Source organism: Paenibacillus sp. JZ16 (genome assembly GCF_015326965.1).
In the GTDB taxonomy this organism is placed as follows: Bacteria; Bacillota; Bacilli; order Paenibacillales; family Paenibacillaceae; genus Paenibacillus_AQ.
Genome location: NZ_CP017659.1, coordinates 6,275,001 through 6,332,671, shown reverse-complemented (window position 1 = coordinate 6,332,671; position 57,671 = coordinate 6,275,001). Strand labels below are relative to the sequence as shown.

50 protein-coding genes, 11 tRNA genes and 2 rRNA genes (2 of these 63 cut by a window edge) are annotated in these 57,671 nt (G+C 50.0%); 5 read left to right on the top strand and 58 right to left on the bottom strand.

Annotated features, from left to right (window positions below; translation table 11 throughout):
* From BJP58_RS28305 to cymR, 17 genes are all read right to left on the bottom strand, one after another.
* Window positions 1–232 carry the beginning of a Ger(x)C family spore germination protein gene (locus tag BJP58_RS28305; RefSeq protein ID WP_194541525.1) on the bottom strand. The gene continues 920 nt to the left of window position 1, outside the view, so 232 of the gene's 1,152 nt are visible here — the first part of the coding sequence; it begins with the start codon at window positions 230–232; its stop codon lies off the left edge, out of view.
* Complete coding sequence (locus BJP58_RS28300) at window positions 225–1,331, bottom strand: GerAB/ArcD/ProY family transporter (protein WP_194541524.1); 1,107 nt, start codon at window positions 1,329–1,331, stop codon at window positions 225–227. Before BJP58_RS28300 ends, BJP58_RS28305 begins: the two co-directional genes overlap by 8 nt.
* A 6-nt stretch (window positions 1,332–1,337) precedes the next feature.
* On the bottom strand, window positions 1,338–2,846 hold the full coding sequence (locus BJP58_RS28295) for a spore germination protein (RefSeq protein ID WP_194541523.1): 1,509 nt from the start codon (window positions 2,844–2,846) through the stop codon (window positions 1,338–1,340).
* A 201-nt stretch (window positions 2,847–3,047) separates the two neighbouring features.
* Window positions 3,048–5,222, bottom strand: coding sequence for a methyl-accepting chemotaxis protein (locus BJP58_RS28290; RefSeq protein ID WP_194541522.1), 2,175 nt, complete (start codon window positions 5,220–5,222; stop codon window positions 3,048–3,050).
* A 215-nt stretch (window positions 5,223–5,437) separates the two neighbouring features.
* The gene (locus BJP58_RS28285) at window positions 5,438–6,781 is read right to left on the bottom strand and encodes a peptidase U32 family protein (RefSeq protein ID WP_194541521.1); all 1,344 of its coding nucleotides are present in this window, start codon (window positions 6,779–6,781) and stop codon (window positions 5,438–5,440) included.
* 12 nt (window positions 6,782–6,793) lie between these two features.
* On the bottom strand, window positions 6,794–7,726 hold the full coding sequence (locus BJP58_RS28280) for a peptidase U32 family protein (protein ID WP_194541520.1): 933 nt from the start codon (window positions 7,724–7,726) through the stop codon (window positions 6,794–6,796).
* A 108-nt stretch (window positions 7,727–7,834) separates the two neighbouring features.
* Window positions 7,835–8,878, bottom strand: coding sequence for an endolytic transglycosylase MltG (gene mltG / locus BJP58_RS28275; protein WP_194545088.1), 1,044 nt, complete (start codon window positions 8,876–8,878; stop codon window positions 7,835–7,837).
* A 94-nt stretch (window positions 8,879–8,972) separates the two neighbouring features.
* Window positions 8,973–9,287, bottom strand: coding sequence for a DUF1292 domain-containing protein (locus BJP58_RS28270; RefSeq protein WP_233354791.1), 315 nt, complete (start codon window positions 9,285–9,287; stop codon window positions 8,973–8,975).
* Window positions 9,284–9,586, bottom strand: a complete 303-nt coding sequence (locus BJP58_RS28265; protein ID WP_071222779.1) for a DUF1292 domain-containing protein — start codon at window positions 9,584–9,586, stop codon at window positions 9,284–9,286. Before BJP58_RS28265 ends, BJP58_RS28270 begins: the two co-directional genes overlap by 4 nt.
* A gap of 17 nt (window positions 9,587–9,603) precedes the next feature.
* Complete coding sequence (ruvX, locus tag BJP58_RS28260; RefSeq protein ID WP_194541519.1) at window positions 9,604–10,017, bottom strand: Holliday junction resolvase RuvX; 414 nt, start codon at window positions 10,015–10,017, stop codon at window positions 9,604–9,606.
* Window positions 10,018–10,029: 12 nt separating this feature from the next.
* Window positions 10,030–10,290 (bottom strand): IreB family regulatory phosphoprotein, encoded by a 261-nt coding sequence (locus tag BJP58_RS28255; protein ID WP_194541518.1) that lies wholly within the window; start codon window positions 10,288–10,290, stop codon window positions 10,030–10,032.
* A gap of 217 nt (window positions 10,291–10,507) precedes the next feature.
* On the bottom strand, window positions 10,508–13,135 hold the full coding sequence (gene alaS, locus BJP58_RS28250; RefSeq protein WP_194541517.1) for an alanine--tRNA ligase: 2,628 nt from the start codon (window positions 13,133–13,135) through the stop codon (window positions 10,508–10,510).
* Window positions 13,136–13,556: 421 nt separating this feature from the next.
* Window positions 13,557–14,624, bottom strand: coding sequence for an AI-2E family transporter (locus tag BJP58_RS28245; protein WP_071222776.1), 1,068 nt, complete (start codon window positions 14,622–14,624; stop codon window positions 13,557–13,559).
* A 158-nt stretch (window positions 14,625–14,782) separates the two neighbouring features.
* Window positions 14,783–14,992, bottom strand: coding sequence for a hypothetical protein (locus tag BJP58_RS28240; protein WP_071222775.1), 210 nt, complete (start codon window positions 14,990–14,992; stop codon window positions 14,783–14,785).
* A gap of 11 nt (window positions 14,993–15,003) precedes the next feature.
* Window positions 15,004–15,525: a PRC-barrel domain-containing protein gene (locus BJP58_RS28235; protein ID WP_071222774.1), complete on the bottom strand. Its 522-nt coding sequence runs from the start codon at window positions 15,523–15,525 to the stop codon at window positions 15,004–15,006.
* 139 nt (window positions 15,526–15,664) lie between these two features.
* Window positions 15,665–16,810 carry a cysteine desulfurase family protein gene (locus BJP58_RS28230; protein ID WP_194541516.1) on the bottom strand — a complete coding sequence of 382 codons (1,146 nt, stop codon included), beginning with the start codon at window positions 16,808–16,810 and terminating at the stop codon, window positions 15,665–15,667.
* Window positions 16,811–16,821: 11 nt separating this feature from the next.
* On the bottom strand, window positions 16,822–17,241 hold the full coding sequence (gene cymR / locus BJP58_RS28225; RefSeq protein ID WP_071222772.1) for a cysteine metabolism transcriptional regulator CymR: 420 nt from the start codon (window positions 17,239–17,241) through the stop codon (window positions 16,822–16,824).
* A 298-nt stretch (window positions 17,242–17,539) separates the two neighbouring features.
* On the opposite strand from cymR, the gene mnmA reads away from it, so the two are divergent.
* A complete protein-coding gene (gene mnmA, locus BJP58_RS28220) occupies window positions 17,540–18,649 on the top strand; it encodes a tRNA 2-thiouridine(34) synthase MnmA (protein ID WP_194541515.1) in 1,110 nt (369 codons plus the stop codon).
* 76 nt (window positions 18,650–18,725) lie between these two features.
* Here the strand turns inward: mnmA and nrdG are convergent, their stop codons facing one another.
* The 4 genes from nrdG to BJP58_RS28200 form a co-directional block, all read right to left on the bottom strand.
* Entirely contained in the window at window positions 18,726–19,229 is a 504-nt protein-coding gene (gene nrdG, locus BJP58_RS28215; RefSeq protein WP_194541514.1) for an anaerobic ribonucleoside-triphosphate reductase activating protein, read from the bottom strand.
* Window positions 19,226–21,460: an anaerobic ribonucleoside triphosphate reductase gene (locus BJP58_RS28210; RefSeq protein ID WP_194541513.1), complete on the bottom strand. Its 2,235-nt coding sequence runs from the start codon at window positions 21,458–21,460 to the stop codon at window positions 19,226–19,228. Before BJP58_RS28210 ends, nrdG begins: the two co-directional genes overlap by 4 nt.
* Before the next feature lie 232 nt (window positions 21,461–21,692).
* Window positions 21,693–22,232, bottom strand: a complete 540-nt coding sequence (locus BJP58_RS28205) for a PCYCGC domain-containing protein (protein ID WP_194541512.1) — start codon at window positions 22,230–22,232, stop codon at window positions 21,693–21,695.
* 57 nt (window positions 22,233–22,289) lie between these two features.
* Window positions 22,290–23,597 carry a replication-associated recombination protein A gene (locus BJP58_RS28200; protein ID WP_194541511.1) on the bottom strand — a complete coding sequence of 436 codons (1,308 nt, stop codon included), beginning with the start codon at window positions 23,595–23,597 and terminating at the stop codon, window positions 22,290–22,292.
* A gap of 278 nt (window positions 23,598–23,875) precedes the next feature.
* On the opposite strand from BJP58_RS28200, the gene BJP58_RS34000 reads away from it, so the two are divergent.
* On the top strand, window positions 23,876–24,004 hold the full coding sequence (locus BJP58_RS34000; protein WP_267907843.1) for a hypothetical protein: 129 nt from the start codon (window positions 23,876–23,878) through the stop codon (window positions 24,002–24,004).
* Between the two features lie 121 nt (window positions 24,005–24,125).
* On the opposite strand, the gene BJP58_RS28195 is transcribed toward BJP58_RS34000, so the two are convergent.
* From BJP58_RS28195 to BJP58_RS28155, 9 genes are all read right to left on the bottom strand, one after another.
* Window positions 24,126–26,303 carry a HelD family protein gene (locus tag BJP58_RS28195; protein ID WP_194541510.1) on the bottom strand — a complete coding sequence of 726 codons (2,178 nt, stop codon included), beginning with the start codon at window positions 26,301–26,303 and terminating at the stop codon, window positions 24,126–24,128.
* 306 nt (window positions 26,304–26,609) lie between these two features.
* Entirely contained in the window at window positions 26,610–27,365 is a 756-nt protein-coding gene (locus BJP58_RS28190; RefSeq protein WP_076320449.1) for a tRNA threonylcarbamoyladenosine dehydratase, read from the bottom strand.
* A 35-nt stretch (window positions 27,366–27,400) separates the two neighbouring features.
* The gene (aspS, locus tag BJP58_RS28185; protein ID WP_194541509.1) at window positions 27,401–29,176 is read right to left on the bottom strand and encodes an aspartate--tRNA ligase; all 1,776 of its coding nucleotides are present in this window, start codon (window positions 29,174–29,176) and stop codon (window positions 27,401–27,403) included.
* Between the two features lie 46 nt (window positions 29,177–29,222).
* The gene (gene hisS, locus BJP58_RS28180; protein WP_194541508.1) at window positions 29,223–30,476 is read right to left on the bottom strand and encodes a histidine--tRNA ligase; all 1,254 of its coding nucleotides are present in this window, start codon (window positions 30,474–30,476) and stop codon (window positions 29,223–29,225) included.
* An 808-nt stretch (window positions 30,477–31,284) separates the two neighbouring features.
* A complete protein-coding gene (locus BJP58_RS28175) occupies window positions 31,285–31,740 on the bottom strand; it encodes a hypothetical protein (RefSeq protein ID WP_194541507.1) in 456 nt (151 codons plus the stop codon).
* 83 nt (window positions 31,741–31,823) lie between these two features.
* Window positions 31,824–32,330, bottom strand: a complete 507-nt coding sequence (locus BJP58_RS28170) for a type 1 glutamine amidotransferase domain-containing protein (RefSeq protein WP_194541506.1) — start codon at window positions 32,328–32,330, stop codon at window positions 31,824–31,826.
* Between the two features lie 218 nt (window positions 32,331–32,548).
* The gene (locus tag BJP58_RS28165; protein ID WP_194541505.1) at window positions 32,549–32,716 is read right to left on the bottom strand and encodes a hypothetical protein; all 168 of its coding nucleotides are present in this window, start codon (window positions 32,714–32,716) and stop codon (window positions 32,549–32,551) included.
* A gap of 103 nt (window positions 32,717–32,819) precedes the next feature.
* Window positions 32,820–33,263, bottom strand: a complete 444-nt coding sequence (dtd, locus tag BJP58_RS28160) for a D-aminoacyl-tRNA deacylase (protein ID WP_194541504.1) — start codon at window positions 33,261–33,263, stop codon at window positions 32,820–32,822.
* A 472-nt stretch (window positions 33,264–33,735) separates the two neighbouring features.
* A complete protein-coding gene (locus BJP58_RS28155) occupies window positions 33,736–35,913 on the bottom strand; it encodes a RelA/SpoT family protein (protein ID WP_071222760.1) in 2,178 nt (725 codons plus the stop codon).
* 301 nt (window positions 35,914–36,214) lie between these two features.
* Here BJP58_RS28155 and uraA point away from each other — a divergent pair, with 301 nt between their 5' ends.
* Window positions 36,215–37,519: a uracil permease gene (gene uraA, locus BJP58_RS28150; protein WP_194541503.1), complete on the top strand. Its 1,305-nt coding sequence runs from the start codon at window positions 36,215–36,217 to the stop codon at window positions 37,517–37,519.
* Window positions 37,520–37,613: 94 nt separating this feature from the next.
* Here uraA and BJP58_RS28145 read toward each other — a convergent pair whose 3' ends face one another.
* The 6 genes from BJP58_RS28145 to BJP58_RS28120 form a co-directional block, all read right to left on the bottom strand.
* Entirely contained in the window at window positions 37,614–38,129 is a 516-nt protein-coding gene (locus BJP58_RS28145) for an adenine phosphoribosyltransferase (protein WP_071222758.1), read from the bottom strand.
* A 26-nt stretch (window positions 38,130–38,155) separates the two neighbouring features.
* A complete protein-coding gene (gene recJ / locus BJP58_RS28140; RefSeq protein WP_194541502.1) occupies window positions 38,156–40,555 on the bottom strand; it encodes a single-stranded-DNA-specific exonuclease RecJ in 2,400 nt (799 codons plus the stop codon).
* A gap of 61 nt (window positions 40,556–40,616) precedes the next feature.
* Window positions 40,617–41,582, bottom strand: a complete 966-nt coding sequence (locus BJP58_RS28135) for a cation diffusion facilitator family transporter (RefSeq protein ID WP_194541501.1) — start codon at window positions 41,580–41,582, stop codon at window positions 40,617–40,619.
* Window positions 41,583–41,720: 138 nt separating this feature from the next.
* Window positions 41,721–42,638 (bottom strand): protein translocase subunit SecF, encoded by a 918-nt coding sequence (secF, locus tag BJP58_RS28130; RefSeq protein WP_074961950.1) that lies wholly within the window; start codon window positions 42,636–42,638, stop codon window positions 41,721–41,723.
* A complete protein-coding gene (secD, locus tag BJP58_RS28125; protein ID WP_194541500.1) occupies window positions 42,628–43,878 on the bottom strand; it encodes a protein translocase subunit SecD in 1,251 nt (416 codons plus the stop codon). The genes secF and secD overlap by 11 nt, the downstream gene beginning before the upstream one ends.
* Before the next feature lie 131 nt (window positions 43,879–44,009).
* Window positions 44,010–44,267, bottom strand: a complete 258-nt coding sequence (locus BJP58_RS28120) for a post-transcriptional regulator (RefSeq protein WP_006208841.1) — start codon at window positions 44,265–44,267, stop codon at window positions 44,010–44,012.
* Between the two features lie 188 nt (window positions 44,268–44,455).
* Here BJP58_RS28120 and spoVB point away from each other — a divergent pair, with 188 nt between their 5' ends.
* Window positions 44,456–46,057 carry a stage V sporulation protein B gene (spoVB, locus tag BJP58_RS28115; RefSeq protein WP_194541499.1) on the top strand — a complete coding sequence of 534 codons (1,602 nt, stop codon included), beginning with the start codon at window positions 44,456–44,458 and terminating at the stop codon, window positions 46,055–46,057.
* On the opposite strand, the gene BJP58_RS28110 is transcribed toward spoVB, so the two are convergent.
* Window positions 46,054–46,824 (bottom strand): YetF domain-containing protein, encoded by a 771-nt coding sequence (locus BJP58_RS28110; protein ID WP_194541498.1) that lies wholly within the window; start codon window positions 46,822–46,824, stop codon window positions 46,054–46,056. The two genes, spoVB and BJP58_RS28110, sit on opposite strands and share 4 nt — an antisense overlap.
* A gap of 192 nt (window positions 46,825–47,016) precedes the next feature.
* On the opposite strand from BJP58_RS28110, the gene BJP58_RS28105 reads away from it, so the two are divergent.
* Window positions 47,017–47,397, top strand: coding sequence for a TIGR04086 family membrane protein (locus BJP58_RS28105; RefSeq protein WP_194541497.1), 381 nt, complete (start codon window positions 47,017–47,019; stop codon window positions 47,395–47,397).
* Between the two features lie 145 nt (window positions 47,398–47,542).
* Here the strand turns inward: BJP58_RS28105 and yajC are convergent, their stop codons facing one another.
* From yajC to BJP58_RS28000, 21 genes are all read right to left on the bottom strand, one after another.
* Entirely contained in the window at window positions 47,543–47,857 is a 315-nt protein-coding gene (gene yajC / locus BJP58_RS28100) for a preprotein translocase subunit YajC (protein WP_071222752.1), read from the bottom strand.
* Between the two features lie 47 nt (window positions 47,858–47,904).
* Window positions 47,905–49,044, bottom strand: a complete 1,140-nt coding sequence (gene tgt / locus BJP58_RS28095) for a tRNA guanosine(34) transglycosylase Tgt (protein ID WP_071222751.1) — start codon at window positions 49,042–49,044, stop codon at window positions 47,905–47,907.
* Between the two features lie 20 nt (window positions 49,045–49,064).
* Complete coding sequence (gene queA, locus BJP58_RS28090) at window positions 49,065–50,096, bottom strand: tRNA preQ1(34) S-adenosylmethionine ribosyltransferase-isomerase QueA (RefSeq protein ID WP_194541496.1); 1,032 nt, start codon at window positions 50,094–50,096, stop codon at window positions 49,065–49,067.
* Window positions 50,097–50,101: 5 nt separating this feature from the next.
* Window positions 50,102–52,192 (bottom strand): SpoIID/LytB domain-containing protein, encoded by a 2,091-nt coding sequence (locus BJP58_RS28085; RefSeq protein ID WP_194541495.1) that lies wholly within the window; start codon window positions 52,190–52,192, stop codon window positions 50,102–50,104.
* A 57-nt stretch (window positions 52,193–52,249) separates the two neighbouring features.
* Window positions 52,250–53,257 (bottom strand): Holliday junction branch migration DNA helicase RuvB, encoded by a 1,008-nt coding sequence (gene ruvB / locus BJP58_RS28080; RefSeq protein WP_071222748.1) that lies wholly within the window; start codon window positions 53,255–53,257, stop codon window positions 52,250–52,252.
* A 29-nt stretch (window positions 53,258–53,286) separates the two neighbouring features.
* Window positions 53,287–53,904 (bottom strand): Holliday junction branch migration protein RuvA, encoded by a 618-nt coding sequence (gene ruvA, locus BJP58_RS28075; protein WP_127594677.1) that lies wholly within the window; start codon window positions 53,902–53,904, stop codon window positions 53,287–53,289.
* The gene (gene ruvC / locus BJP58_RS28070) at window positions 53,901–54,404 is read right to left on the bottom strand and encodes a crossover junction endodeoxyribonuclease RuvC (RefSeq protein WP_071222746.1); all 504 of its coding nucleotides are present in this window, start codon (window positions 54,402–54,404) and stop codon (window positions 53,901–53,903) included. The genes ruvA and ruvC overlap by 4 nt, the downstream gene beginning before the upstream one ends.
* 212 nt (window positions 54,405–54,616) lie before the next feature.
* Window positions 54,617–55,330 carry a BofC C-terminal domain-containing protein gene (locus BJP58_RS28065; protein WP_071222745.1) on the bottom strand — a complete coding sequence of 238 codons (714 nt, stop codon included), beginning with the start codon at window positions 55,328–55,330 and terminating at the stop codon, window positions 54,617–54,619.
* A 146-nt stretch (window positions 55,331–55,476) separates the two neighbouring features.
* A tRNA-Pro gene (locus BJP58_RS28060) sits at window positions 55,477–55,550 on the bottom strand.
* 8 nt (window positions 55,551–55,558) lie between these two features.
* A tRNA-Leu gene (locus BJP58_RS28055) sits at window positions 55,559–55,638 on the bottom strand.
* A 41-nt stretch (window positions 55,639–55,679) separates the two neighbouring features.
* A tRNA-Arg gene (locus BJP58_RS28050) sits at window positions 55,680–55,756 on the bottom strand.
* Window positions 55,757–55,760: 4 nt separating this feature from the next.
* Window positions 55,761–55,835 (bottom strand) — tRNA-Gly (locus BJP58_RS28045).
* A gap of 40 nt (window positions 55,836–55,875) precedes the next feature.
* A tRNA-Lys gene (locus BJP58_RS28040) sits at window positions 55,876–55,951 on the bottom strand.
* A gap of 128 nt (window positions 55,952–56,079) precedes the next feature.
* Window positions 56,080–56,156 (bottom strand) — tRNA-Asp (locus BJP58_RS28035).
* A gap of 30 nt (window positions 56,157–56,186) precedes the next feature.
* A tRNA-Met gene (locus BJP58_RS28030) sits at window positions 56,187–56,263 on the bottom strand.
* An 88-nt stretch (window positions 56,264–56,351) separates the two neighbouring features.
* Window positions 56,352–56,427 (bottom strand) — tRNA-Val (locus tag BJP58_RS28025).
* A 24-nt stretch (window positions 56,428–56,451) separates the two neighbouring features.
* Window positions 56,452–56,526, bottom strand: a tRNA-Glu gene (locus tag BJP58_RS28020).
* Between the two features lie 17 nt (window positions 56,527–56,543).
* A tRNA-Ser gene (locus tag BJP58_RS28015) sits at window positions 56,544–56,635 on the bottom strand.
* Window positions 56,636–56,640: 5 nt separating this feature from the next.
* Window positions 56,641–56,716: transfer RNA gene (locus tag BJP58_RS28010), tRNA-Asn, on the bottom strand.
* Between the two features lie 10 nt (window positions 56,717–56,726).
* Window positions 56,727–56,843 (bottom strand): 5S ribosomal RNA (rrf, locus tag BJP58_RS28005).
* 214 nt (window positions 56,844–57,057) lie between these two features.
* A 23S ribosomal RNA gene (locus tag BJP58_RS28000) occupies window positions 57,058–57,671 on the bottom strand (it continues 2,432 nt past the right edge of the window).

Below are 57,671 nucleotides of genomic sequence, written 5' to 3'. Positions count from 1 at the left end.
CGGTTGAGGATAGATTGATAAAAGGGCTCCCACCCTCATTCTTCTGACCGCTGGACCCTTTCATCTGTGTAGGCACGACAATTTGAAACGTAAGCTTAATTTGTCCATTCTCTGCCTCATCAAGGGCAGTTCCTACCACAAATCCACGCTCCTCGATTTCTATGCGGTCCCAGCAGCCTGCCAAAGGCCATACCAGCATGAATAACATCAGCATCCGAAGCATTTTAGCCATTGCCCTTCACCCCCCGTATCTTGGCCACCAAGAACAGCAGAGCCGGAAGCACCCATGCGAATCCGATACCCATATAGCTGATCCATTCGGCAACTACGTTAAGCTCCCGGAGCGTGCTTGGCAATAAACCGAGGATGAACAGGATTGGTGCCAGAATGAGGATCATCGTAAATCTGCGATATTTCGGAAAAACGGATTCCAGTGCCAGTAAAGCTACATCAAACGCCATCGCATTCGTGCTGAATAACGTCATCAACCAGATGACAAAAAAGAAAAATTCAAACCGTTCAAATATACCCCCAGGGACCTCAACCTCTTTAGCCAATTCCGCTAACGGATACAATGTATTGGAGACCACGATCGGTCCAAAAACGCCAATGACAAAAACGAAAATAATGAAGTAGATAAAGATGGGTATTAACACCCCCCGGAAGACGGAACCGAGAAGCTTGCTTTTCCTGACAACGTAAATGTTATAAAACAGCATAATTTCGAGCCCTAAATAGGAGAATACCGTATCCTTTGAAGTGATAACGATTCGTCTCCAGTCGGTTTTCAACACAGGCAGCAGATAATGCATGTTTAAACTTCCGAGATTCAAAATTACGATCAGCAGCATGATCGATAGGACAATGGGGAAAAAAATCAGATTCAGGCGTACCAAAGCGATACTCGGCCCTGCGGCTGCGTAAATGAGCACCAGTAAGTAAACTAAACCGATGATTTCCTCCGGCGTGTTATCAAATAGATATAGTCTTGTGATGGTGGAAACCCCGCGCACTTGATAACTGACAAACAACAATAGGTATAAACTGATCAGCAGCGTCACCACATGGGCTGCTTTTCGATTCAGGATGATTGTTGCCATCGCATGATAATTTTTGCCGGGAAACCTTGAAGCCAACGCCCCGATCGCCCATGCAAATCCAAGAGCGATCATGCCCCCAAGCATGATCGACATCCAGCCATCCGAAAAATGGGTGTTCCTTGCAATCGTATTAGGGAGCGTAAGGATTCCGAGTCCTATCAACATATTACTAACAGAATATACAATCTCTTTACTGCCAATCGATTGATTGCTTAACTGGTTATTGTTCATTACAAATCACCGCTTTTTTGCCCGATGGATGTCTTGGGGCTTCATAAATAAAGGTCTGCGCGTAAGCCAAGTCACCGGCACGCGGATAAACATATCCTTCCAATCATGCTGAATAGAGGGTGCAACGGGACTGAGATAAGGGATTCCAAAAGTGTGCAGCCTCATCAAGTGGATACAGATCATGATAAAAGTCAACACGATCCCGTACAGTCCCAGAAAGCTTGCAGCAATCATGATTGCAAAGCGCAGCATTCGAAAAGATATGCCTGCGCTGTAAGATGGAATGGCAAAAGACGATATCGCTGTCAGGGCCACAATGATAACCATAATCGGGCTCACGATCCCAGCCTGAACCGCAGCCTCCCCTATTACAAGTCCTCCGACAATACCAATCGTCTGACCTATCGGCTTCGGTAGGCGGATTCCCGCTTCACGCAGCAATTCCAGTGTAACCTCCATCAGTAAGGCTTCGATCACAGCAGGGAAAGGTACACCTTCCCGGGAGGCAGCAATCGAGAATACGAGCTTAAACGGAATCATCCCTGGATGGAAAGACAGAATAGCAATATACAGCGCGGGTAGAAACAAGGTAATTCCGATAGCCGCCAGGCGCAGCAAGCGTATAAGCGAGCCAATGCTCCATCGTTCATAATAATCTTCTGGCGAATGCAACAGAGAAACGAAAGTAAACGGTAGAAGCAGCACAAAGGGTGTACCATCCAGCAAAACCGCTACTTTTCCTTGCAGCAAGGCAGATGTCACTTTATCAGGTCGTTCGGTATTCAGGATCTGCGGAAACGGCGATAAAAAGCTGTCTTCAATCCACTGCTCTACCGTCCCGGATTCAGGAGCATAATCAAGATCCAGTGACTTCAGCCTGCGGTTCACTTCTTCGATTAGATCGGGATTCGTCAGGCCTTTAATATAGATGACCGCAAGGGATTGATTGGATCGTCTGCCGATGATGTGCGTGTCGATCGTCAGATTAGGCTCCCGAATATGTCTTCGCAATAGAGATATGTTCGTGTAAATGCTCTCCGTGAATCCCACCCTCGGCCCGCGAACCAACGCTTCGGTTTGAGGCTCCTCAATGCTGCGTGCCGGCCACTTCCGGCTTTTGATCAGTAAGACTTCATCCGTCCCCTCCAGCATTAAAGCGGTATCGCCCGAGAGTATGATAGGAATCACCTCATCCCATCGCCTTGTACGATTGGTTATCTGCAGCGATATCATCCGATTCTCAATCTCGTGCAGCATCATATGAGCACTTATCATGGATTCCTGGGAAAGCTCCTGATTTTGCTGGATCGGCTGGATTATCTGCTCCTTAATCAACAATTGATCAGATAACCCTTCGAGGCTGACAATGGCAGAGGTATAAGTGCTCCCTCCAACCTGCAGCACTTTCGTGGTAAGGTCGCTAGGATCGTTGAGTAACAAGCTAAATGTTGTCAGATTTTCCTTAAGATTCGTTGACAGGAATTCAGGTGTATAACCAGGCTGCCTTGTATTCAAGTGACCTCGACTCCTTCAACCATATTCTCCGTTATCATTGCCTCTGAAAGTTATTTTTATCCGGCATCAAAAATAGCCCCACAAAGTGGAGCCTATGCTTCGTTGCTTATATGCTTCGCTGAAAACTTATAAATTCAGTAATATGAAAAAGGCTGCCCCATCAGCTTAAACGGATGGAGCAGCCTTTGAATTATAACAATCTTACAGTCTAAAACGAGACAAGGTCTCTTTCAGGTCATTCGATACATTCTCCAGCTGCGATGATAGATTAACCAGCTGACTGCTGACGCTTTGCTGCTCTGTAGAGAGAGAAGCTACCTCTTCCGAAGTTGCGGAGGATTCTTCCGCTACCGCGCTCACATTACTCATCGCTTCCGAAAGTACATTCTGAGATTCATTCAGTTCATCAATCGAATGCGTTACCGAATCCAAGGATTCGATAAAATCGACCATCTGCTGCTGAACGGATACGAAGATATCATTTGTTTCCTTAACAGCGTCCATCTGACCTTTGAAGAGAGGATTCGCATCCAGCAATACCTGGACGGTTTCATTCATCTCGGTCATGATCCGGTCTGTAATCTGGCTCACCATATCAATGGACTGCCTGGATTGGTCTGCCAGCTGGCGGATCTCATCGGCCACGACCATAAAGCCTTTACCAGCCGCCCCAGCACGGGCAGCCTCGATTGTTGCATTCAATGAAAGGATATTCGTTTGCTTTGTAATATTCTGAAGTACGTCCAGCACTTTGACAACCGAGGAGGTTGTCTCCTTCAAGCCATCAACCTTGTGCATCATGGAACGGGTCATATCCTCAGTCTGATGGGTCTTATCCAGCAAGTCGCTCAAATGCTTCGTTCCAAGCTCACTCGCGCTTTCCACGTGACGGGCCGATTTGCCCATCTCTTCGTTGGCTGAAACGACCATTTGCATCTGCTTCGAGATATTGTTGGTCAGATCGCTGCCGCGCTCGGCTTCAACCGCCAGACTGCTGGCACCGTTGGCAATTTCCTCGGTCGCTACGGCAATTTCTTTGGCGGAAATAGCCGTCTTCTTCGAGGCATCACTTAACTCGGTTGCCGTTCTAAGCACTTCCTGAGCGGTATTGCTCGTTTGCTGAACGAGTCCGGTAATCTGCTCCATCATATCGTTAAAGCTTGCGGAGAGCTGACCGATTTCGTCCTGGCTCTTATGGTCTGTGCGAACATTCAAATTGCCTTTGGCGCCTTCCTTCATCAACAGGTTAAGCTTGCCTAATGGACGGGCAATCATTCTTACCATCCAAATCCCGATCAGAATGGCAAAAATAACGTCGATGGCAGCCACGATAAGCGTGATGACCAGTATGCTTGATGCATCCTTCGTCAGCTCGCTGGTTTGGACAGATCCTACGAGCTTCCAATCGTTGGTGTTCAGCGTATTATAAACCGCCAGCACATTTCTTCCTTCCTCATCCTTCGTTCTTACGTCATCCGTTTTGGTGTCGGCCGGAAATTCCTTCGCAAACGTCCAAGCGGTTTCCGAACCTACAATGGAGGACTCGCTGGAGGAAACAACGATGCCTTCCGGACTGATCAATTGCAGCTGGCCGTTCTCGCCCAGGTTGATTCCCTTCAGCTGCGTATCCAGTACCGAGGCGTTAAGTTCAAACATCACCACATACGTTGAAGTCAGATCGTTCATAGACCCTAAAGAACGGGCAATCGTGAAATATGGTGCCCCGCTGTTCTGCATCGTTGGCAGCCACATAATCTTCTTGTCGCCTTCCTTCAATTCGGTATACCAGCTTTGCTCAAGGACGGTTTTCGAAGACTCTGAGGCTTGACCTGCCGATATGATCTTCTCACTCTTGGTAGGAATCAAATAAATGGCTCGGATCGACGAATCCGATGTAATCTGATTGGATAGTTTATCCCGAATGCTGCGCTCCACCGTAAACGCGTCGTAATCGCTTAACTTTTTATCCGTGTATTCAGACAACAACTTCTGCAATTCAATGTCATAGAAGATTTGTCTACCGGCATTCTCGTACTTCTCCAGAATGATGTCGATTTTCTCAGAGGTTTGAATGATCGTCTGCTGATTGCCGTTTGCAGCATTCTTCTCAATCGTGCTCTTCGCCTTATCGTAGGACAGATAACCCAAGACGATCACAAAAAATACAATCGCTGACAAAAAGATCAGGAACAATCGAATTCCGACGGATTTCGCCGGGTTCATCGGCATCCGGCTTATAGCCGTTCCCACGTTTGAAAAAAACGACTTGGCAGTATGTATCCCTGTTGATGCCGAAGATTTTTCCTTTTTCTCTTTGATACCCCCGGGCTTCTTGCCCTTTTTCGGCTTCTTATCATGCTGCTCAACTTCTGACATTAGCTGTTCACCTACCACAATCATATTATTAATACGTCGGTCCAATCCCTTGCAACGTATTCGTTACTCTTTATTTCGACAATTGGAGGTGTTTTCCTTTGGGTTTTCGCAAAAAAATAATTCTTAATCCCTAATTTTTTTACAAACAAAAAGAATCCAAGGTCCATCCACAGACCCGGATTCTCAATTGTGTAGTTCTTTAGATCTATTTTTTGTTACCCTTTACGCTTTCTCATCATATCAAAATGGCGCACCGGCTGATCCACCTTCATGCGAATGAGCTGCAAAGGATGGCGAGCTGCATCAAGTTCACTGCCGTTCTCATCCTCAATAGGACCAACTGCCTGCTTAAAGAAGGTTCCTTCCGGTCCGAAAAACTCGATTTCATCCCCTGGCTTAAAGTGGTTCCGCTGCTGAATGACAGCCGTTCCCGACTTCTCGTCATAGTCCATCACCAGGCCGGCGAAGTCATAAGGGACCGCCTTCTCTTCGGGTTCATAGATATGATCCTCATGGTCCGGTGTATCATAGAAGAACCCGGTATTCAGCGGTCGATTGGCCGCTTTATTAATTTCTTCGATCCATTCCGGCTTCAATACATAATGATCAGGGTCAGCCATATAGGAATCAATCGCCTGTCGATATACATTAACCACAGTCGCTACGTAATGGATCGACTTCATCCGTCCTTCAATCTTGAAGCTGTCGATTCCCACCTCAATCAGATCCGGAATATGCTCGAGCATGCAGAGATCCTTCGACCCCATCGTAAACTGGTTGTCTTCCGGCTGGAACAACGGGATCTGCGTAACGCCCGGTTTGAATGGGGACGGAGCAGGGGCCGGCTGTTCCATCAACTGCTGCTCTTCCGATACCCACTGGCCTTGCTCTTCTCTTCCATCCACAAACAAATCGTATTTCCAACGGCAGGATTGGCAGCATCCGCCCCGGTTGGAATCACGATCCGTAAAATGATTGGACAACACGCAGCGACCGGAGAACGAGGAGCACATCGCGCCATGGATAAAGGCCTCAATCTCAATATCGACATGCTCTTTAATCGCCGCGATTTCCTCCAGACTCGCCTCGCGTCCAAGTACAACCCGCGGCAATCCTTCATCCTTCCAGAACTTCACGGCCTGCCAATTCAGCGTGGATTGCTGTGTGCTCAGATGAACTTCGAGCTTGGGCGCGGCACGTTTGGCCACTTCAATAATTGCCGGATCTGCGGCGATGATTGCCGCAATGCCTGCTTCCTCCAAACTTCGCAGGTAGGCTTCAATTCCCTCAATGTCCTCATTATGCGCATATATGTTGGTTGCCACAAATACTTTGGCGCCGTATTTCTTGGCGAACTCCACGCCCTCTTTCATTTCTTCAAAACTGAAATTGTCCGCATTTGAACGAAGCCCGTATTTCTGGCCCCCAATGTATACCGCATCGGCGCCATAATGCACCGCAAATTTCAGTTTTTCCAGATTACCCGCCGGGGCGAGCAATTCCGGCTTGTCCAGGCGATAGCGTTTGCCCTTGTACTTTGGCTGTGCCATTGCTTCCATGCTGTCCACTCCTTAATAAACTTGTTCCTTATAGAAAAATCCAAACGACAATTCACGTTCCGGATCCTGAATCGCGCGAATTCCGTCCATCCACTCTTCCTGAAAAGCATAAGTGGATGCATCTGCAGCATATAAATCAATCGCTTGGCAATAGGTTCGAATCACCAGCTCATTGTAATGCCGCGGCTTCAGCAGCGTCTCAACCTTAAAGCTGTCCATGCCTGCTGCCATTAACAGATGCAAATCCTCCAGAATGCAAATATCCTCCGAACTCATAATATGGGTTCCGTTGATATCTTCATAGATCGGATATTTCTCTTCTTGACGCTCAGCTTCAATGAGAAACAAACCGCGCTCCTTGCCAAGGCTGCCTTCATGCACCGGTCTGCCCTGCTGCTGCATATAGCTGTTCACCAGGCGCCGCTTGGAATGATAGATGTTGGTCATGCCATGAACCTGAACCTGTGCTTCCAGCTGAAGCTGCGGCTTCATGTCGGTTACCTCGTCCATATTTAATTCACGCGCAAGAATAACCCGGGAGGCGCCTTTGCTTCCCCAGTAATTGGCCGTTGAATAGTTGGTGGCGGTCATTTCTGCGTTCCAATGAAGTTTTACCTGTGGAGCCAGCTCTTTTACGGTAGTGAGTACGGATGGATCGTTAAATTCCACCGCGTCTACCCCGATTTCTCCGAGCGCCTTAACATAGGCAGGTAGCTCGGGCAGCAAATCATTTGTCATCAAGTTGTTCAAGCTGACGTACACTTTGCTTCCTCGTTCATGAGCAAGATGTACGACTTGGGTTATTTCATCCAATGTCAGACTGCCAGGCAGTCTCATGCCGAATCGATCCTCGCCAACGAGCAGTGCGTCGGCTCCCGCTTCCAGGTAAGCAGCGGCATCAGCCAGAGACCCGGCTGCTGCCAATAATTCAGGTTTGATACTCATTTAAAAATTCCTCCCTACTTAGAGGTTGTTCAACAAGACTCTTCTGAGTACGAGCTGGATCTGTTCCTTGTCACTCAGCGTATCAGCGGACTTGCTCAACACGTAATATTATTGTTGTGCCATCTTCTTGCTGGTCTCGATATTCTTCAAATGCTCTTTATACGTTTTGGCAAACAGATGCTCTTGTGTACCGTCTTTCTTTGTTACATAGAACAAATAATCGGATTTCTCCGGATTCAAAGCAGCCTGAATCGATTCCAGGCTCGGGCTCGAGATCGGGCCAGGCGGCAGACCCTTTTGACGATATGTGTTATACGGGCTTTCAACCTCAAGGTCGGCATAAAGCAATCGTTCCTTCGGTTTATCCAACAGATATTGTACGGTTGCATCGATTTCCAGCTTCATGTCCTCTTCCAATCGATTATATATAACGCCAGCCACCAGGGCACGCTCCTGATCTGCAACCACTTCCCGCTCCACCAGCGAAGCGATGGTCATGAGTTCATGGAACGTTACGCCGCGAGCCTCCAATTGACTCTCCCAATCCGGAATTTCGGCCAAACGTTTCTCCGTTTCTTTCAGCATGGTTTCTACAATACCTTTTGCCGTAATATCCTTTTTCGGCAGATTATAGGTCGCAGGGAACAAGTATCCCTCTAGATGATGCCTGAGGTCTGCCTCCTGGGGAATTTCTCCAGCAATCGGAACATCCCAGCCGGCCGGCTGATCCACAACTTTCAAGAATTCCTTCTCATCGATTCCGCTCTCTTGAGCGATGGTCTCCGCCATTTGAAGGATCGTATATCCCTCAGGGATCGTGAAACGAACCATCTCCTCGGGCTTCACTTCGCCTTTGTTCATCTTTGATAACAGTTCCTTGAACGGAGTGCCTGGGGTTGCCTCATAGGTTCCTGCCATCAGACGGCTTCCTTCCCCGCTAAGCTTTAAATAACCTTTAAGTATAAGGGCATTCTTGATCAGTCCCTTTTCCTCAAGCAGATCGGCGATAGAGGACGTGCTCATGCCGGACTCCACGGTGAATTCGACGGGAGTTTCCGAGCTTTGAACGGGCTGTAAACCATTCCATACGTAAAATACGGCCCCGCCCGCAAGGAGGATCAGGACCAATACTGCTATTGCCAGTTTCTTCAATCTACTCATCCCTTCACACCAAAAGGGGCGGACAGCTCCGCCCCTTCCTGAACTTTCATTTGAAAATTAAGCATGTGCTCCTGCAGGAGGGAACTTAATCCTCGTCTCCTTCGGGAAACGTCAGCTCATCATAGAGCTCTGACACATTCTCCCATTCCTCGTCGTCGTCAATGGTTGACAGCTGCAATCCGCCGTCCTCGCCCTTGACGATACGAAGCACCTCGTACTCCTCATCGGTTCGATCCGGCTGAACCAGAATGGCATACCCTTGACCATCCACTTCAAATTCGGCGGCAATATCATAAACCTCGATATGGCCTTTATCGTCCTCAAGCTCGACACTCTCACCGAATGCTTCCTTAAGTACTTGGGTCCATACGATATTCTCAACCGAAAAATCAGACATCATTCGTCTCTCCCGTCCAGCTCTTCCACGAGCGTATTGAAGGTTTCTTCAACAATGGCCCATTCTTCATCGTCTTCAATCATAAACAATTTCAAGTCGTCTCCGTCTTCCTCATAACGGAAGGCGTAGACCTCGTCTGTCTCTTCGTCGGCAGACTCCCTTGGTACGACCATCATATATTTAGCATCCGAGCCATCCACTTCGAATTTCATGATGACTTCGAATTCTTCCTCGTTGCCTTCATCGTCGGGAATATAAATAATTTCCGGTTCTTCTTCCATACCAATATGCTCATTAGCCATTGTAATCACCCTCACCTTTACCTTTTAGAATCCAAGTAGTTTTGCAAAATCAAGCTTGCCGCCATTTTATCTACAACCTGTTTTCGCTTCTTTCGGCTGACATCGGCTTCAAGCAATGTCCTTTCAGCGGATACTGTTGATAGCCGTTCATCCCAAAGGTGAACGGGTAAGGATAGGGACTCTCGCAATGTGCTTGCGAATTCCATGCAGATTTCGCCCCGCGGACCAATCGTGCCGTTCATATTTTTAGGCAAGCCGACCACGATTTCACCGACCTCGTTATCTTTGACGAGTGCGGCAATTCTGTCCAGTTCGCCTTCATCACGGCGGCGCTCGATAACTTCAACCCCTTGGGCCGTCCATCCGAACGCGTCGCTTATGGCAACACCGATTCTGCGGTCCCCGTAATCCAATCCCATGATCTTCTTCATCCCTGTGTGCTCCTAACGGTGACTGGCTAAATAGAACCGGACCAGTTCTTCAATCAATTCATCTCGCTCTTTTTTCCGGATCAAACTTCTGGCATTATTGTGCCGAGGTATATAAGCGGGATCCCCGGACAAAAGATACCCTACGATTTGGTTAATCGGATTGTACTCCTTCTCTACCAGCGAATCGTATACCGAAAGTAGAATGTCCTGGGCGGAAGCCTCCTTTTCATCACCTTTTACATTGAACTTGACAGTCTTATCTATGGAGTCCATGTGTGACACACCTCGCTTCTTCAAAGAACATGTTTACCATGCTTCGTCGAATAAATATTTACCAGCTTGATCTAGTTATATCATAACATAATCCTAAGTCTCTACGGAAATCGAAAGCGAAATATTTAGAGAGTGTTCCAAAAAATTCGGGATTGTGTACAGCAAAACGTTGGATCCCGCTTACGATTGCCAGCTGTACACAATCTGGACAAATCTGTTACACGCCCCGGGCTATGAGATCCTCGGCGTGCTGCAGCGCCTGGGTCAGTTTGGAACCATCCTTGCCCCCGGCTTGCGCCATATCCGGACGGCCTCCGCCGCCTCCGCCGCATATCGAAGCCACTTCTTTAACGAGCTTGCCGGCATGATAGCCCTGCTTCACCAGATCCTGCGGAACGGCTACGACGAAATTCACCTTGTCGCCTGCTTTGGAGCCGAGCACGAGGATCGCCTCCGGCAGCTTGCCCTTCAATTCGTCAGCAATGCCGCGGAGTCCATCCATGCTGCCAGCCTGCACTTCAGCTGCAAGCAGCGACGTGTTTCCGACCTGCTTCACTTTATCGGTCAACTGGCTAGCCTCAATCGCTCCAAGTTTGCCTTGCAGGGACTCGTTCTCCCGGGCAAGATCCTTCACCTGCTGGTTCAGGCCTTCAATCCGCTTCGGCACGTCCGCAAGATTGCTCTTCAACAAACCTGCGGCTTGCTTGAGCAGATCCATTTGGCCTTCCAGATGCTCATAAGCGTAACGTCCCGTTACGGCTTCAATGCGGCGAACCCCGGAGCCGATACCGCTCTCGCCAAGCAGCTTGAAGATTCCGATCTGGGAGGTGTTGGCTACATGGCATCCGCCGCACAGCTCGATGCTGTAATCTCCGACCTGAACGACACGGACGATATCTCCGTATTTCTCTCCGAACAATGCCATGGCGCCCATCGCCTTAGCTTCATCAATCGCCTTGCGCTCGATAACGACCGGAATGCTCTTCCATACCTGTTCATTCACGCGGCGCTCAATATCGGCCAGCTCCTCAGGCGTAATGCTGCCGAAGTGGGAGAAGTCGAAGCGCAGACGCTGCGGTTCAACAAGGGAACCTGCCTGATTGACATGATCGCCCAGCACTTCCCTCAATGCTTTATGCAAAAGGTGTGTGGCGGTATGGTTCTTGACGATATCATTGCGCATAGCGGAGTCCACCTGCGCTTTGACCGTATCGCCCACTTTAAGCTCGCCGAGCTCTACGGTTACGAAATGCACATGCTGTCCATGCGGAGCCTTGAAAAGACCTTCCACTCTGGCACGAACGGATCCGCCTTCTATCATCCCCTGGTCGCTGACCTGACCGCCGCTTTCGGCATAGAACGGGGTAACGTCCAGAATGACCTGACAGGTCTCGCCTTCACTGACGCTGTCTGCGAAGCTGTCACCGGAAACAATGGCGAGTACTTTCGCCTCGCTGACGGTGTCATTATATCCAACAAATTCACTTTTAACCGTATAATCGGAAAGAACGCCGCCTTGAATCTTCATGCTTTCCGTTTCATGACGGGCCGCACGCGCACGATCACGCTGTTCCTTCATCGCAGCATCAAAGCCTTCACGGTCCACGGTCAATCCGTGTTCGGACGCATAATCCTCCGTTAAATCAAACGGGAAGCCATACGTATCATACAATTTGAACGCGTCGCTGCCGCTGATGACCGATTTGCCCTGCTTCTTCGCTTCGGCGCTAACGTCAGCCAAGATGTTCAAGCCGTCGGAGAGCGTTTTGTGGAACTGTTCTTCTTCCGTTGCGATGACCTTCTCGATAAAGGCGCGCTTCTCAACGACCTCTGGATAGTATACGCCCATAATATCGCCTACGGTACCGGTCAATGTATACATGAATGGTTTGTCCAGCCCGAGCACCTTTCCGTAACGAACCGCACGGCGGAGCAAACGACGGATGACATAACCGCGGCCTTCGTTGGAAGGCAGCACGCCATCGCCTACTGCGAACGCAACCGTACGGATATGGTCTGCAATGACCTTCAGCGCGATATCGTACTCCGTCTTCTCATTGTATTTAACGCCGGCAAGCTCTGCCGTCTTCTGGATGATCGGCTGGAACAGGTCGGTATCGAAGTTGGACGCTACGTTTTGCAGGATGGAAGCAAAACGCTCGAGTCCCGCACCCGTATCAATGTTCTTGTTCGGAAGCGGTGTATAGCTGCCGTCCTTGTTGTGGTTGAACTGGGAGAATACGAGGTTCCATACTTCGAGCCAGCGTTCATTCTCACCGCCAGGGAACATTTCGGATTCCGGAGCATCCGTGTCGTATCCTTCACCGCGATCATAGAAAATCTCGGTACAAGGTCCGCAAGGTCCTTCGCCGATATCCCAAAAGTTATCCTGCAGCTTAATGATGCGTTCCTTCGGAAGTCCGATTTTTTCATTCCACAATTTGAAGGCTTCCTCGTCTTCCGGATACACGGTAACGGACAGTTTCTCTGGATCGAAGCCGATCCATTTCTTGTCCGTCAGGAACTCCCAAGCCCAGGTGATAACCTCTTCTTTAAAATAATCCCCAATGGAGAAGTTGCCCAACATTTCGAAGAATGTATGGTGACGACGGGTTTTGCCGACATTCTCAATATCATTGGTGCGAATACATTTTTGCGAATTCGCAATTCTCGGATTCTCCGGCTTCACACGCCCGTCAAAATAAGGCTTGAGCGGAGCCATGCCTGCATTAATCCAGAGCAGGGACGGGTCATTGTGCGGAACAAGCGATGCACTTGGCTCGATATTGTGGCCTTTCTCTGCAAAAAACTCTAGCCATTTGGAACGGATTTCACTAGCTTTCATCTCTACACTTCCTCCAGTCATAATATGGCGTCCGGATCACTTGGTTCCGAACACAAAAAACGCCCCTGAATTAAATTCAGGGACGATGTTCTCGCGGTACCACCCTGGTTATCGTCCATTCATCCTCCAGCAGGGTCCTCCTGGAATCACATATGTGACGATCGCCTCGTAACGGCTGGATAACGGGGGCCACCCGGTGAATTTGAATCACACTCAAAAATTAGCATTCGGCTTAGGTTCGCTTCCAGGTTCTCGCAGCCAGCCGGAAATTCTCCGGGCAGGAACCTGTTCTCTGGGCAAGGTACGCAAAGCCTACTTGATTTTCTCATCGATTTGTACGTTTATAGGTTTATCATTTCAAGTATATATAGGGCGTAACTATCTGTCAATGCATGAACATTGCCACTACAGACTGGAGTCTTCAACCGGATTTCCTTCTGACATAATAAGCGAAAAAATGCTGCAGCAGCACTTTGATGACGGCAAAGACGGGAACAGCCAAAATCAAGCCCACGGTTCCTGCGATCTGACCGCCGACAAGGAGCGCAAAAATGATCAGGAGCGGATGCATATGCAGCTTTTTCCCCACCACTTGGGGCGAAATGATGTTGCTCTCCAGCGTCTGGCAGATCATATTAACGGCCACCACCAGCAGCACCATCTTCCAGGAAATCGTGGACGCCATCACAAGCGCAGGAGCCGCCCCGAGAAAAGGGCCCAAATACGGAATGATGTTAAACACCGCCACGATGCTTGCCAGCAGCAGTGCGTAAGGCATACCAACGATCATATAGCCTACATAAGCCAGTACGCCGATGATTAAGCATACCAGGAATTGTCCGCGAACATAGTTTCCAAGAGCCGTGTCGATTTCCTTAAGCAGCGTAACAATCGACTTCCGGCGGCTCCGCGGCAGATAGGATACTGCGGTTCGCTGGAACACCTCAAAATCTTTTAATATGTAAAAGATCAAGAATGGAACAATTAACACGTTAAACAGGATATTAATCGTGTTGCCGATATTGTCCATGAAATCCGAGATCCCTCCGGCCAGCCTCGATTCCATCTGCAAGAACCAGCTGTTGACGCCTGTCCTTACTCCCGGAGGCAGCAGCCTGCTGTCCAGATTGGTCATCAAGCTTTGGGCGTTCATCGTTAATTCAGGCAAGTGCTCGTTGAGCTCCTCCAGCTGTCGAATCAGCATCGGAATCATGTTCATCAGAATGACGGCAAGCGACGTGAGAAAGACGGCATAAATGAGCAGCACCGCCATGCTCCGCGGAACTTTGCGGTCAGAGAGCATGCATACAACCGGATTGAGCACATAAGATATGATCATGGCAACCAGAAATGGCGCCAGGACAGCTTTGAGAAATCGATAGACATCCAGAAACAGCGGACGCAGCAGCCAGACAAAGTAAAGAGAGATGAGTCCGAGCATTAACCATACCAACAATCGAAACCATTTGTTTTCGGTCAGCTGTTCCACACAGGCACCCTCCTTTTTCGAAAGCTACTCTGTAGTATATGTACAAGCATCCAGAAATAAACTAACATTTCCGCCGGACAAAGTGAAAAAGACTCCTGCTTCGTCAGCCGTACAGGCCTTCAGCAAGGAGTCGTTATCTTACAATATGTACGCGTTCTTTAGGAAGACGCGTGCATAGGAGGGAAATCCGGCTGCATTTCATCACCGAAGAACAAATCATCCAGCGAGCTGAGCGTCCCATCCTCTTCTACCTGGTATACGGACATTTTCTCTCCGTTGACTGTCAATTCGATAAAGCAACCCCAGCAATAAAACTGGTGGGAGCCGATTTTCCCAATATCTTTGGAACTACAGTTTGGACATTTCATCCTACCTCACCCTATCCGTTCACAGAATTAATGGCTTTTTCCAGACGCTGTTCGCTCATCGGGGGTACCATAACGGCACTTTCGCCGATAGCCATTTCCGCTGTGCAAGGCAGCCATTTGCGACCTTCGATCAAATCCGAGACAAATCCATCGGATATTTCCAACCCTAGTATTGTATTGCCCTGTTCCTGCTCAAAATAAACATCCGATATACGCCCGAGCAGGATACCATCCTCTGTCAAGACCTGCATCTCTTTCAGTTTGCGCTTGCCCAAAAGGTACGTAAGCGGTATATCATTGGCGCCCAGCTTGCGGACAGCCTCTTGGCTCCGGATCATGACGGCATCTTCCCCGTATGCTACGATATCTTCCCATGAGACGCTTTTCACATGCGAGGAAAACAAAGCCTTGCCTTCCAACTCCAACCCGGTAATCAACCAGTTCTCATCTAGTATAAAATCGTGGATTTTGCCGATTTCCTTACCGTTCTCCACGTCGAATACAGCCAGTCCAATCATTTCTTGAAGTTTCATATACAGTGGACACCTCCTCATCCTTCATGGTTTGAAATCAGCCGCCGGTCAAAATTTCGTTAGCCTGACGGGCCATTTCCAAGGATGAAATGGACGAACGCATACCCCCTATTCCCTAGAAGGAGAAATCCCTTAACATCTATTTACGTAACCGATTAAGGATGGTTCCAATTTTTTGGGCTGTGTACTCCATTTCTTGTGTAGTATTACCCAAACCGAAACTAAAACGAATCGCGGAGCGCAAAACAGGATCAGAAAGTTTCATTGCTTGGAGTACATGGGATATTTCCAGAGATCCCGACGTACAAGCCGAGCCGCTTGCCGCCGCAATTCTTTCCATATCGAGGTTCATCAGCATCGTCTCCGTGTTGGCACCGGGAAAGCTGATATTTAGGATGTGAGGTAGGTAATGTTCCGAATTTCCGTTGATCACAAAATCATCCTCGCCAATCTCCTGACGAAGCCCTTCAAGCAGCGTCGATCTCAGCTCGCGATAATGCCGGATACGCGCCTCCATATTATGAACGGTCCATTCCACTGCTGCTGTAAAACCGGCAATTCCAGCCATATTCTCTGTTCCGGCGCGACGCTTCTTCTCCTGCAGCCCTCCGAACAGACGCGGAGATACGCTGAGACCTCTGCGGACAACCAATGCTCCGACGCCCTGGGGTCCGTTGATTTTGTGGGCGGAAAAACTCCACATATCCACAGGAAGCTCGCGGCAGTTGATCGTTTCCGATCCCAAGGCTTGAACAGCATCGGTATGAAACACGATGCCCCGGCTGCGGCAGAGCTCGCCGATTTCGCTGATCGGCTGAACGGTGCCTACTTCATTGTTGCCATACATAATGGTGACAAGCACTGTGTTGTCCTGAATTGCACCCGCAATGTCCTCCACAGAGACACGCCCGGTAGAGTCGACGGGGACATAGGTAACCTCACAGCCCCTCCGTTCCAGCTCATGGCATGTATGAAGCACCGCATGGTGTTCAATCGCCGACGTAATCACATGCTTGCCCTTCACACCTAGCGACTCCAGCAATCCAAGTATAGCCAGATTATCGCTCTCGGTTCCGCCGGCCGTGAACACCAGCTCGTCCGATTGGCATCCTAAAAGGGACGCAATTCGATCACGCGCCCCATTCACGATCTTCTTCGCTTCCCGTCCAAAAGCATGAACGCTTGAAGCATTGCCGTATTGGCTTGTCATCACCTTCATCATCCGCTCGGCAACCTCCGGATGAACCGGGGTTGATGCGGCATGATCCAAATATACTGATCTCATATCCGTCACCCTTAAATATAGAACATATAGTTGTCTGCAGCAGACTGTTCCTGATAGTTGATCAGATAATCCAGCGTCGTGGAATCCAGCACTTCAGCAATGCTGTCGCGGATGCGCAGCCACAGATCCCGCTTCGCCGGATCGTCCTCTTCCGTGAAGTCCACAGGGGATATCGGTCCTTCCAGTACGCGGATGACGTCCCCGGCCGTTATGGATGCCGGATCACGGGACAGGATATAGCCTCCGTATGCGCCGCGGATGCTTTTGACCAGCCCCGCATTCCGCAGCGGTGCGATCAGCTGCTCAAGATAATGTTCTGACAGCTGGTTCTTCTCGGCAATGCTCTTCAGCGAAGTCGGCCCTTCACCAAACCTGGCGGCCAGCTCCATCATAATGGTTAATCCGTATCTTCCTTTTGTTGATATCTTCAAAGGTGACACCTCTTTCGGTAATTGTATATTATGTCCATACTGTAATGAGTTGTAGGTGGCGGGTGAGCGATAAATACGGCGTAATCTACGTGTGAAGCAGCTTATCCTGTATTTTTCTCCGTATTCCGATCATTACCCTCAGCTTATGGTAACATATCCTGGACCTCAATGGGTAATATTCCAGCTGGAAAGATTGAAAAATGTTCACCCTGAGTGGACAAAATGAAACGTGTGAACCTTGTTCCAATATGTTAAAATACCTCCATGGGCACAATTCAATATGAAAATGGTGATAACGATGTCAAAAGAAAAACATAACACTCGTATCGTTGTCGGCATGTCGGGAGGAGTCGACTCCTCCGTAACAGCGCTCCTGCTCAAACAGCAGGGCTATGAAGTGATCGGCATCTTTATGAAAAACTGGGATGATACCGATGAGCTTGGCTACTGCACAGCTGAAGCGGACGCTGAAGACGTGCGCCGCGTGTGCGAGCAGCTCGACATTCCCTACTATACCGTCAATTTCGAGAAGGAATACTTTGATAAAGTATTTACCTATTTCCTCGATGAATATAAATCTGGGAGAACGCCGAACCCCGATGTCATGTGCAACCGTGAAATCAAATTCGGCGAATTTCTGAACAAGGCCATGGATCTGGGAGCCGACTATGTCGCTACCGGCCATTACGCCCGCGTCATCGAAGAAGACGGACAGTACCGGCTGCTGCGCGGCGTAGACAGCAACAAGGATCAAACCTACTTCCTCAATGCGCTGAGCCAAGAGCAGCTCTCCAAGGCGATGTTCCCGATCGGGCATCTGCCGAAACCGGAAGTTCGCCGACTCGCCGAAGAAGCCGGACTGTATACCGCCAAGAAAAAAGACAGCACCGGCGTTTGTTTCATCGGCGAACGGAATTTCAAAGAATTTCTTGGACAATACCTCCCCGCACAATCCGGCGATATGGTGGACATTGTCACCGGTGAGGTGAAAGGCCGCCATGATGGCCTGATGTACTACACGCTGGGACAACGCCAAGGTCTCGGAATTGGCGGCTCAGGCTCCGGAGAGCCTTGGTTTGTTGCCGACAAGGATTTGACTAACAATATTTTGTACGTTGTTCAAGGCGACCATCCGTGTTTGTATTCAACCGGACTCGTTGCCTCCGGAATGAACTGGATTGCAGGACAAGACGCTATGCCCAAAGACGCCTACACCTGCACCGCGAAATTCCGCTACCGTCAGCCGGACCAGGAAGTAACGATAACGCCGCGCGAAGACGGAACCGTTCATGTCGCGTTTGCGAAGCCGCAAAAAGCAATCACGCCGGGCCAAGCCGTTGTCTTCTACCAAGGGGACGAATGCCTTGGCGGCGGAACGATCGAAACGGCGGATAAAGTTCCTTATTAAACCGCTGGCCTAAACGAAAAGAGAGCACACACTTTAACCGGAAGATTCCGTAAAGTGTGTGCTCTTTTTTTACATGTTAGCGAAGAACATATTCTACCGTTTCTCCGCGTTCCAGGCTGGCGGATACGTCAATGAAACGCTGATTCGAGCTGCCTCGGAAGGGAAGCGAGACATCCCTTAGCTCCAACTGGAATTTACCGTCCACGATAACGTCGCACTGTTTTGCCAATTCGCGCAGCTTCGGCTGTCTCATCAGCGCTTCAAAGGTGAAGCCCGTGTAGGCCCATATGCTTTTCCCGGGACAGAGGGTCCTGAGCTTGCGAACAAATGCCGCGCATTCCTCCGGCGAGAAGAACGGGTCCCCACCGCATAAGGTCACGCCATCCAGCAAAGGGTTGTCGACGATATCCTGCAGTATGGACGCTGACAATTCTTCTGTAAACGGCTCCCCCGCTTCAAAGTCCCAGGAATCCGTATTAAAGCATCCGGCGCAGGCATGACGGCAGCCGCTCACGAATAGAACTGCCCGAAGTCCCGGGCCTTCATTAATGCTCTCGGGGATATATCCGCACACATTCACAGATGCTTCACCCGATCCCTGACCTCAGCCTGTTTGGCCGAATTGAAGCGCTCCGTATAATTGCCCGTAAGGTATCCCGTCACCCTCCGCAGCCGCTGGAAGTTCCCATTGTCTTCAGTAGCGCCACATCCAGGGCAAGAGCTTCCGATGATCCCTTCGTAGTTGCATGCCGAACAACGGTCGACGGGATGGTTTACGGAGAAATATCCAATGTTCTGCTGCAGGGCAAACTGCACGATGTCCCGAAAAGCAGCCGTATTCTGCCGGGCATTGCCGTCGAGCTCCACATATGAAATCGCTCCTGCATTACACAGCTCATGGAAAGGAGATTCGGAACGGATTTTGCGGTACGCGGCCATCGGATAGTACACCGGAACATGAAACGAGTTCGTATAGTACTCACGGTCTGTCACACCCTCGATCACACCGAAGGTTTGCCGGTCCAGCTTCGTGAATTTTCCGGACAGCCCTTCTGCCGGCGTGGCAAACAACGTAATGTTCAGATCGTATTTTTCACTGGCCGCATCGCAGAATTGACGCATATGCCGGATGATTTCGATTCCCAGCCTGCGGCTGTTCTCATCCTCTCCGTGATGCAGTCCGGTCAACGCCTTCAGGCATTCTGCAAGCCCAATGAATCCAAGTGCCAGAGTGCCGTGCTTAATCAGTTCGCGTACCTTGTCCTCCGGGGCCAGGTCTTCGCCGCCTTCCCACACGCCTTCCCGCATCATAAAATCGGACGCTTTGGCCGGTTGGTCCGCCTGCAGCTCGTAGCGGTGAATCAAACCCTCTACCGCAATCGTCATATACTGATCCAACTGCTCGTAGAAGAGGCTCAGGTCGGGCATATCCCGCTTGCCTTCGACGATACCATGCTCGATGCCGAGACGAACCAGATTGATCGTATTGAAGGACAAATTGCCTTTTCCGCTCAGGCGGTTTCGCCCGAACCGGTCTGAAATCGTCCGTGTCCTGCAGCCCATGGTGGCAATAATCGTGTCTGGCTCGTCCGGGTTATAGTAGACCAGATTAAACGACGCATCCACGTTGACAAAGTTCGGGTAGAGCCTGCGGCTGGAGCACTCAACGGCTTTCAGGAACAGATCGTAATTGGGCTCCCCTTCCGCCTGGTTAACCCCTTGCTTGCACTGGAAAATATGCTGCGGAAATATCGGCGTCTCTCCCCCGCCGAGTCCTCTCATCGTGGCATCCAATAGAGCATGGGACACCAGCCTTCCTTCCGTTGACGTGCACATGCCATAGTTCAGCGATGTGAAAGGGATCTGTCCACCGGCCCGGCTGCTCATCGTGTTTAAATTATGGATCAGGGATTCCGCGGCCTGTTTTACTTCATTCACCGTTTCGTTATATGCGTAATGATATATTCGCGGATAAGAGTCCTTCAACTGCTTGTTGTCTATGTATAATTCGTTATCGGGAAGAACTTGTACATTGGGTCTATGCTTGCCCTGCTCCACCTCTCCGAAGTAGGCAAGCCCTTTCCGAAAATGCCGGTGAAACGATTTGCCGACATACGGGGCCAGATCCCAATCGATTTTATTTCCGGACACGCCGCCGAATTGACTGTTCTGCTGAGATTGAAATATGATGGCCACCAGCGCCATCGCGGTCATGATGCTCTGCGGCGGCCTGACCGATCCGTTACCGGTATTGAACCCTTTGGCCAATAGACGGTCAAACGGGATGAAAATACAGTTCGTCGTACCGAGTGCATACTGGTCCAGGTCGTGCACGTACACATAACCATCCCTGACCGCTCTCATGAGCTCTCCGGGCAGGATAAATTTGCTTGCCATCCATTTGGCATACTCAGAGCCGATCCGACTCATTTTTCCACTGAAGGATTCCCCGTTCAGATTCGCATTCTCCCGCAGCAGATCCAGATTCGTTACCCCAATCACATCCCTGCTGATCTTGTAGAGTTCTCCCCGCCGCATCCGCTCCAGATCACGGGCTTCCCTGTAATGTTGATAAGCTGCCGCTGCCGCTGCATAACCTGTGCTTTCCAATTGTTCAACAACAATATCTTGAATATCCTCCACACTCACCTGCTCCATCCCCGCGGTGACGCGGGCAACCTCCTCGCCAAGCTGCAGGGAAGCCTCCTTGCGGGACACCCCCTCAACAGCTATAAAAGCTTTATCCACTGCCTTCACAATCCGGCTTATCTCAAAATTCACCAGGCATCCGTCTCTCTTCATGACTTTCATGAAACGAATCAACTCCTTCTTCTCAGATCATTTATACACTATATATAGTTTCGTTTTATCAATTTACATCCATATATAGTTTGATGCTGTGAGATAGATCACGTCTGCTGATCCTATGAAGTGTATCAGCGATTCCTGACAACGTCCTTAAAGGACATGAATCCCAACAGAAAAAAGGCACTCGAGTGAGCATTGATCACATCGGGTACCTTCTTGTTTAACCACAGTAGAATTAACTTTCGGCAGGCGGCATCGGGGTTGGTGTCGGCTTAGCATAACCTGTGCTGTATTTCTCGTCGATTGCGGTCCGAATATCCTTCAGGCTTTTGCCCTCGCTGCTCATTTTGGCAGATTCCACGGCAATGTCCAGGCATACCCCGCAGCGGGTGCCATGATCGTCCCACACCACGGTGCCGTCCTCCTGAATCTCATCAATAAAACAGTTCAGATTGCTCTCATGACCGGCACTGTCCCCACAGCCGCAATAACAAGGAATGTATTTCAGGACATCACTGACCTGCGCGGACAAGGCATAGATCGTCTGGAGCTCGCTGGTCTGGCTCTTCAAAAAGGCAGGCAGCTCATCAATCGAAGCCGTCGCCTCCTGGATATCCCCGTTGGACAGCTGCGTCTGATGTCCGTGCTCATGCGCTGCCTTGGTTGCCTGTCCACTTTCAACCTGCTCCTGGGCGCTTTTCCCCGAACAGCCGCTCAGCATAAGACCGGCGGACAGCAGCAGGATGACAAACCGTTGTTTCCCTTTTTTCATCATTCGTTTCCTCCATTTAACTAAACTAGCGGCCGTTAATCCCGTTCTCGCTGTACGACCCTATTCTTCGCGTCGTAATCGCTGATTGTGCGCGATCTTGGCTTCGTTCCCCTGCTCCGTCGCCTGATAGAACACCCGGCGGGAGAGCTCCTTCGGCAAATATTCCTGCTTCACGTAATGGCCCGGATAATCGTGCGGGTACTTATAGCCGACATGTCCCAGCTTCACGGCGCCCGAATAATGCGCATCACGCAGATGAAGCGGTACCTCCGCCGATTTTACTTCATCCATGGCGGACATCGCCCGTGATATTGCGGTCACAACGCCATCGGATTTTGGACTTTCCACCGCAAACAGGATAGCCTGGGCGATATTAAGCTTGGCTTCCGGCCAGCCGTTATTCCGGTAGGCGTCCAGTGCGCTTACCGCCTGCACCATCGCTTGCGGATTAGCCAGCCCGATATCCTCGCTGCTGGCAGCAATCAAGCGGCGGATGAACACCATCGGGTCCATCCCCAGCTTTTCGACCGCATACAGGAACCAGAACAATGCCGCATCGCTGGAACCCCGAATGCTTTTATGAAAGGCGGACAGCACGTCATACTGCGTGGACTCGTCCGCCTTGACGAGCGGCTTGCGTATCGATTCCTCGGCCACATCCAGCGTAATATGGACCGTGCCGCCTGCATCAGGCGGGGTCGTCATCGCAGCGAGCTCAAGCGCATTCAATGCACGCCGGATGTCGCCGTTCGCCATCGTTGCAATATGCTCCAATGCTTCCTCATCTGCCTGAAGCTCCATGAATCCAAGACCTTTATCCGGATCGGATAGCGCGCGCTGCATCGCGATCATGGAATGGTTCTTATTCAGCGGCTCAAGCTGGAACAAGGTTGAACGGCTCATCAAGGCCCCATTTACGTAATGAAAGGGGTTCTCCGTCGTCGCGCCGATAAATATAATCGTGCCGTTCTCCACGGCAGGCAGCAGCGCGTCCTGTCTTGAGCTGTTAAAGCGGTGGACCTCATCCAGAAACAGGATCGTTTTGGTGCCGTACAAACTGCGGTTGCTCTGGGCTTGCTCAATGACCTCCCTGACGTCCTTAACCGAGGCCTCCACCGCATTCAGCCGAACGAAGTACCCCTTCGTTTGCTGTGAGATAATATGCGCAAGCGTCGTTTTGCCGCATCCCGGCGGGCCGTACAATAAAATGGAAGAGACCTGGTCTGCCTCTATGGCCCGTCTGAGCAGTTTGCCCGGACCGATAATATGTTCTTGTCCTATATATTCATCCAGCGACGAAGGGCGCATCCGATCGGCCAGCAGCCGGGAATCCCGATCCCCTTCACGCCCGATACTGAATAAATCCATTGCTACACTTCCTTGTCTGATATCAATGTAACGATAAGCCGGTTTCAATCAAATCCGTCACACTCTATCATACCATATTCAGTTTCGCCATGCCTGTAGCAACCCTATGACATCCATTTTAGTGATTCGGAAATCCATCGATATTCGCGCCCGTTTAACATGGTAACGAACTTTTATCGTTCCGGAGCGTTACATAATATAGAAATTATACAGGGTATCCGAAGTGAGGTAGACGAAATCTCGCTAGACCATCCAAAGCTCGAAGGGAGGTTCTTGAAATGAAACGAAAACCTATGCGAAAAATGACCCTCTTCATCATCTTGGCAGCTGCACTTTTCATCCTCGCCGTTTGGACCTTGATCCGGTATATCGAGAATCTGGGCTCTTCCTACCAAATGCTTGGTTAAGCAAAAAGCAGAACAAAAAAGTCCCGCAGAGAAAGCACATGCAGACATGTGCCACCCCACGGGACATCTTCCTATCTTTCCATTTCACACTGCATTACAACGTTAGTAACACAATCTCACCTTACTCCACGGGCCAGCCGCTGGCAGTAATTTCTGAAGTCTCCGTCCTGATATACGTTGGCAGCGGCTCATTATGCAGCAGCCACAGCTCATGCAGTGCCCGCGTACATCCCACATACATCAGCTTGGCATCCCATGCTTTTTCCGCGTAATGCGCCCGATCTGCATCCGCCACCACCACCGCATCGAACTCAAGCCCCTTGGACAAATAAACAGGAAGCACGGAATAACCGCCCTGATACGTTCCTTTGCTGCCATCGATCAGATTCAGCATCGGCCACGCAGTAATGAATTGCTCATGCAGCTCTTGCGCTTCTCGCAAGGTTCGAGTGAGTATAGCGACCGTCCGATATTCCTTAGCGATGAGTGCCTCCATCGCCCGTTCCAAATCTCTCGTTCGGGATTTCGCCGAATCATAAGGAATCAGGCGAACGGTATCGCCGCTCCGGAATACCGGAACGGCAAGCAGATCACTGCTGACACCCTTCTCCAAAATGCCGTTCGCAAATTCGATGATCTCCATCGTGGAGCGATAACTGCGTGTAAGCGCAAAATAGGCTGTTTCCTCTTCCTTAAACAGGGAGCTCATCTCTTCCCACGCATGAACGCCGCGATAGGCATGAATGCCCTGCGACAAATCACCTAATATGGTGAAGGAATGTCCTCTGACGAACAGGTCCAGCACAGCCACCTGAAATGGCGAGAAATCCTGAGCCTCATCAATAACGATATGGTCAAAACGCTGCTCTCCGGTAATATCATTCAATAAACAGTGGAAATACAGCAAGGCAGGCAAATCCTCTTCGCGGACCACGTTTTTCTTCAGATCTTTACGCGTTGCGGCGAGCACCTCGGACGGAATCAGAGCGGATAGCTCTTCAAACCACGATCCGGTTGCCTTAACCGCCCCAAACAATTGTTTATATAATGAGACCGGCTCAAATTTCGGCCATCGGTTCCCATAAGCCTTTTCTCGTTGAGCCGCTTTTTTCTTCCGTTCTTTCATCACGGCCGCTGATGGCGATTTCTTCAGCTCCATCTCGACCCAGCGGTGCAGCCTGGCCAGCAGCCGTTCCTTCCGCTTGGCCAGCGGGTACGGTTTATATTCCTGGTAGAACCATTCCGCGATCGTCTCCTGTTTCAGTACAGCCCCATCCCATGGAGAGAAGTCCCCGTCCGGAAGAGCCTCCGTTTCGATGGACTCCACGCAGCGCCGGATGATCTCCATCAGTCTCAATGAGCCTTTGTAGCGCCCGCTGACATTATCGTCAATATCCGGGGTACCCTGACCTGGCTCTGTCTCGAACCATCGATGAAGCGTCTGTGCATGATCATCCGAAGCGAGCTGAATATCGAGCAGTTCCGCTGCCCAATCGCCAAATGTGCGCTGCTGTATATCGCCGACTCCGAGCTCAGGCAGCACGTCGGATATGTAATCCAGAAACATCAGGTTGGGTGCGAATATGATCATTTTCTCCGCGGTTACCTGCTCCTTGTACTGATAGAGCAAATATGCCAGCCGATGCAGCGCCACCGTCGTTTTTCCGCTTCCCGCCACCCCTTGGATGATAAGTGCGGTATTTTTGGCAGCCCGGATGATTTTGTCCTGCTCGGCCTGAATCGTGGATACGATATCCCGCAGCCGGTTATCCTTGTTCTCCCCGAGACGGTAAACCAAAAACTCATCGGATACGGCAGGTCCGCCGCTTTCCCGATTGTACGTATCCGATACCCGTTCCAAAATTTGCTTTCGGATCACGACGTTGCGTTTTAAATAGACTAGCCCCTCGATGATTCCTTCGGGTGCTTCGAACGAAGCCGGGTCGGTACCGCCGGTAAACGAATAAAAAAGACTCGCGACCGGAGCTCGCCAATCAATCACCATCGGGTGATCCCCGGCATCTTCCTTATCGAAGCCGATCTTCCCGATGTAGAGCGGTTTCTTCGCTCCCGTTCCGCTCTCCTGAAAATCCAGCCTCCCGAAGTAAGGCTCCGGCAAACTTTTGGCGAGGGCCTGCCGTTTCTCTTCCCGTCCTGCTTCGAGCACCTGCTCCGTAAAATCATGGCCCGTGTATACCGGAATGCCGCGCAAACGTTCAAGCTGACGGTCAATTTCAACGATAACCTCGTTTAGTCTTGACTCTTCTTCTTGATAGGCACTTTGAAAAGATTCTGACACTTTCAGTTACCTCCTAAGAAACATATTTTTTTCGCATCGAAGTCTGGCTTTAAGGGCCGTGACACAAAAAGGAGTTTCATTGTAGCACAACTGGCCCGGATATACTAGCAAAGCTCTGTCACAGGAATTTTATTGTTTGGGTTTGTTGTCCTGATCGCTTTCGTCCACGGCAGCAAAAAACGCAGCGTCCTTTGACGCTGCGTCTGGTTAACCACGCTCAACTTTGCCGAAAGGCTGTTCTTACTCCATGCCTTCCGTTTACCTATCGTTTTCTCGAGCCGAGTTTAATTTTGTCCGGATGCCTCGTTACAACGAAACGCCGCCTTTTTCAAGCAGTTCTTTCACCGTTACGCTCACCATAATCAGTCCGGCCACAGGCGGAACGAATGCATTGCTTGCCGGAGGCTGCTTCGCTTTCCGGATTTCAGGAGCATTCTCGGGTACAATCTTCTCCGTAACGTCCTGGCGGGGCTTCATCGGCTCCTCTAGTGAGAAAACAACCTTGACCCCTTTCTTGATGCCGTCTTTGCGCAGCTTGGTGCGTACAATACGGGCAATCGGATCCATGGACGTTTTGGAGATGTCAGCTACCTGGAACTTCGTGGGGTCCATTTTGTTGGCTGCCCCCATGCTGGAGATGATCGGAATACCGCGCCGCAGGCATTCCTTGATCAGATGTACTTTATAAATAATCGTATCCGACGCATCAATCACATAATCCAGATCGAATTTAAACAACTCTTCATACGTCTCTTCGGTGTAGAACATGTTCAGGGCGATCGCTTCACATTCCGGATTGATCAGTTTGACACGTTCAACCATCAGGTCTGCTTTCTTCTGACCTACCGTGGTCGTTAAGGCATGGATCTGCCGATTGATGTTGGTGATATCCACCACGTCTTTGTCGATCAGAATGATACGGCCTACCCCGGAACGGGCGAGGGCTTCCACCGCAATGCCCCCCACGCCGCCGATACCCAGCACGGCTACCGTGCTGTTCTTCATCACTTCAAGGCCCTCAGGACCAATGGCTAATTCCGTACGGGAAAATTGGTGCAGCATAATTCAAGCAACCTCCTTTATCAAGAACAACGGACTTATTTCTCGTCGCCCGGCTTCTTGGCGAGTTTGATATGCAGCTGCTCCAGCTGTCCTCCGTCCACCTGGGAAGGAGCGTCCATCAACAGATCCGTTGCGCTTGCCGTTTTCGGGAACGCAATCGTTTCACGCAGGTTCGTGCGTCCGGCAAGCAGCATCACCAAACGGTCCAACCCGAAGGCGATTCCGCCGTGTGGAGGAGTACCGTATTCAAAGGCGTCCATAAGATAACCGAATTTGTCGTGCGCCACTTCCGGTGACATACCAAGAGCCGCAAACATTTTCTCTTGGATCTCGCGTTTGAATATCCGCATGGAACCGCCGCCTACTTCATATCCATTCAGAACGATGTCGTAAGCTTCCGCGCGCACGGCAAGCGGATCCGTATCCATCAATTCCAGATCTTCGTCTTTTGGACGGGTGAACGGATGATGCTCGGCCACATAACGCTTCGCCTCTTCATCATAGCTGAACAGCGGGAAGTCCAGCACCCAAGCAAACTTGTACTCGTTGTCGTTGATCAGGCCAAGCTGACGTCCGATTTTCAAGCGGAGCGCGCCAAGCACGTCGGCAACCACTTTTTTATTGTCTGCGGAGAACAGCAGCAAGTCGCCGTCTTCGGCTCCTGTGCGTTCCCTTACCGCTTCAATTTCCTGCTCGCTGAAGAATTTCACGATCGGCCCCTTGAACTCGCCTTCTTTCACTTGAATCCAAGCAAGACCCTTCGCTCCGTAACGGGCTGCATATGGCCCCAGATCATCAATTTCCTTACGTGTCCAAGTCCCGCAGCCTTTAGCGTTCAAACACTTGACTTCGCCGCCTTTTTCAATGACGGAAGAGAATACTTTGACGCCGCTGCTTGCAACGATATCGTTCATTTCGATCAATTCCATACCGAAGCGGAGATCCGGCTTGTCGGAGCCGTATTTACCCATCGCATCAGCATAACTGATACGCTGGAATGGTGTTGCAAGCTCAACGCCGATGGTTTCCTTGAACAGCTTCACCATCAGCTGCTCCATCATGTTCAGCAGGTCGTCGCGCTCCATGAAGGACGTCTCGATGTCGACCTGGGTAAATTCGGGCTGACGGTCAGCCCGCAAGTCTTCGTCACGGAAGCAGCGTGCAATTTGGTAGTAACGTTCAAGCCCGCTCACCATAAGGAGCTGCTTATAAATTTGTGGAGATTGCGGAAGCGCAAAGAATTCACCTGCGTGTACGCGGCTCGGTACGAGATAGTCGCGTGCGCCTTCCGGGGAGCTCTTGGTCAGAATTGGCGTCTCCACGTCCACGAAGCCCTCGTCATCGAGGAAGTCGCGGAATACTTTCGACGCTTTGGAGCGCAGCATCAGCGTTTTTTGCATCTCTGGACGACGAAGGTCCAGATAGCGATACTTCAAACGAAGCTGCTCATCCACTTCCACGCCGTCTTCGATAAAGAACGGAGGCGTTTTGGCTGCATTCAGCACTTCAATGCTTGTCACTTGAACTTCGATTTCGCCAGTAGGCAAATTCGGGTTGAACGTTTCTGGATCACGCTTTACGACTTTACCGGATACGGCCACCACGAATTCGCTGCGGACCTTATCGGCAACAGCCAAAGCTTCGCCTGAGAAATCCGGGTTAAATACGATTTGCATGATGCCGCTCCGATCGCGAAGATCAATGAACAGCACGCCGCCCAAGTCGCGGCGGGTTTGTACCCAGCCGTTCAGTGTTACAGTTTCTCCAATGTTCGCGGTTGTCAGATGACCGCATTGATGCGTCCTTTTCATCGTTTATCATTCCCCTTTACTATAATTAAGTCGCTTCATACGACGATTAAACCAATTCTTGAACCAGAGCGTCCAATCTAACCGTACGCTGCTCGCCGGTCTCCATCGACTTCAGTGCAATCTCTCCGCGCGCCAGTTCATCTTCACCCAAAATGGCGGTATAACGAGCTTGCAAACGGTCGGCGGACTTCATCTGGGCTTTCATTTTCCGGCCAAGGTAATCACGTTCGGCAGCTACGCCCTTGCTTCGCAGTTCGTAGATCAATTTGGCCACTTCCTGCTCAGCGGCTTCACCCAGCGCCACCAGATAGACATCCAGCGGCTTGGCTGCCGACAGATTAACCCCTTGGTGTTCCAGAATCAATTGGATTCGCTCAAGACCAATCCCGAACCCGATGCCAGGCTGATCCGGTCCGCCGATCTGATCGACCAGTCCGTTGAACCGCCCTCCGCCGCCTACCGTATCAATCGCGCCGATGCCCTGGGTCTTGAATTCAAATGCGGTATGCGTATAATAGTCCAATCCCCGAACCAGTCTTGGATTGATTTCATACTCGATGCCCATCGCATCCAGGTACCCTTTCACTTTCTCAAAGTGCGTGCTGCATTCCTCGTCCAGGCTGTCCAGAATCGAAGGCGCATCATCGAACTTCCCTTGGTCCTTCTTGCAGTCCAACACGCGCAGCGGGTTGCGTTCCATGCGCGACTGGCAATCCGAGCATAGGTTCTCTTTCATCGGTTCCAGGAAAGCTAGCAGCGCACTGCGGTAAGCCGCCCGTACCTCAGGCGTCCCTACAGAGTTAATCTCTGCTTTTACCCCGTTCAGCCCAAGCTCCTTGTAGAAGCTGTATCCCAGCGCAATCACCTCGGCATCGATAGCCGGATCTGCCGTCCCGAACACCTCGACGCCGAACTGATGGAATTGACGGTAACGTCCCGCCTGTGGACGCTCGTAGCGGAACATGGGACCCATGTAATACAGCTTCGTGACGTCAGGCTCTCCATACAGCTTGTTTTGCACATATGCCCGCACGACGCCTGCCGTTCCTTCCGGACGTAGGGTCATGCTGCGATCCCCTTTATCCTTGAACGTATACATTTCCTTCTCTACGATGTCGGTGGTTTCGCCCACCCCGCGTTCGAACAACTCGGTCTGCTCAAAGATCGGTGTGCGAATTTCGCGGTAGTTGTATCTTCGGCACAAATCGCGTGCCTTCTCCTCGATAAACTGCCATTTCTCGACGGCACCTGGCAGGATGTCCTGCGTGCCTGTCGGTTTCTCGAACTTCTCGTTTGCCATCTTCATCCCTCCACGTCCTATGACATCTTCACCCTTGGAACATGTCCATTGCCTTGATCTGGTTCACTTCTTGAAACTAACTTAGAACTAACTATGGAAAAACTCCTGGGGAGTCATTTCGCAATAAGCCGTGAAAACTAAAAAATCTCCCGCCCCGCTGTCCTAAGACAACAGGGACGAGAGATCGTTATATAATCACCCGTGGTACCACCCACATTCCGGCGTTGACACACCTTTAATCAGTGCGTTCAATCATCCGCTTCATCCGTATAACGCCCGGCCGCGCAGTTCGGCTACTGTCTATCCCACCGGTTAACCGGTGCTTGCTTCGCCGTCTGTTCTCGGGGAGGTCATTCGTCCACTCATCAAGCGAATCCTTACAGCCAAGGGATTCTTCTCTGGTCTTGTGGGGATGGAGTACTTGTTCCCGTCATGAAATCTGTTATTGATAAATATAGTATACCCAAAACATTATATTTTTAGATTCTAATGAACTACCACACTAAAGTCAAGAAACTTTGTTGAAATTGCCCGAAAAAAGAAAAAAACCTACAAACCACGTTGTAGGTCCAAAACATATATTATATAAAAAAGGGGGTCATGCTGTTATTATAAACAGGGAATATTAAAGAAACATTGAACAAACATTACAGTTATGTTACAAGCAAGAAAGCGCTTTTAATATTATAACCAAAAAAGGCTGCTCCATCAGCGGAACAGCCCTTTTGCGTTCCCAGGTAAGCTCCCCGGGAATGATGATCTTCCATCTTCTAAAAGGGAAATAACGCGCTGCTAGCTTCTTTGCTAATTAGTCAAATCGCTCCACATAAGCGTTATTCGCCCGCAAATCATGTACGATCTGATCGTAATCCTCGTCCCTTACCTTAACGGACAGCGTATATCTCAGATCATCATAGTCCCGGTCCGTTACGTCTGCTTCGCGCCACGTGTCGCCCAGTGTGTCATCGCCGTGCGGTCGATCTTGCGCTATATCGCGGCTGTCATTGGCGTCACGGGAGCCCACGATGACCCCGGGAGCCCCCACGACTCCGCCGGGTGCTCCCATCGTTGTAGCCCCAGCAGTCGCTCCACCCGTGCCGGAATTACCCCACGGCACCAGTGGCACGAGGATGTTGCCTCCGCCTCGAACCGAATCCTGAAGCTGTCCCACCTCCAGCTGCTCCGTGTTGTACGTTAACAGCCTCGTCCTTGCGCCTTCAGCGTCGTCTTCCGTTCTGAAATAAGCTTGAATTTGTCTAGACATGTCCATTCCTCCTTTTTTTCAACCCAAGTGTTTGAAAGACCGGTATAACATGGACAACCATACAGCATGCAGCTGCTTTCTTCTTACAGTGCCTTTAACAGCTCACGCACAAAGGCCGGCTCGTCTTTCGGCGTCCGGGACGTAATCAAGTTACGATCCACGACGACTTCCTCATCCTTAAAGTTAGCGCCGGCATTCACCATATCATCCTGAAGCGGAGGATAGGAAGTGATCGTGCGTCCCTTCAGCAGGTCGGCACTTGCCAGAATTTGCGGCCCGTGGCATATCGAGGCAATTGGTTTGCCTGCCTTGTCCGCTGCTGCAACAAACTGCAATATATGGGAATCCAGACGCAAATTTTCCGGGGAAGAGCCGCCTGGAATAACCACCGCATCATAATCGTTTATATTGACGTCGGCAATGGCTTTATCCGTTGTATACGATGCCTTGCCTTGTTTACCCTTAACCTCTTGTCCTTGCTTCAACCCAATAATATCAGCTTGATGCCCCGCTTCCTTCACGGCATCATAAGGAGTTTTCATCTCGGAATCTTCGAATTGGTCAGCTAGTAGAAATGCAACTTTACTCATCTGGCATGTCTCCTTTCATGATTGTCCTCGATTTGTTATTACCCTGGAATGTCCTTTTTATAACAGCGGAATGGACGGAAGCCCTGCGATCTGCACCATTCAGGTACATGGTCATGATAGGGGGGGCTGTGGGACTCACAACTTATGAAGAAGAGCCTGAGAATATTCTCAGGCTCTTTCATGAAGTCACCAGAAGTGACACACGATCCTATTGGGTCCTACGATCTCGGCAGCTGCTTCCGCATATGTCCCTTTATGCTGATGAGCTGTACAGGATCTTCCGAAGCTGCAACCATGCGCTCTGTGCTCGCTGCTTCCCTAATGTCTCCGGACCCGACCATCGTGGGCAAACTGCTCCATATCGAAAATTTGGGAGGTTGGCGCATAGCAAACACGGCTCCTTTTTTTGTGTGAATGCCTCACAAGCATTGTTCACTCAGGATGCCCCATCTCTCCAATATGATGCATGCTGCCCGTCTTTTTAGCCGCTTATGATCTGCTGTCAATGATCAGGGTTACCGGTCCCCAATTCGTTAGCGACACGTCCATCATGGCTCCGAACACCCCGGTCTCAACCTGCAACCCCTTCGCTATGAGCTCGCGGTTAAACGCTTCATACAATGCATTCGCTTCATCCGGTTTGGCGGCGGCCATGAAATTCGGGCGTTTTCCCTTGCGGGTGTCACCATAAAGTGTAAACTGGGATACCGACAGAATGGCTCCGCCCACGTCCTGGACGCTAAAATTCATTTTTCCATCCTCGTCCTCAAAAATGCGCAGCCCCGCAACCTTCTCGGCAAGGTATTTGGCATCCTTCTCTTCATCCTCGTGCGTCACACCGACCAGCACCATCAATCCCGCTTCAATCTGGCCAACGATTTCATTGTCAACCGTGACTTGCGCATGCTTACATCTTTGAATAACCACTCTCATTGTGTTTAGCTCCTTTTTTCCATAAGAAAAATGTCTATCGATGTACTCTCTAAGAAGACAGACCGCGTTTATCGGTAGTTTTTCTTGCGATATCAGGCAGACAGATCCTCCGAAGTTTATACGCTGACATCTTAAGAAAAATGTCTATCGATGTACTCTCTAAGAAGACAGACCGCGTTTATCGGTAGTTTTTCTTGCGATATCAGGCAGACAGATCCTCCGAAGTTTATACTCTGACATCTTAAGAAAAATGTCTATCGATGTACTCTCTAAGAAGACAGACCGCGTTTATCGGTAGTTTTTCTTGCGATATCAGGCAGACAGATCCTCCGAAGTTTATACGCTGACATCTTAAAATAAAACGGCCTGTCTCCCGCAGGATAACAGACCGCATTCGTATAATCATCCCGAGACTGTACATGTCCATGAAACCCCGGAGTCCGTTAACCACGCTACCGTGCCATCACTTGCATCACTGCATGATTCGATGAACGGTATATACATCCTTCACCCGCTTGATTCGCTCCACAACGGAATGGAGATGATCCGTATTGCGGATCAAAATCGTCATGTGAATCATCGCCATTTTGTTCTTGTCAGATCGGCCGGTCACAGCGGAAATATTTGTTTTGCTCTCTGAAACGGCCTGAAGAACTTCATTTAACAGTCCGTTGCGATCATGGCCCGTCACTTCGATATCGACGCTGTAGTTAGCCTCAACCGCCGTTTCCCATTCCACCTCGATGACGCGAGCGGCATCCTCGCCTTCACCCATGGACGGCAGATTGGCACAATCCGAACGATGGACCGATACGCCGCGTCCGCGGGTAACGTAACCGACAATATCATCGCCGGGTACGGGATTGCAGCATCTCGCGAAGCGCACCAGCAGATTATCAATCCCCTTCACGCGCACGCCGTTAGTCGGACGGCTTCGTTTCTCCGCCGGCTTGATTTCCTTCATCTCGGAGGTCAATTCAAGCTGATTCGCTTCCTCCTGCTCCTTACGGAGCTTCTCGGTCACTTTGGTACAGATTTGAGCGGCCGTGATCCCGCCAAAGCCAACCGCCGATAACATATCCTCGATATCATTAAAGGCGAATTTCTTGGCCGCCTCCATTAATTTATCATCGGTCGTCCATTCGGACACCTCAAGACCGAGGCGCTTGATTTCGCGCTCCAGCATATCGCGCCCCTTCTCCACATTCTCTTCCCGCTTCTCTTTCTTGAACCACTGCTTGATCTTACTGCGGGCATGGGAGGATTGGGCAATCTTCAACCAGTCCTGGCTCGGACCGTACGAATGTTTCGATGTTAAAATTTCCACGATATCGCCGGTCTTGAGTTGATGATCCAGCGGAACGATTCTGCCGTTGACCTTGGCACCAATCGTTCGATTTCCTACTTCAGTATGAATTCGGTAGGCAAAATCGAGAGGGACGGAGCCTGAAGGCAGCTCGATCACCTCGCCTTTTGGCGTAAACACAAAAACCAGATCGGAGAAAAAGTCCATCTTCAGAGATTCTACAAATTCCGAGGCATCCTTCGTCTCATGCTGCAGTTCCAATATTTCACGGAAGAACGTCATCTTATTATCGAAGCTGCCTCCGTTGCCTGCGGAACCTTCTTTATAGGACCAGTGAGCCGCGATACCGTACTCTGCCGTACGATGCATCTCCCAGGTCCGGATCTGAACCTCTGTCGGTTCCCCATTCGGTCCGACCACCGTCGTATGAAGAGATTGATACATATTCGTTTTTGGCATGGCGATATAATCTTTGAAACGGCCAGGCATCGGCTTCCACAAGGTGTGGATGATGCCAAGCGTAGCATAACAATCCTTGATATTGTCCACAATAATGCGGATTGCAAGAAGATCATAAATTTCGTTGAATTGCTTGTTCTTCACCGTCATTTTCTTAAACACGCTGTAGATATGCTTCGGCCTGCCCGATAAGTCGGCTTGTATGCCCATCTCGTCGAGCTTCTCACGGATACAGACTATGACATTGTCGATATACTGCTCACGTTCAGCCCGCTTCTTGTGCATTAAATTCGCAATGCGGTAATACTGCTGCGGATTCAAGTAACGAAGCGCGATATCCTCCATCTCCCACTTGATCGCGGAAATACCTAGACGATGAGCGATCGGACAAAAGATCTCTAGCGTTTCATAGGAAATACGGCGCTGGCTTTCCTCGGACTGATACTTAAGCGTGCGCATATTGTGAAGCCGATCCGCCAGCTTGATCACGATCACCCGGATGTCCCGGGCCATCGCGATAAACATTTTACGATAATTTTCGTTCTGCTGTTCTTCTTTGGATCGGAATTGGATACGTTCCAGTTTCGTTAAACCATCCACCAGCAGTGCGCAGGTATCCCCGAAGCGCTCACGGATCTGCTCGAGCGATACAGTTGTATCCTCAACGACATCATGAAGCAACGCAGCAATAATAGACAACGTGTCCATCTGCATATTCACCACGATGTCTGCAACCGCAAGCGGATGAAGAATATAAGGTTCTCCCGATTTCCGCACTTGTCCGTGGTGGGCTTGCTCCGCAAATTCATAAGCTTCCTGGATGCGGAGAAGATCGGGTTCTTTTATATAGGCGCTGGCCTTTTCGAGTAATCGCTCTATGCCCATTTTGGAGTCCTTCTCTTCCCTTTCTATATAAAATGGAACCCGCCCTTGTCAAAACGTGCAGGTTCCCTCGTGATTGTTTTCCTATCATTATGACGCTTGTGACGTTATACGTCAACATGTCGAGCGTTCAGACACTTATAGTATGCCCGTTTCCGGCTCGGAGACATCAAAACTTGACATGAAATGAATATTTTGACGAACTGTAAAAATTAATGTTGAAAAAACGAACGATTGTATTTAATCTATTAAAGATCGTACGCGAACGGTCCTATATTTAAAGTCCTAAGAGGAGTGAAATGGTTTGCAACGAGAAATTCAAGTAGATGAGAAACTTCCGTTTGGCCCAGGCTTTCTTCTGAGCCTGCAGCATTTGTTCGCCATGTTCGGAAGTACGGTGCTTGTACCGAACCTATTCGGCGTGGATCCCGGCATGATCCTGCTGATGAACGGCATCGGCACACTGCTCTACATTTTTTTATGTAAAGGGAAGATCCCGGCCTACCTCGGCTCAAGCTTTGCCTTTATCTCGCCGGTTCTGCTCGTGCTCGCCGACGATCCGGAAGCCAACTATAGCAAGGCACTGGGCGCCTTTATCGTAACAGGGATTATCTTCTGCCTGGTAGCTCTTATCGTTAAATATGCAGGAACCAAATGGATCGACTTTGTATTCCCGCCAGCGGTAATGGGTGCCATTATTGCCATGATCGGGCTTGAGCTTGTACCGGTTGCCGCAGGTATGGCCGGCTTCTTACCAGAAGAGGGACAATCCCTTGATCCTAAAATCATTACGATTTCACTCGTAACACTTGGCGTCACCGTACTCGGATCGATCCTGTTCCGCGGCTTCGCCAAAATCATTCACATTCTGATCGGAATTGTTGTCGGTTATGCTCTCTCCTTCGCGCTAGGCGTGGTAGACACCGAAAAAATCGCGAACGCGAAGTTCCTGTCGGCCCCGGAGCTGACAACCCCGGTTTTCGATAACGGAGCGATCTGGTCCATCATACCGGTAGCAATCGTTGTGATCGTTGAGCACATCGGCCACCTGCTGGTCACCAGCAATATCGTGGGCAAAGACCTCTCCAGAGACCCTGGCCTGCACCGCTCCCTTCTCGGTAACGGTATATCCACCATTCTGTCAGGATTCGTAGGCTCCACACCCAATACCACCTATGGTGAAAATATCGGGGTCATGGCACTGACAAAGGTATACTCGGTATTCGTAATTGCCGGAGCAGCCATTATTGCGATTCTGCTCTCCTTCTCCGGTACGTTCTCCGCCGTTGTAGCGAACATTCCTACACCTGTAATGGGCGGCGTATCTCTGTTGCTGTTCGGGGTTATCGCAGCTTCCGGTCTTCGGATCTTTGTTGAGCAAAGGGTCGATTTCTCCAAAGCAAGCAACATGATCCTGGCTACGCTGGTCCTGGTTACAGGGATTAGCGGCGTAACATTGAAGATTCCTAACACTACCATCGAGCTGAAGGGTATGGCCCTGGCTACCATCGTAGGTGTTCTCATGGCCCTTCTCTTCAAAGTCTTCGAGATTACCGGCCTCTCCAATGAACAAAATGATGAGCCGCTCGTAGAAAAAACGCCGGATTGAAACGACAACTTGATTGCAAAATAGAAAAATGCCCTGAGCTGATTGCTCAGGGCATTTTATTATTTCCCGGGAAAATCAGGGAGAATGTTGTCGGTTACTCGTATTGCATTAATGTAAATACATCGATTCCATCCAGCTTCGAACGGCCATTGAGATCAGCCAGCTCGATCATGAATGCAGCTCCAACAACGTTTCCGCCCAATTGACGAATGAGGTTAACCGAAGTCGCAATCGTGCCGCCTGTTGCAAGAAGATCATCCGCAATCAATACATTTTGACCCTTCTCGATTGCATCGGTATGCATCGCCAAGCGATCTTTACCATATTCGAGGTCATATCCCACTTCGATCGTTTCGTAGGGAAGCTTTCCGCTTTTGCGAATGGGCGCGAATCCTACCCCAAGAGCATAAGCCAGCGGTGCACCTACAACAAATCCACGGGCTTCGGGACCAGCTATCACATCAATTTTGAGATCGGATACCAAGACCTTCAATTCTTCGATGGCTTTACGATACACCTCACCATTCTTGAGCAGTGTAGTAATATCTTTGAAGCTGATCCCCGCCTGCGGAAAATCGGGAATGACACGAATATAATCTTTAAAATCCAAAATAATCTCCTCCTGTATAGTTGCGGTTAAGATACGCCTTTTGTGCGGGACATCATCCATTGGGTTAATTGTTCCGTACCGGCATGCAGCAGATGCTGCTCCATATCTGCCAAATCGCTTAGTTCACGGAAGTGACGGGAAGCGTCCAGCGGTTTTTTCTCCGGCTTCGGTATAAAGGTAATCTGTCCCTGAACACGCTGGATGAACGCCAATTCCTCAAACACATCCAGTACTTTGAGCAGCATGCGTTCGGACAAGGACGTCTGCTTCTGCAGACGTCCTACAACCTCATTCTCCGACACGGGAGCGGACGTCATTCCGGCAAGTGAAACGTACAGCTTTTTAAACTGTTCGCGGTCCGGAATTTGCAGTCGTTCGCGCAGGTTCCGGGTCGGATGCAGCATGAATATATTAGGAACGGAATGGAAGGCTGACATGAATGCATCCAATTGTTCAGCCGTCTCCGGTACATCCAGTACGAACAAAACGGAAATATCTTCTTGACTGTTCTCAGCAATATCATTATCCGGCATGATGCCAGCATTCCTATCATATACCCAAAGGCACATATCATACAATTGACTTTTTATTTCCGGATGTGAATCTTTTGCGTACACCACTGCGGAACGGACTGCCGGGCAGCGCAGATGCGGCTCCAGCTCCGCTCTCCACCTCTGAATTTCCTGTATCGGCTCCTTGATCCCGCGGTAGTCAAACACCTGTTGATAAGGGGCGCAGATATCCTGAATCATGAGCTGTACTTTACGGCTCCCGTTCCATTCATTCACGGAAAGCTCGCCAAGCACATCCACAACCGATCCCACCGGCAAAATATCGGCTAGATGTCCCCAGCCGAATGAGATTGCATCGATAACCTCCCGCTTTTGCTGCAAACGAAGCTTCAGATGTTTCCCCTCTTTGCCGATTTTGCGGACGTCCTTGATGACAACATCCCGAAAGACAATCTTCGGCACAGCATTGGCCATGCCAAACGGGCCTAATTGTTCAATTTGTTCAATAACAGGCACCGATACCTCCGACAAGCTAGCCTCCAGGTCCGCTTCACAGATTGCAATCAGATGCTCTTCTTCGAGCGCTTCTTCCGCATATCGATGAAGTCCCTGTTCAAATTCCTCCAAACGGTCCCGATGGAGGCTCATGCCCGCTGCGGATGGATGCCCCCCAAAGTGGTCCATGACGTCCTTGCAGGAATGCAGAGCCGCATAAATATCGAATCCCGGAATCGATCGGGCGGAACCTTTACAGTTCCCCGTCTCGGGATCAATCCCGAGAATAACAACAGGCCTGTAGAATCGCTCCAGTATTTTGGAGGCCACGATGCCAACTACGCCAACGTTCCAGCCTTCACCCGCCAACACGATTACAGGAGGAACCTCCTGTCCTCTCCAGCGGTTTTGAACCATGCCCAGCGCTTCCTGGACGATGTTTTCGACCACTTGCTGCCGATCCTTGTTCAGCCCATCCAATTCCCAGGCAAGCCGCTCCGCTTCTTCCCGGTGTTCTGTTGTAAGCAGCGTAACGGCACGGCCTGCATGATCCAGACGGCCACTGGCATTAATCCGTGGTGCCATGGAGAATGCCACATTAACGGCTGTCACTTGCTCCACATGAATTCCTGATACCTCAAGCAAGCAGCGGATGCCTTCATACTTCGTACTCCGCATCGATTCGATCCCGTGCTTCACAAGCACCCGGTTCTCCCCCGTGAGCGGCATCAAGTCAGCAATGGTTCCGATAGAAACAATCTGAAGCCATTCCTCCGGCGGTTCTCCAACGAGAGCCTGTGCCAGCTTGTAAGCCACGCCTACGCCCGCCAGCCCCTTAAAGGGATAGGGACATGTAGGGATTTTCGGGTTGATCAGCGCATAGGCTTCTGGCAGCACCTCAGGCGGCTCATGATGGTCCGTGACAATTACGTCGATGCCAAGGCTGTTGGCATACGCAATTTGCTCCACTGCGCTAATCCCGGTATCAACGGTAATGACCAGACTGACCCCTTGCTGATGAGCCCAATCCAGCGCGTGATTATGTAAGCCATAACCTTCATTGGATCGGTGAGGTATATAAATATCATAAGATGCGCCCAAGTAACGCATCAGATGAATCATCAATGACGTGCTGGAAACACCGTCTGCATCATAATCGCCGTAAATTAGAATATGCTCCCGATCCTCCAGCGCTTTACGAATACGCGGTACAGCCTCCTGCATCCCTTGCATGAGATAAGGGTCATGCGTCAGCTCAAACGTTCCATATAGAAATCTCCGTCCATCCTCGGCTGAATGTATCCCTCGTGACGCCATGAGCGAAGCCACCATCGGTGGCAACGACAGATCCTGGGCCAGCCTATCGGTGATCGATGACTCTGCCGAGCGTATTCTCCATTCATATTTGGAATACAGCACAGGGACTCACCTTCCTTTTCCTGCCTTTTTCCTGCTGTCTTATACCTGTTAGCTCCAGACGCTACTGCGGCAGTGTCGGCATATCGTTGTCCATCAAGTCAAAGTTCGATTTATACGGATAACCCGGTTCATAGGGTACAACGTGAACTTTGGCATCCGTAACCTGAATAAAACGATGAGTTAACAGCTTCCGGATGCGCTCGGCAATTTCTTGAGCCTCCAACACGGACGTCCGGGGATTCACGGTAACTTTCACTTCAATGTTCACATGACGGATCTGCCCGTATTCCTGAACCTTCAGTTCCTCGATCGTGATCACGCCATGTACCCGCTGAATCGTATCCATGAATTCGGCTTCGTGCTCATGCCGCTTCTCTTCCACGAGGGTACCATAAACGGAATGAACGATTAAAATATACCCCTTGCGGACCACGAGACAAGCCACAATCAGAGCCGCAACCGAATCCATATAGAGCAGGGGTGTCCAATCGAAGTAGGAGCCGCCCATCGCTAGTGACACGCCGATCAATACCGTTAGCGAAGAGTACAAGGTAAATCGATGATCAGCGGACAGCACCTCGTACCTGGGGTCATTGTTTCTTTTTATCTGCCGGGATTGGTACTGAAACACGGCTTCATTCACCGCGAGTGATATAAAAACTGCAAGCAATGCCGATTCGGTCGGCGGCTCCAGGTCGCCTGATGCCATGGTTTGGATCGCGGATACCGCAATTTGAATACCACCCATGATCAATAAAACGGCAAATAGGATCGAGATCACCGGCTCCGTTGTGCCCGAAACGTTCCGTTTGTCCCGAATTAAGTTTTTATTGCCGAATATACCGAGGCTTGGCAAACGGTCCACCAGTAAAGTTACGGCGTTCGCGGCAGAATGCAGAGCATCTCCGATTAGAGCCTTACTGCCGGATAAGTAACCGGCGATCCCTTTGCACAAGGCCAATGCAAAATCCGCTACAATGCCTGTCCAAAGGACAGTCTCCGTATGATTCAAACGTTCATTGCTCACTTGAGGCCCCCTCAATGTCACTATTGATCCTGTGCTTATCACGCTTGTTAACTTTAGAAAGCCGCGTCGCCAGCGACGCGGCTTTCCACTTGTATAGGATCCTCTGCTATCTAGACTGCTACACCAACAGCGGCTGAATTAAATTTCAATCTTATCTTTGCTTGGCTTAGGCGAATTTGGTTTATTGCTGACATTGCGCCCTTTAAGGAGGAGCCACAACGGACTCGCGATAAAGATCGAAGAGTACGCGCCGAATAACAAACCGATACAAATCGCCAGCGAGAACATCTGAATCGACTCACCGCCAAGCAGAAGTATGAAGAACGCTGCAATAAACACGGACAGTGCCGTATATATCGAACGGCCGAGTGTCTGAGATAAGCTTTTGTTCACCAGATCCTTAAGATCCGAGTATCGCTTGATCTTGGCAAACCTTAGATTTTCCCTGATCCGGTCAAAGATGACGATCGTATCGTTAATTGAGTAACCGATAATCGTCAGAACAGCAATAATGAATGTCAGGTCTACCTCAAGACCGAGGATAGAGAAAATACTGATAACCACGAATGCATCATGCAGAAGGGCTACGATCGCTGCTATCGCAAAGCGCCATTCAAAGCGGATGCTGACATAGATGATAATTCCGATACAGGAGATCAATACGGCATAAATTGCGTTTCGGCCCAGCTCTTTTGCCATCTCGGGGTCCACCGTGTTGACCTCGAAAGTAGCCTTTTCATCCAGCTTCTCAATGCCGGTACGCATCTTCATATCCTGATCCTCGGTCAGAACCTCCCTGAATCGGATATTCACGCGGTCATTACCAGGTGTAATGCTCGCATCTTCACCGATTCCCGCCTCTTCTAACACGGTATCAATCTGCTCCGTAGTCAGCGTTTTGGAGAGGGAAATGTCCACGTTCGAACCGGATTGGAAATCAACGCCGTAGTTAAGACCACGAGTCAAGAGGAATACCAAGCCCAGAATCGTAATTGCAATGGACAGTATATAGAAAAACCTGCTTTTGCCTACGAAATCAAAGTTCTTAAAGCTCACGAATGTCACGCTCCTTTACGCCATAATGGCTCGGTTTGCGGGCCCAACCAATATTCACAAGCAGATTGAGCAAGAAACGGGAGAAATAAACGTTCGTGGCAATACTCACGATGATCTCCAGAATCAATACAAGCGCAAAACCTTTGACCGCGCCGGTACCAAATCCGAACATGACAGCGGCAACGAGTATCGTCGTCAAGTTGGAGTCCATAATAGCTCGCAGGGATGACTTACCGCCTGCTTTGACCGCGGATGGAACACTCTTGCCAGTTCTGATCTCTTCCCGAATGCGCTCATAGGTGATGATATTGGCATCAACCGCCATACCAATACCTAATATAAATGCCGCAATACCTGGGAGCGTCAGCGTAAAGTCAGCCCATACGAAAACAAGGATCAGAAGCCATGTATGCAAAATAAGTGCAAAGCTTGCCAGCAAGCCCGGTACGCGATATCTGATAATCATGAACAGCAGGATCGCAACAGAAGCGATCAGACCGGCTTGTAAAGTCTTTGTAAGAGATTGCATGCCAAGCGTAGCCCCTACGCTCTGAGAGTATTTCTCGACCAGTTTCAGCGGCAGGGCGCCGAGATTAATCGTATCCCGGATCTGCTTTGCTTCATCCAGCGAATAATTCCCCGTAATTTGTGCGGTACCGTCCGTTAATACGGCTCGCACCGTCGGAGCTGACAGCAGTTGGTCGTCCATGAAGATAGCCAGCTCTTGACCGAGAAGACGTTCTGTAATTTCAGCAAACTTCCCCTTGTCCTTCACTTTAATATCTATCATAGGCTGATTAAGCTGATCATAGGCAACCGATGCGCCGTTCTCGACGAAATCGTCACCGCGGAGCTCAATTTTACAGAACTCCTCGCCTTCTTTACAGCCGTCATTGCTTCGGAATGTGAGGTTTGCAGGTTCTTTCATTGTTTTTCGAACTTCAGCCTCATCCGTTACGCCTGCCACCTTTAAGCGGATCCGGTTCGTCCCTTCCGGCGTAACCTCAGGCTCTGATGTTCCCATTGCATCCGCACGCTTTTGCAAACTCTTTGCGGTTTCCTGCAGTGCTTCTTTTGTGACTTGCTGCCCTTCCATCAAAGGCTCCGCTTCATATAGGATTTCGAATCCACCCTTAAGATCCAAACCTAGACGGACGTCTTTCAGCAAGCCCGGAGTTGTAACGGCCATTAATACAGTGATCACGAGTACGGTTCCGACGAAACTGATAATTCTCTTCATGCCGTCCTTTGTTCCCCCTTTTTACTCAATATTCCTATTATAGCGATGTCATAAAACCCAGTCAATTTATCAAAATTTGTCGGGCTTATGAATGAACCCTTATATCCGCAAGGCAAAAGGGACCTCTTCGATTAATCGAAAGAAGATCCCTTATATGCTGATATTGTCATATAGTTCATTAACGCTGTCGCCTTCAAGGACAGAATGTCATTGACCAGTTTATGGAGGGAGGGAACGCCTTCCTTTTCATACTTGCTGCTGACACAGTTCCATATATCGTCGCTAGTCACATACTCGTACCCAATCAAATGCATTTCCTCAACTTTGCTCAAGCATACCATTTCAATGGTGCTCATCAATTCTTCCTCGCTCATTTGCTCGAGTTCCATGCATATGGCCTCCTCACTGACTCCCTGTTGTCCCTAAGTTACATTCGACATGATACATTGCTTTCCTTCTATTCCTACCATGTCCTGAAAAAAAAGTAAAGTCATCAGATGGGACAGGTAGGGCATATCCATAAGAATAGCCATGTCGTGTCATCGTATTCAGTCTTAACCAGGGAGTGGGATGGACAGTGAACAAGCAATCATTTATTAAAGGAACGCTGATTTTACTTGCAGCCGGCATATTAAACCGCCTACTCGGTTTTATCCCCCGGATCGCCCTCCCCCGGATCATCGGACCCGAGGGTGTCGGAATTTACCAACTGGGCTACCCCTTCTTTATCGTGCTCGTGACCATCATTACCGGCGGAATTCCGCTGGCCATTGCCAAAATGGTTGCCGAAGCGGAAGGCGCGGGGAAGCGGGATGCTTCCCAAAAAATTCTGCATGTCAGTCTAATGCTGACGCTTACAGCAGGCACTCTCTTTATGGGACTCAGTCTGCTCCTTGCCCCTTGGGTAACCGGCGTGCTTTTGCCGGACGAGCGTGTATACCAGACCTTTATCAGTATGACGCCCATGATGATCATCATTGCTGTATCGTCAGTCTACCGCGGATATTTCCAGGGCAAGCAGAACATGATTCCCTCCGCAAGCTCTTCCGTGATCGAGACCATTGTCCGCATTATTTGCATGCTGTGGTTTGCACATCTCTTGATGCCCAAAGGCATTGCTTATGGGGCAGCGGGTGCCATGCTCGGAACAGCCGTAGGAGAATTGATTGGCATGATCGCGCTGCTGCTGCAATACTCCGGCGAGGGACGACGAACGAGTAAACTTTTACCCAAGCCCCAAGAAGCAGTATCGGAAAAAAAAGCAGAAGAAGACTCCCCGTCGAATCAAGGCATTCTGAAACGTTTACTCGGTATTGCATTGCCTGTTACAGGGGGCAAGATGGTAGGGTCCTTCTCCTACCTGCTGGAGACGATTCTGACTAATCGCAGCCTGGCCATGGCAGGTATAGCGACGTCCGTAGCCACAGCTCAGTACGGTGCACTGCAAGGGATGATCATCCCGCTCCTGCTGCTGCCCGGTGCACTGACGGTTTCCCTGGCCATCTCTCTGGTGCCTTCACTCTCGGAAGCAGCCGCCCGTAATGACCGGTCTACGATCCATAAACGTATGAATCAATCCCTTCGGCTAGCGCTTGTCTCCGGAGCTCCGTTCGCCATCATTATGTTTGTCCTGGCTGAGCCATTATGCCTGCTCCTGTACAACAACGCGGAGATTAGCGATATGCTCAAAATCATGGCGCCGTTTGCCTTGTTCCTGTATGTGCAGTCCCCGCTTCAAGCTGCCTTGCAAGCACTGGACCGTCCAGGCCGGGCATTACTGAATACGTTATTCGGGGCGATCATCAAAATGAGCCTCATTGTGTATTTGGCATCCAATCCCGCCTTTGGCATAAAAGGAGCCGTCATTGCCATTATCGTAAACAGCATTGCTGTTACATTACTCCACGGTTTCAGCCTATCGCGGCTGATCGGCTTTCGATTCCGTCTGCTGGATTATGTCAAAATCGGGGCGGTTATGATCATTATGGGTGCCTGTGTCCTCTATGGGTACAAACATCTTCCGTTTTCGACCGCGCCATGGCTGCAATTTTGGGCTTCCATCGCAGCTGGTATTCTGGTCTATTTCATCATGATCTTTATGACCAAGCTGGTAACACCGCGAGATTTGGAACGTGTGCCTGTCGTCGGCACCTGGTTCAATAAATTCAGCCGTCGTTAGATCCTGTCTTTACGGTCAATGTAAATCCGGCCTTTATGGTCAATGGAGCATAGAAAAATATCCTTAAAATCCTTAGCACCGAAATTCTGGATCTCGTTCTTTAGCCAGAACCGCGTTTTTTGGATTAATTCAAGGTTCTCGTCCTGCACCTTTCCATCCAATATAAGCGGTATGGGCAGTCCTTCATACGTAATTTTATCGTAAGGAATATCTACGACTGTAGGGTTTTCTTTTTCGAATTGATTTGAAGTGGATGAAGAGTTGGTGGCGGATGAACTTGAAGAGCTATTCGAACTGCTGTCGGAGCTGCTGCCCGTATCCTTCGGAATCACGGTAAGTTGGCCGGATGTTTCGAGTATCGCAAATTCGACGTCCGCGAGGCTGTCAATGTCTTTGCCTCTCAACTGCTGCATCAGATCATCCAAATTATAGCGAAGCCTTGCCATCTCTTTGCGATGGAGTCTGCCCCGGGACACCAACACGCTCGGCTTTCCGTCAGCAAATAGTCGTATATTTCGATTTTTTAAGCCGATATAAGCAAGTCCTACCTGAATGGCAACCAAAACGGCGATAGGAGCAAGTCCCTCCCATATCGGTTTTTTAATATCTTCAAGAACAAAAACGGCGATCTCTGCAATCATGATGGATATGACCAAATCGAAGATGGATAGCTTTCCAATTTCCCGTTTACCCATGATTCTCATGGTGACAAAGATGACCACATACATCAGAATGGTCCGCAGAATCAGAATAGTCATATGAGACATAATCAATCCCTCCTAGCTTGCCTGACATTCTCATGTACAGCTATTCTGGCCTGCTACTGCTGTTCCCATTCGATTACAACAGATTAATTAATGGAAATCATGTTAAACCGGCAGCAAAATATTCAGTTTGTACTATATGTACAGGCTTGGCCATACAATTTAATGATCAAGATTTGTTAAGGGGGATGATTCATGGAACCGATCCGGCGAGTCTTCACTTTCAGGATCACCAATCCGATTCTTTCAGGACTATTGTATTCTTTTTTCTGGATGTTTCTTGGCGCGTTGGCGTTATCCCTGCTTCTATGGGGCAGCGGGCTGGCCGAAGATGATTTATCGTTCTACACGTTTCTTGTACATGCCGTCTCCGCCTTTATCGGAGGTTGTGTGAGCGGCAAGCGCGCAGGAAACAAAGGTTGGTATTACGGCTGTCTGACAGGGCTGGTATACGGCGTTACACTGCTCGTCATTGGTTTTCTTGCTTTGGATAGCTCCTTATCTCTCGGAGATTTGACGCTGATTGCTACGGTATTTGCTGGCGGCGCCATCGGGGGATGTTCGGGGTCAATTTGAAAAAATAACGCTGGCTCAAATGCTCTCCATTACTTAAGGACTTCTGTTTCCCATTCTTCACGCTCATATAAAAAACAAAGCCGGCTCCCATGAGGGAGTCGGCCTTTGTTTTAACGATTACATTCCATATGTATGTGATACGTCATTATGCATCCGCATTCACACTATGGCTTATCGAGTTGCGGTCGAACGTTAACTTCGTTACATCGTTCACTTTCAAGACCACAATGTCGTCGGTAATCTCCACAATCGTGCCGTGAAGACCTCCGATCGTTACCACTTTGTCGCCCTTGGACAAGGCGCTAAGCATGGCGTTTCTGGTCTTCTGTTTCTTCTGCTGTGGACGAATAAGCAGAAAATAAAAGATGACAAACATCAGCACGAACGGCAAAATCAATCCCAAAATGCCTCCGCCGCCTTGGGTCTGTCCTGCTGCGAGATCAAATGAAGTTCCAAACATTTCTTTCCCCCCTTTCACAAACTTATCATGATGGCCATGAGCTTGCTTTAGAACCCTTTTTCATTATCATGTAGGCCGTACTTATCAAAAAACTCATCGCGGAAGTCAAGCAGACGATCTTCCATAATACTCTGACGCACATTACGCATCAAATTAATCAAGAAATGCAGGTTATGATACGTTGTCAATCTTAGTCCAAACGTTTCATCACTCTTGATCAGGTGGCGCAGATAAGCACGCGAGTAGTTACGGCAAGTGTAGCAGTCGCATTCCGGATCCAGCGGTCCGTAATCCCTGGCATATTGAGCATTTCGAACGACAAGACGGCCTTGACTTGTCATCGTTGTCCCGTTGCGAGCGATCCGCGTCGGAAGCACGCAATCGAACATATCCACACCACGAATCGAGCCCTCAATCAACGCATCGGGTGATCCGACTCCCATCAAATAGCGAGGCTTATTGTTCGGCAGCAGGGGCACCGTGTAATCCAGCACTTCATACATAAGCTGCTTCGATTCTCCCACACTAAGTCCACCAATAGCATAACCCGGGAAATCCATGGAAGTCAAATCACGGGCGCTCTGACGGCGCAGATCCTCATGCATGCCTCCCTGAACGATGGCGAATAGGGCTTGGTCTTCCGGTCTGGCATGACTCTTCAGGCAGCGTTCAGCCCAGCGAGAGGTCCGCTCGGTGGATTGTTTAACGTACTCATACTCTGCAGGATAAGGCGGGCATTCATCAAAAGCCATCATAATATCAGATCCGAGCGCGTTCTGAATCTCCATTGCAACTTCCGGGGAGATAAACAGTTTATCTCCGTTCAAGTGGGAACGGAAATGTACGCCTTCTTCCGATATTTTTCTCATTTCTGCCAAGCTGAATACCTGGAAGCCGCCGCTATCGGTCAGGATCGGACGGTCCCAGTTCATGAATTTGTGCAGTCCGCCCGCTTCTTTCACAATATCATGTCCAGGACGCAGGAAGAGGTGATAGGTGTTGCTCAAAATAATATGGGCATCCATGGCTTTTAACTCTTCCGGGCTCATGGTTTTTACGGTTGCCAATGTTCCGACAGGCATGAATGTCGGCGTATCGATCACGCCGTGCGGGGTGTGCACTCTGCCGAGCCTAGCGCCTGATTGTTTGCACGTTTTAATATGTTCATAAGTAACAGCTGCTGCCATGGTGATAACCAACCTCCGAATTAATAGATAAACATCGCGTCGCCAAAGCTGAAGAACCGGTATTCCTTCTCAACAGCCTCCTTGTACGCTTTCATAATGTGTTCGCGACCGGCCAGCGCACTAACCAGCATAACCAGCGTGGATTTCGGCAGATGAAAATTCGTGATCAGCGCATCCACGACGGTAAAAGCATAACCGGGATATATGAAAATGCTCGTCCAGCCGCTGCTTTCTCGCAGAAGCTCGCCGTTTCGCTCCGATCCAACCGTCTCCAGCGTTCTGCAGGAAGTGGTTCCTACAGCGATAACCCGGCCGCCGCGCCGCTTCGTCTCATTCAGCAGCTCAGCGGTTTCCTGGGAGAGGGAATAGTACTCTTCATGCATGACATGATCCTCAACCTGATCCACGGACATCGGACGAAATGTCCCCAGTCCGACATGCAGGGTGATGAAGGCGATGTCCACTCCCTTGGCCTGGATCTGTTCCAGGAGAGCCTCCGTGAAGTGCAGGCCAGCCGTCGGTGCAGCTGCGGATCCCTCATGCTTCGCATATACGGTCTGATAACGATCGCGGTCATCCAGCTTTTCCTTAATATATGGCGGGAGCGGCATTTGCCCCAGTTCATCGAGGATTTCTTGGAAAATCCCCTTATACGAGAAGGATAAGGTGCGGGCACCCATCTCTCCTTCTTCCTCGATGACCGCTTTTAATTTTCCGTCGCCAAAGGAGATGACGTTTCCCTTTTTCAGCTTCTTGCCAGGTTTTACAAGTGCTTCCCACCGGTCATGCCCCATATTATTCAGCAGAAGGACCTCTGCCTTCGCACCGGTGTCTTCCTTTGCACCGAATAATCGGGCCGGGATTACCTTGGTATCGTTTAATACAAGCGTATCTCCCGGATTCAGGTAGTCTATGATGTCCGCAAACGTTTGATGGCGTATATCTCCGCTCTGTTTATCCAGCGTGAGGAGCCTGGAGGAACTTCGATCCAGCAGCGGTGTCTGCGCAATTAAATGTTCGGGTAATTCAAAATCATACAAATCCACATTCATGTCGGTCAGTCCTTCGTAATAGTCGTGTTGCGGTAATAGTGTTGGAGTATCTGCTTGTAATCATACCCTTCGTCTGCCATTCCCTTGGCACCCCATTGAGACATGCCCAGGCCATGACCAAAGCCTTTGCCGGTAAATTTAAAGCCGGGAGAGCTTTCAATCACGCGCGCTTTCCCCGTTCCATTCATCACAACGGTGCCGGAACCTTTGACATTTCCGTTGCCGCTCCCTGAGATGACGGACACCGATTGGCCGCTTGAAACCGTTGATACCGCACCATTCGCGCTCAATACAGTATAACTTCCGGTTGATTCAATATCAAACAATGTGCTTGGCAAACCGTTAAAAGCCGAGCGGAACATATCGGGATATTTCACGTCCAGCACTTGACCGTTGGCTTTAACCGCAAGGGCACGTCCAGACGGGCCTCGCTCCGTTACATCCAGCGAAGTAATGGAAGCAGGCAGGCTATTGGAGGTTTTTCCTTTTAGAGAGGCAAGCAATTGATCCGAAGTATAGGGACCGCGAACCCAGTCATAGCTGTTGGATTCCGCCACTTTCTCTAGGACGACAGCCGTTTCGCCCGGATTCATCTTGCCTACAGGCTCAACGTTCGATTGGATCAATGGGAGTGGACGCACGTTCGTATCCTTGGCGGTAACCGTCATATACAGGAGTCCTGCCGATGTTTTGTTTCCGGTTTCCTTCACATTGTCCTCACGTACATAACCTGTAACGCCACTCGGAAGAAGTACATGATACCAAGATTTAAGCGCTGCCTGGGACGAGGAGTCTCCAGGGCTTTCCACCGCGGCAAACAGATCGTTACGGTTACCCCACACCTCGGTGGAATCTGCCGTCATTCCTCCGCTATTGGATGAAAAGACCGTTTCCACAATTTTACCGTCCTTCATGACAACTTCGCCGTCGGTTGCATCCACTGCTTGAATAATGCTCGGATACTCATAGGCGGTCCCGTAATAAGCCTGGCTTAACGTTGTGTCCACGACATGAGCTACTTCGAACTTATTACCTTGGAAGAGCGCATAGCTGCGGGCTGCCACAGCCTGTGCTTTCAGTGCTTCAGCCCCCCAAGTAGACGGCACCTCGGCTCCAACGACGGAATACAGGTACTGCTGGAACGGGAGCTCATTGACAAGATACAATTGACCGTTCTTTTGTCCGATCTCCAAAACGCCTCGATACGAACGATCCGATCGTTCCTTCACATTCGTCCCGGCGCCTGAAGTCCCTTCTAGCCGCAATACGGACTGACCACCCGACAACATATAATGCTGTGTCTCTTGAGGAGTCGCCAGGTTGAGACTTACATCTCGTCTCATAATCAGACCTGCAGCGGACGCATTCTGTTCAACGAGGGAGCCGGATAGTTTAGAAGCTTCCTGTTTGACTGCAGCCAGATCGGCTGTGTTGGCTGCCTCGCCGACCCACACCTCATAAGCGGATGCACCTCCGCTGGGCACCACTACATTAAACGCATCCATGCCGGCATCCGCATACGTCTTACGCACAGACTCGGCTTCAGCCTCCGATCCGTACGATCCTGCTGACAGATGCAGCCCGCCTTTAACCGAAGGCGTTTGACCATTCAGATGAGCAGCCGCCGTCTTTGCCGTTCGCGCAGCCCCGTCCAAGGCCGCTTTCTCTGTTTCGTACATACCTGCATATAGTTTGTAAACATTGCCGTCCGCAAACAGCAACGGTTTGTCATTCGTCGCTTGCAGTTTTTTTGCTGCTTCCGAAGCCGTTTTCCAATCCGTGGTCTCAAGCACCTTGACGCGATATGTATTCACGCTCATTCGGACCTGCTGGTTTGCTGGGATGTTTATCAAAGCCTGCTGTGCACCGGATGCAAGCAGCGATGCCGTCAGAGCCTCAGCGGATTTCAGTGTTACGGCATTGGTTATTGATTTATACTGGCTTCCCAGATCCAGGAACATCGCAACACGAATCGTATCTATTGAAGGAGCGGCCGCATGTACCGCAGGCGCGTTCCATAAGGTTCCGGCAACAGCCAATGACAAGAGTCCTTTGGTGGTCCAACCGAATAATGATTTCGTCCAGTTCCTATCCATTTACGTATTTCCTCCTGTAGCTATTAGGATTTGGTATGAATGTAATGATTCTATAATTTAACGACGATCCTCAGGGAAGGGAATACCTAAATGTTGATAAGCTGTGGGCGTTACAACTCGTCCCCGGGGTGTACGCTGCAAGAAACCGATCTGTAGGAGATACGGTTCATAAACATCTTCAATGGTTTGGCTTTCTTCTCCAATGGTTGCCGCAATGGTATCGAGACCTACTGGTCCCCCGCGGAAGCTTTTGATCATGGCATTCAGCATTTTATGATCGATAAAGTCCAGACCCATCGGGTCGATCTGCAGCATCTTCAACGCTTCCTGAGCGATGCTAGGCGTGATCATGCCATCTCCTCGAACCTGGGCGTAATCACGCACCCTTTTCAAGAGTCGGTTGGCTATGCGTGGCGTCCCGCGCGATCTCAGGGCAATCTCTTCTGCTGCCTCTCCTAATATCTCGATCCCCAAAAGATCGGCATTGCGCGACACAATGTAACTCAACTCGTCGACCGTATAGAATTCCAGACGGCTTACCACGCCAAATCGGTCCCTTAGCGGCGCTGAGAGCAATCCAGCCCGGGTGGTGGCGCCAATTAAGGTGAACGGTGGCAGATCTAGACGAACCGAGCGTGCGCTTGGCCCTTTGCCGATCATAATATCCAGCGCAAAATCCTCCATCGCCGGATACATCACTTCCTCTACCGTCCGGTGCAGGCGATGGATCTCGTCAATAAACAGGACGTCTCCTTCCTGCAGATTGGTGAGAAGCGCAGCCAGATCTCCCGGACGCTCAATGGCCGGACCGGAAGTCGTACGGAGATTAACGCCAAGCTCGTTGGCGATAATATTCGCCAGCGTCGTTTTTCCGAGTCCTGGAGGTCCGTACAACAACACATGGTCAAGCGCTTCGTTACGCATTTTTGCCGCTTCGATATATACCTTGAGATTTTCCTTAACTTGATTCTGTCCTATATATTCAGCCAAATAACGTGGACGAAGACTAAGCTCGACAGCCTGCTCGTCCATCATCAGATTGGCGGAAATAATTCGATCATCCATCTATTAAACTCCTCTCCTGCAGCGATCCTCTAGCCGGCGTATAGCTGCTGCAGTGCCCGTTTCATCAGCACGTCAACGGATTCACCGCTTGCGGCAGAATCCTTAATCTTAAGCCAGACCTTATCCAGCTCGCTATCCGTATAACCAAGAGCCTTCAGTCCTTCACGTGCCTCAGACCACGCCGAGCCGTCAGCTTCCGGTTCAGGCTCCTGAATGGCAAACAGACCGGTCATCATGCTCGCATTTCCGAATCCCTCGAGCTTGTCCTTCAGATCCAGAATCATGCGCTGCGCTGTTTTCTTACCGATTCCCGGAAGCTTGATCAAGAAGGATACATTCTCTTGGTAGATCGCGGAAACCACATGGTCCGGAGATCCCCCGCCCAATATGCCGAGCGCCACACGCGGGCCGATTCCCGAGACTTCGATCAGTTTACGGAACAGCTTCTGTTCCTCCCGCGTCGGAAATCCAAACAGCAGGATGGCATCCTCACGGACATGATGATGGGTAAACACCGTAATAGTTCCTTCGGTTTTGGCAAAAGCATATGGATTCGGGCAGAACACCCGATACCCTACCCCTTGAACATCCAATACAATATATTCACTCTCTAAATGGACAACCTGTCCCCGTAAAAAATCGATCATTTTCGCAATACCTCATTTAACTTGGAATTCAGTGTATAGGAATGAGCGTGGCAGATCGCTACAGCCAGTGCATCCGCCACATCATCAGGTTTGGGAATGCTCTGCAGCTTCAGGAACATCCTGACCATCTCCTGCACCTGTTTTTTCTCGGCCTTTCCATAACCGACAATGGCCTGCTTCACCTGCATCGGCGTATATTCTGCAATCGGGAGCCCGCGCTGGACCGCAGCCAGGATGAGCACTCCTCTGGCCTGTGATACAGACATCGCCGTGGTTACATTCCGGTTAAAAAATAACTTCTCGAAAGCAACGGCCTCAGGCTCATATTTATCAATAAGCTGCCCCATGCCCTCGTACACGTGGTGCAGCCTCTCTTCATCCGGAGTATGGGCTTCCGTCTGGATACAGCCATACTGTACCGGCGTGACTTTACTTCCAACCTTATCTACAAACCCGAAACCCACAATCGCAATCCCGGGGTCGATCCCTAAAATGCGCAAGCCAATCTCTCCTCTGATGAAGCGAACATATGTATCGTTCTCTCATTATAACAAAAGATCGACCACTGTTGAGGAAAAACTTTGATCCTTTAAGCACCGGTTACGTATCCTCTATATTGAGATCGCTAACATACCTGTCCAACGCAAAAAACTGCCCGGGAAATTTCCGGGCAGCAGCATTTTCGGTCACCAAGCGACAAGGCTGGGAGGTTCTATGGGGTCGGGTTCATGACATTTTCAGCCATATCCCGGGCATAGTCGCTAAAGGTTGACAGAACACTGTTATACTCTTCCATATCTTGAATTCGAATACCTTCTTCAAGCTGCTGGATCACATCTCTAGGCAAAGACGACTCCATCGAACCGACATCCAGCTGAAAGAAGGTCCGCATCACTTTCTCTTCCTCCGGTGGTCCATCAAACAAGGTTAAGTTTCCGTTGGAATCAATGCTCATATAGGCTTGCCTCTTACAGGTGGGTGAAAGGTCGGATACGGTTTGCTCCAGCCAGACTTCACCCTTGTTATCCAATCGTCCCTGCCATAAAGGATTTTTATTCATCAGTTCATAAATACCATCCGCCGTAAGCTTTCCCATATCCTGTTCTTCGATGCCACATACATAGGTGATCCGAACATGAACATGCTTCTTTCCCTTCGAGGTATTCAGCTTTTGCATGAATTCCCTCTGATCCTGCCGGCGTTCTTCCAACTTATCATCCTCAATCTGCAAGTAATGCATCGTTTCTACGGCCAGTGGCGTATCGTCGGATGCAGCAGTGAGCAGCTTATTCATCTGATCCTTTATATTCTGGCCGGACCATATCATGATACCTGCGATCAATAGGATCGCACAGGACCAAATCGCGCGTCTCCAGCGTCTCCAGCGTTTTCTGAACAGCTTCTTAAAGAAATGAAAAACACTCAAGGTTATCCCCTTCTATTCAATGTTTTTCATATTGTGACCGGGAAGCTGCCAAATTATTCAGTTCCGCTTTTGCCATCAGCCTCATTTTCAATCCAAAACAAAGAAAGACCGCCTTCAGTTACACTGAAAGCAGTCTTTCGATCGAATCGGGATGACACGATTTGAACATGCGACCCCCTGGTCCCAAACCAGGTGCTCTACCAAGCTGAGCTACATCCCGTTATTTAATGCCGGTGAAGGGACTCGAACCCCCACGGTTTCCCTCACGATTTTGAGTCGCGCGCGTCTGCCAATTCCGCCACACCGGCACAATGTAATTTCATAATGAGTTAAGTAATTGTTTAAAAAATGGCACGCCCTGAGAGATTCGAACTCCCGACCTTTTGATTCGTAGTCAAACGCTCTATCCAGCTGAGCTAAGGGCGCAAAATGGAGCGGACGACGGGAATCGAACCCGCGACCCTCGCCTTGGCAAGGCGATGCTCTACCGCTGAGCCACGTCCGCAATGTAATATGTATTCCGTCTTATGCTCTCTTGGTAAAGATGGTGAGCCATGAAGGACTCGAACCTTCGACACCCTGATTAAAAGTCAGGTGCTCTACCAACTGAGCTAATGGCTCTTATTACTAAGAGTAAATGGCGGAACTACGGGATACTCTCTCTTCGTTCGAGACTGCGAAGTCTATACTAACGAAGATGCTGCTTCGACGAACCCATGATGGATTCTCATCCCTGAAGCTTATAAGAATGGCGGAACTGACGGGATTCGAACCCGCGATCTCCTGCGTGACAGGCAGGCATGTTAGGCCTCTACACCACAGTTCCAAGAGGCATTATCGCTATCGCGATATAAATTGGTTGCGGGGGCAGGATTTGAACCTACGACCTTCGGGTTATGAGCCCGACGAGCTACCGAACTGCTCCACCCCGCGTCATTATAAAGGGTTGCTTGTATGGGGTCCCCGAAAAGTAATCGGAATCACCTACGAAGCATGTGCTTCACTTTTTGAGGATAAATCATGGTGGAGGCTGAGGGGATCGAACCCCCGACCCTCTGCTTGTAAGGCAGATGCTCTCCCAGCTGAGCTAAGCCTCCGTCTGGATTGATCTTAAAAGAAAGTGGTGACCCGTAGGGGATTCGAACCCCTGTTACCTCCGTGAAAGGGAGGTGTCTTAACCCCTTGACCAACGGGCCATATATGAAGTCCTTGCTGGCGGAGAGAGAGGGATTCGAACCCTCGAGACGCTTTTGGCGCCTACACGATTTCCAATCGTGCTCCTTCGGCCAACTCGGACACCTCTCCATAAGTGGCTCCCCGAACAGGACTCGAACCTGTGACAACTCGATTAACAGTCGAGTGCTCTACCAACTGAGCTATCAGGGAATATGTATCCGCTTGGCGACGTCCTACTCTCCCGGGACCCTTCGGTCCAAGTACCATCGGCGCTGGAAGGCTTAACGGTCGTGTTCGGTATGGGTACGCGTGGAACCCTTCCGCTATCGCCACCAAACGTATATTCAGGATCCGGCATCGCCAAATGCCGCGATCATCCTCCTTGCAAGTATAGCTTGTACACTTACAATTCAGTTTTGATCACCTGAAAACTAGATACGAAACGAAATTTGCGTTGATTAGAATCCGTAGCATTCACCCGATGTGGTATCGGGGTCCCCGAAAAGTATTCGGTGTCAGCTTCAAAGCTTCACTTCACTTTTTGGGGTCATTTGGATAAGCCCTCGACCGATTAGTATTGGTCAGCTCCATGCATTGCTGCACTTCCACCTCCAACCTATCTACCTCGTCGTCTTCAAGGGGTCTTACTAGTTGGGAAATCTCATCTTGAGGGGGGCTTCACGCTTAGATGCTTTCAGCGCTTATCCCGTCCGTACGTAGCTACCCAGCCATGCTCCTGGCGGAACAACTGGTGCACCAGCGGTACGTCCATCCCGGTCCTCTCGTACTAAGGACAGCTCCTCTCAAATTTCCTACGCCCACGACAGATAGGGACCGAACTGTCTCACGACGTTCTGAACCCAGCTCGCGTACCGCTTTAATGGGCGAACAGCCCAACCCTTGGGACCTACTTCAGCCCCAGGATGCGATGAGCCGACATCGAGGTGCCAAACCTCCCCGTCGATGTGGACTCTTGGGGGAGATAAGCCTGTTATCCCCAGGGTAGCTTTTATCCGTTGAGCGATGGCCCTTCCATGCGGTACCACCGGATCACTAAGCCCGACTTTCGTCCCTGCTCGACTTGTAGGTCTCGCAGTCAAGCTCCCTTATGCCTTTGCACTCTTCGAATGATTTCCAACCATTCTGAGGGAACCTTGGGGCGCCT

Excerpts from the sequence above, each read along its gene's own strand:
- tgt (WP_071222751.1), bottom strand. The coding sequence starts at position 49,044 with ATGGCAGCAGCTGTTACTTATGAACATATTAAAACGTGCAAACAATCA.
- BJP58_RS28240 (WP_071222775.1), bottom strand. The coding sequence starts at position 14,992 with ATGAAATGTCCAAACTGTAGTTCCAAAGATATTGGGAAAATCGGCTCC.
- BJP58_RS28230 (WP_194541516.1), bottom strand. The coding sequence starts at position 16,810 with ATGAGATCAGTATATTTGGATCATGCCGCATCAACCCCGGTTCATCCG.
- BJP58_RS28290 (WP_194541522.1), bottom strand. The coding sequence starts at position 5,222 with ATGTCAGAAGTTGAGCAGCATGATAAGAAGCCGAAAAAGGGCAAGAAG.
- BJP58_RS28210 (WP_194541513.1), bottom strand. The coding sequence starts at position 21,460 with ATGAAAGTCATGAAGAGAGACGGATGCCTGGTGAATTTTGAGATAAGC.
- BJP58_RS28120 (WP_006208841.1), bottom strand. The coding sequence starts at position 44,267 with ATGGAACTCGAGCAAATGAGCGAGGAAGAATTGATGAGCACCATTGAA.
- aspS (WP_194541509.1), bottom strand. The coding sequence starts at position 29,176 with ATGAAAAGGACGCATCAATGCGGTCATCTGACAACCGCGAACATTGGA.
- BJP58_RS28300 (WP_194541524.1), bottom strand. The coding sequence starts at position 1,331 with ATGAACAATAACCAGTTAAGCAATCAATCGATTGGCAGTAAAGAGATT.
- ruvA (WP_127594677.1), bottom strand. The coding sequence starts at position 53,904 with ATGATCGATTTTTTACGGGGACAGGTTGTCCATTTAGAGAGTGAATAT.
- BJP58_RS28265 (WP_071222779.1), bottom strand. The coding sequence starts at position 9,586 with ATGGCTAATGAGCATATTGGTATGGAAGAAGAACCGGAAATTATTTAT.
- BJP58_RS28235 (WP_071222774.1), bottom strand. The coding sequence starts at position 15,525 with ATGAAACTTCAAGAAATGATTGGACTGGCTGTATTCGACGTGGAGAAC.
- ruvX (WP_194541519.1), bottom strand. The coding sequence starts at position 10,017 with ATGAAGAAGATCATGGGATTGGATTACGGGGACCGCAGAATCGGTGTT.
- BJP58_RS28155 (WP_071222760.1), bottom strand. The coding sequence starts at position 35,913 with ATGGGCATAGAGCGATTACTCGAAAAGGCCAGCGCCTATATAAAAGAA.
- BJP58_RS28085 (WP_194541495.1), bottom strand. The coding sequence starts at position 52,192 with ATGGATAGGAACTGGACGAAATCATTATTCGGTTGGACCACCAAAGGA.
- BJP58_RS34000 (WP_267907843.1), top strand. The coding sequence starts at position 23,876 with ATGAAACGAAAACCTATGCGAAAAATGACCCTCTTCATCATCTTGGCA.
- queA (WP_194541496.1), bottom strand. The coding sequence starts at position 50,096 with ATGAATGTGGATTTGTATGATTTTGAATTACCCGAACATTTAATTGCG.
- BJP58_RS28110 (WP_194541498.1), bottom strand. The coding sequence starts at position 46,824 with ATGTCTCATATGACTATTCTGATTCTGCGGACCATTCTGATGTATGTG.
- dtd (WP_194541504.1), bottom strand. The coding sequence starts at position 33,263 with ATGAGAGTGGTTATTCAAAGATGTAAGCATGCGCAAGTCACGGTTGAC.
- BJP58_RS28255 (WP_194541518.1), bottom strand. The coding sequence starts at position 10,290 with ATGGACTCCATAGATAAGACTGTCAAGTTCAATGTAAAAGGTGATGAA.
- hisS (WP_194541508.1), bottom strand. The coding sequence starts at position 30,476 with ATGGCAAACGAGAAGTTCGAGAAACCGACAGGCACGCAGGACATCCTG.
- BJP58_RS28270 (WP_233354791.1), bottom strand. The coding sequence starts at position 9,287 with ATGATGTCTGATTTTTCGGTTGAGAATATCGTATGGACCCAAGTACTT.
- BJP58_RS28190 (WP_076320449.1), bottom strand. The coding sequence starts at position 27,365 with ATGCTGCACCAATTTTCCCGTACGGAATTAGCCATTGGTCCTGAGGGC.
- BJP58_RS28280 (WP_194541520.1), bottom strand. The coding sequence starts at position 7,726 with ATGAGTATCAAACCTGAATTATTGGCAGCAGCCGGGTCTCTGGCTGAT.
- yajC (WP_071222752.1), bottom strand. The coding sequence starts at position 47,857 with ATGTTTGGAACTTCATTTGATCTCGCAGCAGGACAGACCCAAGGCGGC.
- alaS (WP_194541517.1), bottom strand. The coding sequence starts at position 13,135 with ATGAAAGCTAGTGAAATCCGTTCCAAATGGCTAGAGTTTTTTGCAGAG.
- BJP58_RS28165 (WP_194541505.1), bottom strand. The coding sequence starts at position 32,716 with ATGCGCCAACCTCCCAAATTTTCGATATGGAGCAGTTTGCCCACGATG.
- ruvB (WP_071222748.1), bottom strand. The coding sequence starts at position 53,257 with ATGGATGATCGAATTATTTCCGCCAATCTGATGATGGACGAGCAGGCT.
- BJP58_RS28205 (WP_194541512.1), bottom strand. The coding sequence starts at position 22,232 with ATGATGAAAAAAGGGAAACAACGGTTTGTCATCCTGCTGCTGTCCGCC.
- mnmA (WP_194541515.1), top strand. The coding sequence starts at position 17,540 with ATGTCAAAAGAAAAACATAACACTCGTATCGTTGTCGGCATGTCGGGA.
- BJP58_RS28175 (WP_194541507.1), bottom strand. The coding sequence starts at position 31,740 with ATGTCTAGACAAATTCAAGCTTATTTCAGAACGGAAGACGACGCTGAA.
- secD (WP_194541500.1), bottom strand. The coding sequence starts at position 43,878 with ATGAAGAGAATTATCAGTTTCGTCGGAACCGTACTCGTGATCACTGTA.
- BJP58_RS28285 (WP_194541521.1), bottom strand. The coding sequence starts at position 6,781 with ATGGAAGCAATGGCACAGCCAAAGTACAAGGGCAAACGCTATCGCCTG.
- BJP58_RS28170 (WP_194541506.1), bottom strand. The coding sequence starts at position 32,330 with ATGAGTAAAGTTGCATTTCTACTAGCTGACCAATTCGAAGATTCCGAG.
- BJP58_RS28200 (WP_194541511.1), bottom strand. The coding sequence starts at position 23,597 with ATGGATTTATTCAGTATCGGGCGTGAAGGGGATCGGGATTCCCGGCTG.
- BJP58_RS28105 (WP_194541497.1), top strand. The coding sequence starts at position 47,017 with ATGGAACCGATCCGGCGAGTCTTCACTTTCAGGATCACCAATCCGATT.